At 36.8% G+C, this 50,389-nt stretch carries 45 protein-coding genes and 7 pseudogenes (1 of these 52 running past the window's edge); 26 read left to right on the forward strand and 26 right to left on the reverse strand.

Features of this window, described 5'->3' with window-relative positions:
* The 9 genes and pseudogenes from D5R40_RS41790 to D5R40_RS00250 all read left to right on the forward strand — a co-directional run.
* Positions 1-66, forward strand: partial view of a COR domain-containing protein gene (locus D5R40_RS41790; protein ID WP_339379393.1) — the 3' portion only. It extends 1,026 nt beyond the left edge of the window; 66 of the gene's 1,092 nt are visible here — the last part of the coding sequence; its start codon lies off the left edge, out of view; it ends in the stop codon at positions 64-66.
* A 595-nt stretch (positions 67-661) separates the two neighbouring features.
* Positions 662-796 carry a hypothetical protein gene (locus D5R40_RS40610; RefSeq protein ID WP_275670276.1) on the forward strand — a complete coding sequence of 45 codons (135 nt, stop codon included), beginning with the start codon at positions 662-664 and terminating at the stop codon, positions 794-796.
* 53 nt (positions 797-849) lie between these two features.
* A complete protein-coding gene (locus tag D5R40_RS42300) occupies positions 850-957 on the forward strand; it encodes a transposase family protein (RefSeq protein WP_205127223.1) in 108 nt (35 codons plus the stop codon).
* Between the two features lie 91 nt (positions 958-1,048).
* Positions 1,049-1,552: pseudogene (locus D5R40_RS38905) on the forward strand (transposase family protein).
* A gap of 90 nt (positions 1,553-1,642) precedes the next feature.
* Positions 1,643-2,737, forward strand: a pseudogene (locus D5R40_RS00225) (IS701 family transposase).
* A 170-nt stretch (positions 2,738-2,907) separates the two neighbouring features.
* A pseudogene (locus D5R40_RS40615) lies at positions 2,908-4,184 on the forward strand (IS701 family transposase); the annotation flags it as partial.
* A gap of 3 nt (positions 4,185-4,187) precedes the next feature.
* On the forward strand, positions 4,188-4,721 hold the full coding sequence (locus D5R40_RS00240; protein WP_240038773.1) for a COR domain-containing protein: 534 nt from the start codon (positions 4,188-4,190) through the stop codon (positions 4,719-4,721).
* A gap of 137 nt (positions 4,722-4,858) precedes the next feature.
* A pseudogene (locus D5R40_RS00245) lies at positions 4,859-5,879 on the forward strand (IS701 family transposase).
* A gap of 402 nt (positions 5,880-6,281) precedes the next feature.
* Complete coding sequence (locus tag D5R40_RS00250) at positions 6,282-6,581, forward strand: hypothetical protein (RefSeq protein WP_124143260.1); 300 nt, start codon at positions 6,282-6,284, stop codon at positions 6,579-6,581.
* A gap of 467 nt (positions 6,582-7,048) precedes the next feature.
* Here the strand turns inward: D5R40_RS00250 and D5R40_RS00255 are convergent, their stop codons facing one another.
* From D5R40_RS00255 to D5R40_RS00260, 3 genes are all read right to left on the reverse strand, one after another.
* Positions 7,049-7,438 carry a DUF6163 family protein gene (locus D5R40_RS00255; protein ID WP_124143261.1) on the reverse strand — a complete coding sequence of 130 codons (390 nt, stop codon included), beginning with the start codon at positions 7,436-7,438 and terminating at the stop codon, positions 7,049-7,051.
* 95 nt (positions 7,439-7,533) lie between these two features.
* The gene (locus D5R40_RS34250; protein ID WP_161564328.1) at positions 7,534-7,674 is read right to left on the reverse strand and encodes a hypothetical protein; all 141 of its coding nucleotides are present in this window, start codon (positions 7,672-7,674) and stop codon (positions 7,534-7,536) included.
* A gap of 45 nt (positions 7,675-7,719) precedes the next feature.
* The gene (locus D5R40_RS00260; RefSeq protein WP_124154108.1) at positions 7,720-8,046 is read right to left on the reverse strand and encodes a Uma2 family endonuclease; all 327 of its coding nucleotides are present in this window, start codon (positions 8,044-8,046) and stop codon (positions 7,720-7,722) included.
* A gap of 203 nt (positions 8,047-8,249) precedes the next feature.
* On the opposite strand from D5R40_RS00260, the gene D5R40_RS37245 reads away from it, so the two are divergent.
* Positions 8,250-8,474, forward strand: a complete 225-nt coding sequence (locus D5R40_RS37245; RefSeq protein WP_205127579.1) for a hypothetical protein — start codon at positions 8,250-8,252, stop codon at positions 8,472-8,474.
* On the opposite strand, the gene D5R40_RS37250 is transcribed toward D5R40_RS37245, so the two are convergent.
* From D5R40_RS37250 to purC, 8 genes are all read right to left on the reverse strand, one after another.
* Positions 8,447-8,749 carry a PIN domain-containing protein gene (locus D5R40_RS37250; protein ID WP_205127580.1) on the reverse strand — a complete coding sequence of 101 codons (303 nt, stop codon included), beginning with the start codon at positions 8,747-8,749 and terminating at the stop codon, positions 8,447-8,449. The genes D5R40_RS37245 and D5R40_RS37250 overlap by 28 nt on opposite strands.
* A gap of 24 nt (positions 8,750-8,773) precedes the next feature.
* The gene (locus D5R40_RS00270) at positions 8,774-9,010 is read right to left on the reverse strand and encodes a hypothetical protein (protein ID WP_124143262.1); all 237 of its coding nucleotides are present in this window, start codon (positions 9,008-9,010) and stop codon (positions 8,774-8,776) included.
* A gap of 789 nt (positions 9,011-9,799) precedes the next feature.
* Positions 9,800-12,505, reverse strand: coding sequence for a DNA mismatch repair protein MutS (gene mutS / locus D5R40_RS00275; protein WP_192901037.1), 2,706 nt, complete (start codon positions 12,503-12,505; stop codon positions 9,800-9,802).
* A 614-nt stretch (positions 12,506-13,119) separates the two neighbouring features.
* Positions 13,120-13,323, reverse strand: a complete 204-nt coding sequence (locus D5R40_RS00280) for a phycobilisome linker polypeptide (protein WP_124143263.1) — start codon at positions 13,321-13,323, stop codon at positions 13,120-13,122.
* A 374-nt stretch (positions 13,324-13,697) separates the two neighbouring features.
* Positions 13,698-14,183 (reverse strand): allophycocyanin subunit beta, encoded by a 486-nt coding sequence (apcB, locus tag D5R40_RS00285; RefSeq protein WP_124143264.1) that lies wholly within the window; start codon positions 14,181-14,183, stop codon positions 13,698-13,700.
* A 173-nt stretch (positions 14,184-14,356) separates the two neighbouring features.
* Positions 14,357-14,842, reverse strand: coding sequence for an allophycocyanin subunit alpha (apcA, locus tag D5R40_RS00290; protein ID WP_124143265.1), 486 nt, complete (start codon positions 14,840-14,842; stop codon positions 14,357-14,359).
* Positions 14,843-15,912: 1,070 nt separating this feature from the next.
* The gene (locus D5R40_RS00295) at positions 15,913-18,975 is read right to left on the reverse strand and encodes a BamA/TamA family outer membrane protein (protein ID WP_124154109.1); all 3,063 of its coding nucleotides are present in this window, start codon (positions 18,973-18,975) and stop codon (positions 15,913-15,915) included.
* A gap of 79 nt (positions 18,976-19,054) precedes the next feature.
* A complete protein-coding gene (gene purC, locus D5R40_RS00300) occupies positions 19,055-19,783 on the reverse strand; it encodes a phosphoribosylaminoimidazolesuccinocarboxamide synthase (RefSeq protein WP_124143267.1) in 729 nt (242 codons plus the stop codon).
* A gap of 218 nt (positions 19,784-20,001) precedes the next feature.
* On the opposite strand from purC, the gene D5R40_RS00305 reads away from it, so the two are divergent.
* From D5R40_RS00305 to argZ, 4 genes are all read left to right on the forward strand, one after another.
* Positions 20,002-20,406 carry an SH3 domain-containing protein gene (locus D5R40_RS00305; RefSeq protein ID WP_124143268.1) on the forward strand — a complete coding sequence of 135 codons (405 nt, stop codon included), beginning with the start codon at positions 20,002-20,004 and terminating at the stop codon, positions 20,404-20,406.
* A 388-nt stretch (positions 20,407-20,794) separates the two neighbouring features.
* On the forward strand, positions 20,795-21,757 hold the full coding sequence (locus tag D5R40_RS00310; RefSeq protein ID WP_124143258.1) for an IS5 family transposase: 963 nt from the start codon (positions 20,795-20,797) through the stop codon (positions 21,755-21,757).
* A 262-nt stretch (positions 21,758-22,019) separates the two neighbouring features.
* Entirely contained in the window at positions 22,020-22,901 is an 882-nt protein-coding gene (locus D5R40_RS00315; RefSeq protein ID WP_124143269.1) for a hypothetical protein, read from the forward strand.
* Positions 22,902-24,020: 1,119 nt separating this feature from the next.
* Positions 24,021-26,132, forward strand: coding sequence for a bifunctional arginine dihydrolase/ornithine cyclodeaminase (gene argZ / locus D5R40_RS00320; protein WP_124143271.1), 2,112 nt, complete (start codon positions 24,021-24,023; stop codon positions 26,130-26,132).
* Positions 26,133-26,964: 832 nt separating this feature from the next.
* On the opposite strand, the gene D5R40_RS34260 is transcribed toward argZ, so the two are convergent.
* Both D5R40_RS34260 and D5R40_RS00330 read right to left on the reverse strand, forming a co-directional pair.
* Complete coding sequence (locus tag D5R40_RS34260) at positions 26,965-27,189, reverse strand: hypothetical protein (protein ID WP_124143272.1); 225 nt, start codon at positions 27,187-27,189, stop codon at positions 26,965-26,967.
* A 262-nt stretch (positions 27,190-27,451) separates the two neighbouring features.
* Positions 27,452-28,942 carry a protein kinase domain-containing protein gene (locus tag D5R40_RS00330; RefSeq protein WP_240041520.1) on the reverse strand — a complete coding sequence of 497 codons (1,491 nt, stop codon included), beginning with the start codon at positions 28,940-28,942 and terminating at the stop codon, positions 27,452-27,454.
* A gap of 84 nt (positions 28,943-29,026) precedes the next feature.
* On the opposite strand from D5R40_RS00330, the gene D5R40_RS00335 reads away from it, so the two are divergent.
* The 4 genes from D5R40_RS00335 to D5R40_RS00350 all read left to right on the forward strand — a co-directional run bounded on the left by D5R40_RS00335 (position 29,027) and on the right by D5R40_RS00350 (position 32,227).
* Complete coding sequence (locus D5R40_RS00335; protein ID WP_124143274.1) at positions 29,027-30,250, forward strand: DUF1460 domain-containing protein; 1,224 nt, start codon at positions 29,027-29,029, stop codon at positions 30,248-30,250.
* 55 nt (positions 30,251-30,305) lie between these two features.
* On the forward strand, positions 30,306-30,443 hold the full coding sequence (locus D5R40_RS34265; protein WP_161564330.1) for a hypothetical protein: 138 nt from the start codon (positions 30,306-30,308) through the stop codon (positions 30,441-30,443).
* Positions 30,444-30,700: 257 nt separating this feature from the next.
* A complete protein-coding gene (locus D5R40_RS00340) occupies positions 30,701-31,102 on the forward strand; it encodes an oligosaccharide flippase family protein (RefSeq protein ID WP_205127226.1) in 402 nt (133 codons plus the stop codon).
* A 414-nt stretch (positions 31,103-31,516) separates the two neighbouring features.
* Positions 31,517-32,227 carry a TIGR00266 family protein gene (locus D5R40_RS00350; protein ID WP_124143275.1) on the forward strand — a complete coding sequence of 237 codons (711 nt, stop codon included), beginning with the start codon at positions 31,517-31,519 and terminating at the stop codon, positions 32,225-32,227.
* Between the two features lie 499 nt (positions 32,228-32,726).
* On the opposite strand, the gene D5R40_RS00355 is transcribed toward D5R40_RS00350, so the two are convergent.
* Positions 32,727-34,049 (reverse strand): D-alanyl-D-alanine carboxypeptidase, encoded by a 1,323-nt coding sequence (locus D5R40_RS00355; protein WP_124143276.1) that lies wholly within the window; start codon positions 34,047-34,049, stop codon positions 32,727-32,729.
* Positions 34,050-34,475: 426 nt separating this feature from the next.
* Between D5R40_RS00355 and D5R40_RS00360 the strand changes: the two genes are divergently transcribed.
* Positions 34,476-36,866, forward strand: coding sequence for an ATP-binding cassette domain-containing protein (locus tag D5R40_RS00360; RefSeq protein ID WP_124143277.1), 2,391 nt, complete (start codon positions 34,476-34,478; stop codon positions 36,864-36,866).
* A 380-nt stretch (positions 36,867-37,246) separates the two neighbouring features.
* Here the strand turns inward: D5R40_RS00360 and D5R40_RS00365 are convergent, their stop codons facing one another.
* Together D5R40_RS00365 and D5R40_RS40620 are read right to left on the reverse strand one after the other, a co-directional pair.
* On the reverse strand, positions 37,247-37,894 hold the full coding sequence (locus D5R40_RS00365) for a Uma2 family endonuclease (protein WP_124143278.1): 648 nt from the start codon (positions 37,892-37,894) through the stop codon (positions 37,247-37,249).
* 388 nt (positions 37,895-38,282) lie between these two features.
* Complete coding sequence (locus D5R40_RS40620; RefSeq protein WP_275670277.1) at positions 38,283-38,417, reverse strand: hypothetical protein; 135 nt, start codon at positions 38,415-38,417, stop codon at positions 38,283-38,285.
* A 54-nt stretch (positions 38,418-38,471) separates the two neighbouring features.
* On the opposite strand from D5R40_RS40620, the gene D5R40_RS00370 reads away from it, so the two are divergent.
* The 7 genes and pseudogenes from D5R40_RS00370 to D5R40_RS00405 all read left to right on the forward strand — a co-directional run bounded on the left by D5R40_RS00370 (position 38,472) and on the right by D5R40_RS00405 (position 43,668).
* Positions 38,472-38,930, forward strand: coding sequence for an EVE domain-containing protein (locus D5R40_RS00370; RefSeq protein ID WP_124143279.1), 459 nt, complete (start codon positions 38,472-38,474; stop codon positions 38,928-38,930).
* A gap of 605 nt (positions 38,931-39,535) precedes the next feature.
* Complete coding sequence (locus tag D5R40_RS00375) at positions 39,536-40,159, forward strand: ribonuclease D (RefSeq protein WP_124143280.1); 624 nt, start codon at positions 39,536-39,538, stop codon at positions 40,157-40,159.
* A gap of 687 nt (positions 40,160-40,846) precedes the next feature.
* Entirely contained in the window at positions 40,847-41,170 is a 324-nt protein-coding gene (locus tag D5R40_RS00385) for a hypothetical protein (protein ID WP_124143281.1), read from the forward strand.
* Positions 41,171-41,729: 559 nt separating this feature from the next.
* Positions 41,730-42,212: a UbiX family flavin prenyltransferase gene (locus D5R40_RS00390; RefSeq protein WP_124143282.1), complete on the forward strand. Its 483-nt coding sequence runs from the start codon at positions 41,730-41,732 to the stop codon at positions 42,210-42,212.
* 175 nt (positions 42,213-42,387) lie between these two features.
* A pseudogene (locus tag D5R40_RS42310) lies at positions 42,388-42,546 on the forward strand (phenolic acid decarboxylase); the annotation flags it as partial.
* Positions 42,547-42,924: 378 nt separating this feature from the next.
* A pseudogene (locus D5R40_RS00400) lies at positions 42,925-43,345 on the forward strand (XisH family protein).
* Positions 43,333-43,668 (forward strand): annotated as a pseudogene (locus tag D5R40_RS00405) (XisI protein). The pseudogenes D5R40_RS00400 and D5R40_RS00405 overlap by 13 nt, the downstream one beginning before the upstream one ends.
* A gap of 125 nt (positions 43,669-43,793) precedes the next feature.
* On the opposite strand, the gene D5R40_RS00410 reads toward D5R40_RS00405, so the two are convergent.
* The 10 genes from D5R40_RS00410 to D5R40_RS00460 form a co-directional block, all read right to left on the reverse strand.
* Positions 43,794-43,982, reverse strand: coding sequence for a four helix bundle protein (locus tag D5R40_RS00410; RefSeq protein WP_124143284.1), 189 nt, complete (start codon positions 43,980-43,982; stop codon positions 43,794-43,796).
* A gap of 354 nt (positions 43,983-44,336) precedes the next feature.
* Positions 44,337-44,573, reverse strand: a complete 237-nt coding sequence (locus D5R40_RS00420) for a four helix bundle protein (RefSeq protein ID WP_124143285.1) — start codon at positions 44,571-44,573, stop codon at positions 44,337-44,339.
* Positions 44,574-44,647: 74 nt separating this feature from the next.
* On the reverse strand, positions 44,648-45,310 hold the full coding sequence (locus D5R40_RS00425) for a Na(+)/H(+) antiporter subunit B (protein ID WP_124143286.1): 663 nt from the start codon (positions 45,308-45,310) through the stop codon (positions 44,648-44,650).
* Positions 45,310-45,870 carry a DUF4040 domain-containing protein gene (locus tag D5R40_RS00430; RefSeq protein WP_124143287.1) on the reverse strand — a complete coding sequence of 187 codons (561 nt, stop codon included), beginning with the start codon at positions 45,868-45,870 and terminating at the stop codon, positions 45,310-45,312. Before D5R40_RS00430 ends, D5R40_RS00425 begins: the two co-directional genes overlap by 1 nt.
* Positions 45,863-46,153 (reverse strand): monovalent cation/H(+) antiporter subunit G, encoded by a 291-nt coding sequence (locus tag D5R40_RS00435; RefSeq protein WP_124143288.1) that lies wholly within the window; start codon positions 46,151-46,153, stop codon positions 45,863-45,865. The genes D5R40_RS00430 and D5R40_RS00435 overlap by 8 nt, the downstream gene beginning before the upstream one ends.
* Positions 46,150-46,401 (reverse strand): hypothetical protein, encoded by a 252-nt coding sequence (locus D5R40_RS00440; RefSeq protein WP_124143289.1) that lies wholly within the window; start codon positions 46,399-46,401, stop codon positions 46,150-46,152. The genes D5R40_RS00435 and D5R40_RS00440 overlap by 4 nt, the downstream gene beginning before the upstream one ends.
* Positions 46,398-46,793 (reverse strand): Na+/H+ antiporter subunit E, encoded by a 396-nt coding sequence (locus tag D5R40_RS00445; RefSeq protein ID WP_124143290.1) that lies wholly within the window; start codon positions 46,791-46,793, stop codon positions 46,398-46,400. The genes D5R40_RS00440 and D5R40_RS00445 overlap by 4 nt, the downstream gene beginning before the upstream one ends.
* Positions 46,766-48,220 (reverse strand): cation:proton antiporter, encoded by a 1,455-nt coding sequence (locus D5R40_RS00450; RefSeq protein WP_124154110.1) that lies wholly within the window; start codon positions 48,218-48,220, stop codon positions 46,766-46,768. Before D5R40_RS00450 ends, D5R40_RS00445 begins: the two co-directional genes overlap by 28 nt.
* A complete protein-coding gene (locus tag D5R40_RS00455) occupies positions 48,217-49,653 on the reverse strand; it encodes a cation:proton antiporter (RefSeq protein WP_124143292.1) in 1,437 nt (478 codons plus the stop codon). The genes D5R40_RS00450 and D5R40_RS00455 overlap by 4 nt, the downstream gene beginning before the upstream one ends.
* 344 nt (positions 49,654-49,997) lie before the next feature.
* Positions 49,998-50,336, reverse strand: a complete 339-nt coding sequence (locus D5R40_RS00460) for a cation:proton antiporter subunit C (RefSeq protein WP_124143293.1) — start codon at positions 50,334-50,336, stop codon at positions 49,998-50,000.
* Positions 50,337-50,389 lie beyond the last annotated feature (53 nt).

Genomic DNA, 50,389 nt, shown 5'->3' on the forward strand with positions numbered 1-50,389 from the left:
AAAAAAAGGGTAGAATATATATGTGATATGTATTTTACGTTAATTACTGGCCGGGGTAAAGTCTGATGAAAGAAACAACTTCAGTGGCCATGCCTCCTTGTTTTCATCGATGGTGCGTTCGCGGTAGCGTTGCGTAAGCAAATCGCTTTAACGATGTCAGGACTTACGCAAAGACACTATATATAGAGTATGGTCATCTAGAGCGATATAGCTGCCGCACTTGCTCCGCCAACGCTTAAAAATGGAGAGCGATTGCCTCAGCAAAGCTCCGCTAACGCCTCAAGACAAGTATCATTATCAGAAATTAGGCCAAGAAGCTATATATAGTACCATTTCTCATGCATTAATGCTCGGCTTGGAAGGTAGTCAAAATAAATGGAAAAATTACAGAAGTTAGTTAACAATAAAATTACGTTAATAAATAGTATTTATAAATAAAAAATCCAAGTATAGCAAAGTTTTTGAGAATTGGTATAACTATAGTGTACTGATCTAAGTTTGGTAGGTGTTGCTCCATGTTAATACATTGCATCAAAATACTCTAATTATAATATAATAGACTTGTCGCTTTATAAGGTAAAGTAAAGTTAATAGGGTGTTTGAGATGGGACAATGTTAGATCTGAATCGGGTGCTAAAAGAAGACCGCCTCAGTGCGGGCATTGACTGGACTAAACCGTAAGGCATTGGATGAATTATTACAAGCTTTTTGTGTCCAACTTGACTCGGAAGCGATACGGCGCTCCGCCACCCTCCGCGAACGCTCTTTTGCCAAAAACCTAGAGTTCGAGCTTTAGGAGGAGGGAGAAAAGCGCGGTTGTTAGAGGCCAAAGACAAGCTATTTTTTATCTTGTTCTACTTCAAGTGTTACCCTACCTTTGATGTGGCAGGAATATTGTTTGACTTACACCGCAGCCGAGCACACTATTGGATGTTAAGACTACAACCGTTGCCCTGAGAGTGCTTTAGGGAAAAAAATGGCCTTACCAGAACGTAAGTTACAAAGCATTGAAGAATTCATTGGCAGGTTTCCATCTGCCAAAGAAGTGATGATTGATGGTACGGAACGGCCAATCCAGCGTCCAAAAGACCAGCAAAAGCAGAAAAATCATGACTCAGGTAAAAAAAAGTGCCATAGGAGTCAACATCTGATCATGACAGACTCAGATAAAAGGGTCCTCGTCCTATCAAAAGCAAGAGAGGGCAAGGTTCATGGGCCTTCGGCAGTTGGACGCGCGAAAAATTGGTAGATTTTGTGCTTTTTGGAAGTGAAAATTCATGTAGATTTGGGTTTCCAGGGATTACAGAAGGAATTCGTCAACATCAAAATTCCCACGAAAAAACCTAAAGGAAAGGAATTAACTGAGGAACAAAAACTTTTCAATAGAGAGAAAAGTAGCGTTAGCGTCAAATGTGAACATACAATATCTGGCGTGAAGAGATATAATGCAGGGAGAGGATTGTATCGAAATCACATTAAAGATGCGCGACGATCGCTTCATGTTCACTGCGGCTGGACTCTGGAATTTTTACTTAATGGTAGCATAGTTTAATCAGTGAAAACCAGAATTTTCCCATTTCACTTTAAGGTTTTATTTCGCGACAAGTCTAATTATCTAGAAATGTTGTAGAGAGCGATCGATATGAATTTTAACTATATTGATGATTGTCAATATTTGCTAAATTCTCATACAAATTATACCATAACTAACCTAGCCAATCACCTAGAAAATATTAGCCATGATACAATTAATCGTTATTTAAGAATAGAATGTCTAAGTTTCCTGCAGAATGCTGCGCAAACACAAGATTTATGGCGAAATGTGAAAGAGGAAATAGTCCAATGTACAGAGGCATACCTAATTTTTGATGAGACAGTAATCAATAAAAAATATGCCAATAAAATTGAACTTGTACGACGACAATATAGTGGTATCGGTACATCAAGTAATTCGGGGCATAGGAATAGTTAATTGTATCTATTTTAATCCACAAAATGAACAATTTTGGATAATAGATTACCGTATTTATGATCCAGATAGTGACAACAAAACTAAAATAGATCATGTTGAAGAAATGATATTAAATGTGATAAATACCAATAAATTACCATTTAAAACTGTATTAATGGATAGTTGGTATGCAACACAAAGATTAATGGCATTAATAGATAATTTAGGAAAAATTTATTATTGCCCCTGAAAAATAAATCGCGCACGTAGATGATACTGGTGGTGTAGAAAAATATAAAAAGATTGCTGAATTAAGCTGGAACTCCTCAGAAAAAATATCAGGCAAAATAATTAAAATTAAAGGTTTTCCAAGGGATAAAAAAGCGAATGCGTAATTCTGAGGTCTCCTCAGAATGTAAGACGCACTCAAGACAGTCAAACTATTCTGGGTAATTGTTTCTACCAACAAGACAGAATATATTGCTACTAATGACCTGAGCAAATGCAGTAAAGATGATGTAGAATTTGAATCTCAAACCAGATGGAAAGTTGAAGATATCAATGGAGAAATTAAGCAATTAACAGGTCTATGCTCCTGTCAATGTCGTCTGAGAAAAATTCAAATAAATCATATTACTTGTGGAATGTTAGTCTGGAATTTTTGAAAAAGATTAGCAGTAACAATAGGAAAAACTATTTACGAAGTCAAACATGAATTACTCTGCTGATTATCTGCTCCAAGAACTGAAGAAACCCACAATCAAATTCAGAGCGGTTTTTATTTGATAGGTATTTTTTGACTCTTGTTTTGATCATGATACTTTTCTTGAGGCGTTAGCGGAGCTTTGCTGAGGCAATCGCTCTCTATTTTGCAGCGTTGGCGGAGGGAGCAAGTGCGGCAGCTATATCGCTCTACATTACCATACGCTATATATGGTGTCTTTGCGTAAGTCCTGGATGTATTCAAGACAAAAGCTCAAAAAACTGGGTTTAGAGAGTATATAGGAGGGTGATTAGGGGAAAGCCAGAGAAAAAACTTGTCTCAAATTGCCAACAACACTGTAGGTCTGTCATACCACAAATTACGGCATTTTTTAGTTCGAGCAAATTAGTCCGTAGATGCTGGTATGGGAGCGTCGTCTTCAAGTAATGTGGGAATGTCGTCAAACAAAACCTTCTCGTTCCCGCAGCTTTAATTATAGACGATTCAGGCCACAGGAAAAGCGCACCGCCTGCGCCGAGGTTTCCTCGGCGTAAAGACGGAGCAAGAAGTGGTAATTTAACTGCAGGAGTAGGGCGGCAATATATAGGAGAAATAGGAAAAACAGATCATGGTGTAGTTGTGGTTACCACTCATCTTGATGATGGAGTCAAAAGTCTACCTTTAGATATAGCTTTAGATCAAAAAGCGGATTCTTTACCTTGAGGAAAAAAAGACCCAGAATTTGTGAAGAAACCAGACTTAGCAATGTCTCTAGTTGACCAATGTTTGTCAGCGAGGACATCGGCCAGAAATTGTGTTAATTGATGGGGGATATGGTAACAATACATCATGTTTGAATCAACTAGAAAAAAGAAATTTAACTTATATAGGAGGATTAGCTAAAAATCGTTTGCGTAGCATTCCGTAGGAAAAAGTAATCATCAAAAAACAGGATGAAATTCTAGAAGAAATTAGATTAGACCAGCTAGCTGAAAGTATATCCCCACAAGGCTTTAATTTAGTTCAACTAAGCACAAAAAAGAAAGAAGAAGTTTGGGTAGCCACATGAGAAGTACAACTATCTAGGATGTCAGGTCAAAAAACTATAGCTATCGTGATCAATGCTAAAAGTTTTTCTGAGGCCACTGCTCTTAACTATTAGATCACTAATATAGAACACAAATATATAAGTCCAGAGTGGATGTATTCTACTTATCAAAAGAGAAATTGGGTGGAAGTTTTCGTGATTAGAAGCCAAAGGATGGTGAGGACTAAGAGAATATCAAGTCAGAGATAAAATCAGCCTCAAAAGGCATTTTATTTTAGTCTGATCGTGCTTATACATTTATGATCTGGCATCAGTTAACAGGAGGTATAAGAAGGCGTTGGGCTAACAAACCATTAAATACCTTTACTGATACTTGAGAAGCATTTCGTACAGCAATATCTGATCGTTTTGTTGAGTGGTTAGATGAAAACATCGACGTATTTACCGCTGATCAAGAGAGTTTGGGGTTTGTTTGGGCTTGAAATTTGCTAAAGTCCCGCTATAAAATTCCTGGTACTTCTCAAATCTATATTGCCCCTCAACTCCTAACAGAAGCTCAACCAGAATATGATTGGGATGAAAGCAATAATTTGATATTACGTTACACTTACGAATTTATGCCCAAAGGAATTATTACTCAGTTTATTGTGGCGATGCACGAGGATATTGAGGAGCAAAAATATGTATGGAAAAGCGGAGTCATTCTCAAGAAAAATCAAACCAGAGCAGAAGTGATTGAATATTACGGTAAGAGAGAAATAAAAATTAGAATTTCTGGGCAGCAAAAACGGGATTTAATCACTATTGTTATTCACGAATTGGATAAAATTCATAGTTCCTACAATAATCGACTCAAATATAATAAATTAATTCCTTGTAATTGTTCAGCTTGCAAAAATACTCAGAATCCTTATTTCTACAACTTCAGGACTTACGCAAAGGCACTATATATAGTGTTAAGCCTTAAGGTTATTTCTACATTGGTATTCCTGACTAAGTTCCCCTTAGCGATCGCCTAAACAAAATTCGTGAGGGGCGAAAGACACGCTAATATAGTTTATTTTTCCTCTATGTAGATGTTGCTAATTGTCAATAAACTTGGCCAAAATACTCTAATTATTATAGAATAATACTGTTGTTGATTTGAGCTAACTACATGAATTTTAACTATATTGATTATTGTCAGTATTTACTCAATTCTCATACGAATTATACCATTACAAATTTAGCAAATCACCTAGAAAACGTTAGCCATGACACGATAAATCGTTATCTGAAAACCGAAAATTTTGATGACCAAAATTTATGGGGAAATGTTAAAGATGAAATTGTAACTAACACAGAAGGCTATTTAATATTTGATCATACAGTTCTTAATAAAGAACATAGTAATAAAATTGAGTTAGTCCGCCGACAGTATAGTGGTAATAACCATAGTGTAATTCGTGGTATAGGGATAGTAAATTGTATATATTTTAATCCAGAAGCCGAAGAGTTTTGGCTGATAGATTATCGAATTTATGACCCGGATACTAATAAAAAAAGCGTGCGGAGATCATGTAGAAGAAATGATTTTTTCTGTGGTAGGTCATAAAAAACTACCGTTTAAGACTGTATTAATGGATAGTTGGTATGCCACACAAAGATTAATGGCATTGATAGACAATTTAGGAAAAATATATTATTGTCCCTTAAAAATAAATCGCTTAGTAGATGATACTGGTGGTGTAGAAAAATATAAAAATATAGGAAAGTTAAGTTGGAATGAATCCGAAAAAACATCAGGTAAAATAATTAAATTTAAAGGGTTTCCAAGAGATAAAAAAGTCAAACTATTCTGGGCAACTGTTTCGACCAACAGGACAGAATATATTGCAACTAATGACTTAGCTCAATATTCAGTAGATGCTGTAGAGTTTGAGTCTCAAACTAGATGGAAAATTGAAGAATTTCACAGATAAATTAAGCAGTTAACAGGTGTTGAATTTTGTCAATGTCGTCTTAGGCAAATTCAAAAAAATCACATAGCTTGTGCTATGTTAGTCTGGAATTTCTTAAAAAGATTAGCAGTAAAAATAGGAAAAACTATCTATAGAGTCAAACATGATTTACTATCAGATTATCTGCTCCAAGAGCTGAAAAAGCCTACAATAAAATTCAGGGCTATTTTTATTTGATAGGTATTTTTTTCTCTTGCTTTAAGAATGGCAGAAATATTTAGGCGATCGCTTGAAAATTTATAGCGATCGCCTAAATTAGTAGACGCTATATATAGTGCCCTTGCGTAAGTCCTGAACTTTAGGGAATTAAAAGAACGAATTAATTATCGCAAATACACTACTGAGTGCGGTAAACCTCCCTATCATACAGTTGAGGTATTAAGTTTAATTGATGATGTAATAGACAAAGATAGGAGTAGGAATTTTTTAAACCCTAAAGATTCTACAAACTATACAATAAATAATCATACTGACTCAGTAATAAATATTAATGAAAATGATGTTATTGGCAATCAAACTATAGCTGAAAAACTTGTCAATGACCAAAGCCAGAAAATTGAAAATAAAAATGGAAATGTTGTGGGAAATGTATTGGGTGATGAGAGTAAGATTGCAGCTAAAGTAACAGGAAATTCTCCTCAATCAAAAATATCCCCTCAGCCAAAAATAGAAAAACCGAAAAAATTTGGATTTTTAGATTTCTTGACTTGGATGCAGAATGGGCAAATTATTTATTACTTAGGTTCTACTATTATTGGCATTCTTTTGCTGATTATTTATCCTAAGTTATTTCCATCTGGGTTTCCTAAATTGGTAGAGAAAGTTCAATATCTATTTCCAGCCCCACAAATAGAAAATGAATCTAATAGTTCAAAATAAGTTTTACTTCTTCAATGTGGGTTTCTGAAGATAAAAAGATGGATTGAGAAACATAGTAAGCTCATCCAAATTCGATTCCAATTTGATACTACTAATAGAAGTAATATCGTGTCTGCTGGTATCGTTTGTGTCAACCAAAGCGTGAATATCTACAGAAAATTTAAGTTTTTTCGGACTTTTAAGTATTCTGTTCTAGATAACTAAAGCTTTCTTCTTTCTTCCCTCTTCCTTCTTCCTTATATTTACAATAAGGACAGGAGATATTTTTTTTTCAAATGTCATAATAATTTTTTTGTTTTGAAGGAAGTTATAAATTAAAAATTTACTAGATACAGAAAATTTAAGGAAGCATGAGGTAAAGCTTAAGACTAATCTATAATTCTTATTCATTCCTTGTTCCCTAAAAACATATTATCAACTCGAAACTTGTTCTAATATTTGAAATTGATGAATGTTTGATTTAGTAACTACTTTTTCAACAACAATAAAACTAAAAATATTAAAAGTAAAATAACCTCTGTTCCTAATAAGCCGTAAATAGTTGTTCGCTGTTGTTCGGTAAAGGCAAAATAATCTAGAAAAACTGTGTAAATTAAAAATTGAGATAAAATTCCTATGAAAAAACAACTAATTCCCCAAGCTTTTCTTTGCCACAAACCAATAACAGCCACAATATCTAGGATGCCATAAATTATGTCTCCTATTTGCCAAGTTAGAGGAGTTTCTAACCATGGTTGTGGGCCTAAACCTATGATATTTGTAATGTGAATTAACCCGCTATAGGTAAAAATTAAGGCTAAAATTCTCAGGTATATTTTCATCCAGGAATTATTGGCAATTTGAGCAAGATAATTCATATTTTTTACGATCTAATTTTTAGTGCTTTATTTTTGTTGGGTTTATCCTAACGGATAAGCTGGAGCTAACGGTTCCTCAACCAAACCTACACTTATTACTTCTTCCTTCTTTCTTCTTCCTTCTTCCTTCTTTCTTTAAAATCCCAAATAGCATCAAGAGGTTCCTCCCAATCTAAATAACTCACTAATAAATCTAAATCAAGATTTGGTAATAACTGACTATTATTTTTCTGCAAATACTCACAATTTACTAGGCAAAAAACCTGTAACTCTCCATTTTGTCAAAACCAAACTTCAGAAACATCTAAACCTTGATAAATTTCTAAAGTTTGAATTCCTCCGCTAGTAATAACAACCTCAATTGCTAGATCGGGAATATTTTTTTGACTACCAATACAATAACATTGGTCTGGCTCAATTCCTTTTAATTTATCTTGAGATTTCAAAGTTGTAGAACCCAAGGGATAAAAACGAATCCCTGTTTCTAAACAATAATTTTCTACCAACATCCCCAACATTTTCTTGTAAATTTCATGGCGACTGCTAGGAGACATAATTTGTAAACTTCCTTGATGATAAATAACTTTGAAATAAGGTGAATTTCCCAAATAATTTAATAGATTTTCATAAATATTCCAGCTTATATCAGTAGAAATTAATAAGCGATTGCTGACGCAAAGCTTCGCTAACGCTATCAAGATTATCACAGTTCAAGTATTCGATAAGTTTCACAAAAGATTGTGTATTAGCTGATAAAACTACCATAAAATCAACCTCTCATAACTTGATTTTGCTGATAAAATTTAGTATTTTGGTATTTACAGATATTTATTTGAGATATTTGTTGATAAAAGCATCTGGAGTTAAACACTCAAAATCAGCGATCGCTTTAATTAGTTCTCTATTAGAAGAGACAAAACAATCTGTTAGTCCAAACTTAGCTGTAAGAAAAACTTCTATATCTTCTGTGGGGATATTTCCTGTTAAATTAATTTCTTTGAAGAGATTCTACCACTCTGCATCAGGGGTTACATAAAAGATGTTGAGATTTGACCAAATAAGACCAAGAACTAAACCTGCTTTGTCTTTATTCCATAAATACTTACCCACTCGCCAGATTTGGTCAATTAACTCAGGAGATAAAATAATTTCAGCTTCAATTTGAACTCGCCAGATTTGGTCAATTAACTCAGGAGATAAAATAATTTCAGCTTCAATTTGAGCATATTGTTTTTCATAGTAACCTATAGATTCAAGAATTTTTGCCTCATCTGAATTAACTTCTTGAATGCCGATTATATTTTGTATCAAGACATAAACGTTTGATTTTAGAGATTATTTTATTCTCTCTTTTTCCTGAAGCATTTCTAATTTAACTTTCTTGATTAGGTCGAGTATCTTTTCCTGAGAATCATATCCTTTTGCTTTTGCTATTTCCCGCATAATTTCAAATTCATCTGGCTCATTTTTGGTAACAAGAATAATGTCTATTTCACCGTTATTAAATTCTGGAGGAACAGTAATTTTTACTTCTCCATTTTTCACTGTTCCTGTTGTTTGTATAATTCTCATCTCATACCTCGTATCTATGACTTAATAATTAAAGTTTTACCTAAGTAAATCATCCTTTTTTCAAAACTTCAGAAACACCTAAGTATTGATAAATTTCTAAAGTTTTAATTCATCCGTTAGTAATCAGAATTTAAGTATTCAATAAGTTTCACAAAAGATTGGGTATTATATGATGAAACTACCATGAAATTAACATTTCATAACTTCATTTTATTGATACTAATTCCTAATTTAATAAGAACTTAATAGAAAGCGATCGCTTCCTACAAAATAAAACGATAGAAAACGATCAGCTTACAGTCATATACCTATTCTATCTTTACTTAATTTGCTTATGCAAAAAGTGCTGTTAACCAAGAAATTAACTTCACAGTAACAGGAACAACTTCTTGAGCTAGTTCGTTTACTTCTTTTACTAAAGAAAAAGAATCTGACAGTTAACAAACCCAGTTTCTGGTTTGTATTAGATATCTCATAATACCTTGACGTTTCAAACTTCAATTGTGCTGATAACTGATAACTGTTAACTGATAACTGTCACAATAAACTATCTCCAAATTATTCACTAAAAATATCTAACTGCTCTACAGAAATGTAGGTTGGGTAGAACGGAGTGAAACCCAACAAAACTTTGATTGTTGCTGTACTCCTGTTGTTGGGTTTATCCTAACGGATAAGCTCCGCTAACGTTCCTCAACCCAACCTACTGCTAGAAAAAAAAGAAAGCAGAGGTAATTTTCATTCTTGAATTTTTACCTCTGATAACTGATAACTGCTAACTGATAACTGTTATAGCAAACTATCTCCAAATTCCTCACTAAAAATATCTAACTGTTCTACAGTTATCACCTCTTCCTCTTCTTTTTTCTTAATACCTTTCCGCAAACCAATAGCTATCTTACTATGCTTTTCAATTTGCTCCATTACCTGTCTAGCACGCTGAATTACTGAATCCGGTAAACCTGCTAATCTTCCCGCTTCAATACCATAAGATTTATCCGCTCCACCAGGTTGTACCTGATGCAAAAATACAATTTTATCCGGCAACTCTTTCACCGTTACCTGATAATTTGCCACATTATCCAAAATAGAAGAAAGTTCATTTAATTCGTGATAGTGAGTCGCAAAAATTGTCCGAGACAAAATTTCCGTTGCCAAATATTCTGCCACCGACCAAGCAATCGAAATTCCGTCAAAAGTTGCCGTTCCCCTACCAATTTCATCCAACAAAACTAAAGACTTTTCCGTAGCATGATTCAAAATATTTGCCGTCTCATTCATCTCCACCATAAAAGTTGATTGACCTGTTGCTAAATCATCCACTGCTCCAACACGAGTAAATATCCGATCGCTCACCGCCAAAACAGCAGAACTTGCCGGAACAAAACTACCAGTTTGTGCCATTAATTGAATCAATCCTACCTGCCGCAAATAACAACTTTTACCACTAGCATTCGGACCAGTTAAAATAATTAAATCTTGAGCTTGATAAGGAGTAACTCCCGAATTATTTTCCTCTATATTTTTACTTCCCAATATCGCAGTATTAGGCACAAAAAAACCAGCAGGCAAATATTTTTCTACCACCGGATGCCGACCCTCAATAATTTTCAATTCCCGACTATCAGTCATCGTAGGACGAACATAATTTTGATAAATTGCTACTTCTGCAAAACCACACAAAACATCAATAGCTGCCACAGCACGAGAAACATTTCTAATCTCCTCTGCGTATTCCCCCACTTCAGTTCTCAGACCAACAAAAATATCATATTCCAACTCATTCAAATCATCTTGTGCCGTTAAAATTCTAACTTCTCTTTCCTTTAATTCCTCAGTAATATAACGCTCCTCATTAGTCAAAGTCTGCTTCCGAGTATAATCATCCGGAGCCAAATCTGCCTTTGATTTAGAAATACTAATATAATAACCAAAAGCCTTATTATAACCAACCTTTAAATTAGAAATTCCCGTCCTTTCTCTCTCCGTAACTTCCAAATTAGCAATCCATTGTTGGTCTTCTTCAGCTAACCTCCGCATCTCATCTAATTGTTGATTTATCTCAGACTGAATTAACCCACCTTCTTTTAACTTTTGAGGAGGAGACTCTACTAAGTGAGAATGAATTTTTTCTCCCAATTCTTGTAAAATTGGTGGAATTTTTTGCAAGACTTTTAAATAAGGAGAATTACCTGCCAATGCTAATGCCGAAAGTTCCGGAAGTTTCGTTAAAGAATCAGCTAAAAAAACTAAATCTCTAGCATTTGCAGTACCAGCACCAGTACGTCCAGTTAAACGATCTAAATCATAAATTTGACGCAATACTCTTTGAATATCTTGACGCAAATCGTTATTAGTTATCAGTTCATCAATAGTGTCATGTCTAGCACGAATACCCTTCAAACTCAAAAGTGGTTGCTGTAACCATCGTCGTAAAGCACGACCACCCATTGCAGTGCTAGTTTTGTCGATCGCCGATAACAACGACCCTTGATAACTCCCATCTCGCACCGTTTGAGTAATTTCCAAATTCCGGCGAGTTTGATGGTCGATAATCAAAAAATCTGCCAAAGTATAGCTCCGCAGACGTTGTAAAGGAACTTGATTTTCCTTTTGAGTTTCTTCAAGATATTCCAGCAACCCACCCGCAGCACGCACCCCCAGTGGAATACGTTCGCAACCGATACCTTCCAGGGATGTCAGTTGAAATTTTATCAACAGTCGCTCTTTTGCCTCCCCTAAAGTAAAAGGTTGTTGCGGACGTAGAGAATAACAGAAAGAATTAGGCAGACATTCTGGAAGATGATCCGATTTTTCTCCCGGTCGCAACATAAAACCGATATCCGGCGCATTTGTAGGAAATAGCACTTCCGACGGTTGCAAACGCATCAATTCTTGAGTGAGTTGGTCTAAACCTTGGGTCTGGGTGGTCAGAAACTCTCCGGTAGAAATATCAGTGTAAGCAAGACCCCAATGATTTTTGGCAATAACGACAGCAGCTAAATAATTATTGTAGCGAGGTTTGAGCATTCCATCGTCGGTAAGAGTACCCGGAGTAAGGATACGAGTAATTTCACGCTTGACTTGACGGTTTTCTTTTTTCGCAATAGCAGAATCTTCTACTTGATCGCAAACAACCACAGCGTAACCCTTTTCTACTAACATGGCAGCATATTTTTCCACAGCATGATGGGGTACACCAGTCATCGGTACTCTGCCAATTTCTTTACCAGCGTGCTTAGTAGTTTGTACTAACTCTAATTCTTGAGCGATCGTCACAGCATCCTGAAAAAAACATTCAAAAAAGTCACCTACTCGAAATAGCAAAAGAGCATGAGAATATTGTAGTTTTACTTCCACATAACGCTGCATCATTTCTGATAGTTTGCTAACATCAATTTTGTCATACTCAGTGTTAGGAGGAAGAGAATTTTCTACTTGATTTTGTTTAGCTTTTGGAGATTTTTGAGTAGATGTAGATGCGGAATATTTCATAAATACTTAATAGATAATTTAATTTATTTAATATTATAGTTATCAGTCTTTCTTAAAACAGAATAAATTTGGAATAATGGTACTACTTTTTTAGTATTAGGTCGCAAAACAATTGATCAATAACTCAGATTAGTTATAGTGGTTTGTAGATAAATTAATTATAATAAATTGACCAAATAGGCAAGAATTAATAACTTATTTTAATGCCAAAGACTCTAATTTATTGTCCCTATTTCCTACTGCTTAAAAATCTACAATATAGCAGTCGAAGGAAAGGGCACGAACATATCAAAAGCTGACAGTGCTTTTGCTGATTGATGAACCACATCGTCATAACCAAAACCCTGTAGGAGCGTTTTGCTCCCCAACATATAAAGCGCAGCTTTGCATTAGCAAATGGCCATTAGCTAGCGCACAACTACGTTAATGCCCCTACTGTAGTCTACCGAAATGAAAACCGCTGTAAAACTCACACAACGCATGATTTTTCCTTCTTCTTTCTACAAGATCTCACAACTCAAGTTAAAATTTCTATATTTCATTACAAGTGAAATACAAACAAAAAAAAGAGGTCTTTTGACCTCTCTTTTACTACCATTTCTCAAAATAGTAATTTAAAGTAACCCAGTATTTGCTCCTGGTTTACCAGTAGCTAACTGGACATTAACAATTTTACCACCCATTTTCATAATTCTTTGTTGTTCCTGGAACCAGCTATCATAAGGAACAAGCTTGGTAAAGTAAGTATTTTGTAATTCTCGTTGAGTACGAATACGAGTTTGACTCGGAACACAAGCAGTAATCTTAAACATTCTCATAATACAAATTTCTCCTAATACTTGGTGAAGATTTTCTTAAATCCTTTTGTAAAACAATTAGGGTAAACAGTCAAATACTTATCTAATTATTATTGAGTTTTGAGATTATCTAAACCCATATATTGACGACCCCCATACTTAAATCTAACACGAGAATTTCTAAGTAATGCGATCGCCTCAAATCTCAAACCTAAAAACTCCTAAGGCAGGGAACCTATAGAATCAATGCTAGTTTACTAAAACAGATTATTTATTCAACAATAAGCCTTTGGTAATCTAACACTCATTCTAGGCTTCCCTAGCCTTATAGTAAAACATCAGTTAAATCAAAAAGGTAAATCTACCTTTTTTGGCCTTTTTTACTGATCGCCAAATTAGCTTAACCCAGAGCAAATGTAGTCGAAATAAACGCCCATTTCCTTTCCAGCATCAGGACCGACTAAACCAGCAGTAACTTCCTTCATAGCTTGAATAGCTTGTACAGTAGCACCGATGGGAACGCCTAGAGAATTGTAAGTTTCTTTTAAGCCATTTAGTACGCGCTCATCTAAAATAGAAGGATCGCCAGCTAACATAGCATAGGTAGCATAACGTAGATAATAGTCCAAATCACGGATGCAAGCAGCATAACGACGAGTGGTGTACATATTACCACCAGGACGAGTAATATCAGAGTAAAGTAAAGACTTAGCTACAGCTTCTTTAACAATAGTTGCAGCATTCGCACTGATAGAAGTTGCAGCGCGAACTCGTAGTTCACCTGTGGCAAAGTAGTTAGTGAGCTTCTCTAGAGCACCAGCATCAAGGTATTTACCTTGAATGTCAGAAGAATTAATAACGGAGGTAATAGCGTCTTGCATTATTGATTGATTTCCTTAAATTTGCTGAATCTTCAAAATTATTGGATAGGCGAAGGCCAGGATTTTAGAGATTTGATTGTAGACTTCAATTTGATATTTCAGGAAGTTCTAAATTATTAAATTCTTGTTTCCTTCTCACCAACTTTCATCTAACCTCTAAAAAATATTTAGCCTTAACTCATAGCACCGATAACATAGTCAAAGTAAGAAGCAGCTTCGCTAGCATCATCACCTGAGAGAAGGGAAGCAGCAACATTCTTCATGCAGCGAACACCTTCAGCAACAGCTTCGATGGGAGTGCCCAAAGACTTATACATTTCAGTAACGCCTACGAGTCCGATCTCTTCAATAGGAGTAACGTCTCCAGCAACAATACCGTAGCTGATCAAACGCAAATAATAATCCAGATCGCGCAAGCAAGTAGCAGTCATTTGTTCACCGTAGGCATTACCACCTGGAGAAACAACATCAGGACGCTTTTGGAAAAGCTGGTTTCCAGCCTCCTTAAGAATACGCTCACGAGATTCACTCATAATTTGAGCAATCCGAACGCGACGTTCGCCAGAGGAAACAAAAGTCTTGATTCGGTCTAATTCGCCGGGACTCAGATAACGAGCCTCAGCATCTGCATTAACGATTGATTTGGTAATTATACTCATGCTTTATTCCAACAGAGTTAAGGTAATAAGGTTGCTTAAAAATTGGTTAGCTAGTAAGAAGGACAAAGTACCCTCTGACATAACTACCTTCAGCAAGTATTTTGAGGCATTTTGTTCACTTTCTCATTATTTTCTTAATAGTTTGTAATATTTTCATAGCAGCAAGGGGTATTTTGGGCCAAAAACGCCCTTATTCTTTGACAGATGACAATATATTTAATTTTTTTGTCAGAAGATACCTTTTTTTATTTCTGAATCCTAGCCAAAGGCCATTTCTCATCTTCTCTAGATGGAAGGCCATTAACTACAAAAATATACAAGCAAAAAATTTGACCCTAATTACATGGCTAGATAGATAATTTTGCTCATTTTCCACTTCATCTACCTGTAGTCAATCAAACAATTCTCCTCACTCAAACAATTCTCCTCACTCACTTTTCTCCCCATTGATTCCTTTATTCCCTATTTCCTACTTTATTGTTAAGTATTCTAAAGGGACACGATATTAAATTTTGAGGAAGCGGATTTCACATTAGAGGAGATTTAAAAAAACTGGCGTTGCTGAATCAAGGTATGAAAATAAAAACTGAAGAATCTCAAATACTTGTCATTGATATAGTTTAGCAATCGCCAAAAAAATACAAATCATATCCCAAATCAGCAACGCCAAAAAACTAAATATTTTCCAAACACCTTGTCAGACTAAAAATAAATTTTTTTCTAGAACAAATTTATTTTTAGTGTTGAAGGTATGACTAAGGAGGATTAAATTGATGTCATTAAAATCATCCTGATTCCTATATAGAGATTGAGAATAAGCGGATATAAACTATTATCAATCTTTAAAGTTATGAACAGACAGATCGTTTCAATTCTTTTGGTGAATTTTGCATTAGCAGGAATCGGTATTATTCCAGAAATCAGTAATTTAACTAATATAGAACTAGACAAATTACAATCCGATCACAACACTCAATCCGAACTTATTAATTGAAAAACTTATGTTTCCCGTTGATACTTAATCTAAAAATCATTATCACTCAGCAACGCCCATAAATTAGAACTTAGTATTAGAAACGCTCACCAATACCGAAGTGGAAACGAGTATCACCTTCATCATTAATAGCGTAATCAACTCTAATTGGACCGAGAGGAGATTGTACCCGAATACCAGCACCATAACCTATACCGTCTCCTGGTTTATTCCTCACACCTCCAGGATTACCAATAACAGAACTTTGACTATCAAATACTGTTGCAGCATCAATAAATAAAGCGCCTCCAAGAAACCCAAATACAGGAAAGCGATACTCAACAGTTCCCAACAAGAATGTACGACCTGCTCCTACAGAACCTTCATCATATCCACGAACTGTATTAGTACCACCTAGAGGAAAAGCTTCATAAGGAGGTAAATCTCCAATTATATGACCACCTTGTATGTTAAAGGCCAAAGCTTCAGGTCCATCAATGAAGTTAGTAAAGTCTACTGGAATATAGAAACTGTAATTAGCTCGTAAACGATTCAATGCAATCTCTGCTGAACCGATAGGAATAGACTGTTCTGTACCAAATCTTAGCAAACTACCAGAAGTAGGTTGTCGGGGATTATTGCGTCGATCATTAACAATACCAAATTGAATAGTAAGTAGATCGTCTTCCCCAGAATCATCAACAGTCAATTTATTACCTAATTCATCTCTAGGTTCAGTATCACCATCACTATCCTGAATTTCTACTCGTTCATATTTTATTCCCAAAGAAGCTGTCCATTCCGGTTCAACAAATGGATTAGGAATAAACGGACGGGTAAAACTAACTCCACCTCCTGTACGAATGACTCGTGGGTTGTCACCATTAGGCAGATCGACATCGCGCTGATCGTTTTCGTCGTCAGAATCAAAAATTACCGATATTGCTCGTCGTCTGAACGCATTAACTGTGTAGGAAAGGCGGTGGTCATCTCCACCTATCCAGGGATCGGTAAAGCTAATATCCGCTAGTAATAATCGCTCACCTACTTGAAACTCGCCACCTAATTTCTGATTATTACCACCAATATTTTGTTGTTGATAACTGACTGTACCAAATAACCCACTCGCAGAACTAACTCCACCACCAAATGCGAGAGAACCTGTACTTTTTTCTACAATATTCACAATCACATTTGCCTTGTTAGGATCGTCTGGTGCTGGTTCTAAACCCAATCTAACATCTTCAAAAATTCCTAAACCAAACACTCTCCTAATATCTTTTTCTGCTGTTTGTCGCTCAAAGATATCTCCTGGTTGAAGTTGAATTTCTCTAGTGATGATATATTCACGAGTACGACCCTCAATTAAATTACCTTCTTCATCTGTTGTTTCTCCTTCTGCACTCACAAAGCGTACTTGAATATCTTTAATTTCTCCCTCTGCAACTTCTAGAATAACTGAACCGTCGTCATTGACTTGGGGAGCACCGATAACTTGTCCGAGAACGTAACCGTTATCTTGATACCACTGGTTGACTTGTTCGACACCCCCTTCAAAAATTTTCAGATTCAGAGTTTCACCATATTGCTCGCCGAATATTCTGTCTACTTCACTTTCAGGGAATACTTGAGCACCTTCTATGGTTACAGAATTCAATACAGGGTTGGGTTCAACTTCAAAAGTTACTCGTACACCCAGGGGAGTATCTTCTGGTAATGCTTTCACATTTCGGAAGAAACCAGTGGCAAATATCGCGTTAATGTCTCTCTGTAGTTGAGACCGAGTTGTAGTACGTCCAGCTTGAGTAGTAATGACTTGGTAAACTTGGTCTTCTAGTTCTCCGTCTACTCCACTAACTACAACTTCAGCGACTAGCACTAAGGGTTCTGCTTCTTCTGTAGAGGGTTCTGTTGGTTGTGATTGAGAAAGAGTAAATTCTTCTGATTCTATTGCGGAGGGTGGGGCATCGCTATCTGGTTCTTCGAGGACTTCTTCTTCTGGGGATGATATTTTGGCCAAGTTGTCTGATGGGTCTAATGTTAATTTCTGTTGATTTTGAGTAATTTCACTATCAGATAAATTTATTTTTTGATAAATTTCAGAATCAAACTGTTTATTGATGGTTAGTTCTAATTTGGTTTCTACACCTTTTGCCAACTGGAAATCTTGAGGATTTTCCCTTTGATTTTCTACAATTTCTGAAGTAGGAATATTCGCAGCAAACTGTTTATTGATGGTTGGTTCTAATTTGGTTTCTACACCTTTTGCCAACTGGAAATCTTGAGGATTTTCCCTTTGATTTTCGACAATTTCTGAAGTAGAAATCTCAGGAGCAAACTGTTTATTTATGGTTGGTTCTAATTTAGTTTCTACACCTTTTGCCAACTGGAAATCTTGAGGATTTTCCCTTTGATTTTCGACAATTTCTGAAGTAGAAATCTCAGGAGCAAACTGTTTATTTATGGTTGGTTCTAATTTAGTTTCTACACCTTTTGCCAACTCAATATTTTGAGAATTTTTCCTCCAGTCATCCACAATTTCTGAAGTAGAAATCTCAGGAGCAAACTGTTTATTGATGGTTAGTTCTAATTTGGTTTCTACACCTTTTGCCAACTGGAAATCTTGAGGATTTTCCCTTTGATTTTCGACAATTTCTGAAGTAGAAATCTCAGGAGCAAACTGTTTATTGATGGTTGGTTCTAATTTGGTTTCTACTGTTTTATTAATTAGAGCTAGTTGAGGAATATGTTGATTTTCAAGATTTTCTAAAGCAAAAGCGAAAAATTCTGCAAATTCCTTATTAAAAGCAGAACTGTATTTACTATTTAAACTTTTACCAATAATTACAGGTTTTGTAATTTCTCTAACCTTAATTAAATCATAAAAATCAAGTTTGACTGCTTCTTTAGACCAAGATATATGGGAGAAATTATTATTGATACTACCAAATAATTTTTGTGAAGGGAAATTATATCCTAACTCTAAAAAAGATTTAGTAGAAGAAAATTTGTTAAATTGTTTTCTTGAATTAATAGATATAGCAATAAAATTACTATCTATATCAGTATTACTTTTCGATATTTGAGCATTAGCAGATTTTGAGATTCCAAAAGTTGTTGAAGCAGCAAAAATTACCACTAAGAACGGAGACAAGCGCATATAATTCTATCCCCTACAATCCACACACCAGTTAAATTTTCCATACAAACTGTAAAATTGTACACCATTGCCAGGGTTCTCAACCTGTCTGAGCCAAAATCCTTTCTAAGACTTGTTGATATGCCGTTTCTACATTACCAAGATCGTGACGGAAGCGGTCTTTGTCCATTACTCTCAAGTTTAAGTCAGTTTGAGATTGGTCCCAAAGTCGGCAGCTATCTGGACTTATTTCATCCGCAAGAATCAGATTATTTTGCCGATCTAGGCCAAATTCGAGTTTGAAGTCCACCAGAGTAATTTGACATTGGTTAAAGAAATTTTTGAGAATATCATTAATTTTTAGGGCAAAAGTCCGTATTTGCTCTAATTGTTCTGGGGTAGCTAGTTCCATTATTAAGAGGCGATCGCGTGTCAACAGTGGGTCTTGAAGACTATCATTTTTATAGCAATATTCCACTAGAGGAAATTTCAACACTGTTCCTTCTGCTAATCCAGTTTGTTTACAAAGACTACCTGCAGCAATATTTCTCACAATAACTTCGATAAGCAAAATTTTCACCTTTCGGACTCTCATTTTATCTGGTGCAGGACAGTCAATAAAATGAGTAGGTATACCATTAGCTTCCAGTAGTTTAAATATGTGACTAGAAATAGTACAATTAATTCTACCTTTCCCTGTTATTGTGCCTCTTTTTTGAGCATTAAATGCTGTGGCATCATCTTTAAAATAAGTAAGTAATATTTCTGAGTCGTTAGTGGTATATAGAATTTTCGCTTTACCTTCGTAAAGCTTTTGATTAGATGACATAAAAATTATTGAATAGAAAATAAAAATAGAGTGATGAGCGGTCGTTACTAATTACTCTTTTATGTGCTTATCACAGTATAAGCTTAATGTCAATATCTTAAATAAAATATTGTGAAGATTAGTATAGACAAATAACAAGATTAGATTAAACAAAATTAATACTCAATGTCTTGTCTGAGGGTCTCTTTTCTGAGAAAATAATATAAAGACCGGAATTTATGCAATCAGATCGAGGAATGAAACAGATGATGAATTGGACAAAATCTGTAGCAATGAGTACTTTATTATCTATTGCTGCTATTGGTAGTATGAGTCTTACTTCTATAGCAGTAGGAGCGCCTCAGAACACTAAAAGTGTAGAGCAGTCTATCACTACAATTCCCACTGAAGGTGAAGAGCAACTTGCTCATAGTTATGGTCATGGTAGTAAGCATTATGGTAGTTGTCGTCGAGTGGCAACTCGTCATCGCAACTTGCGAATTAGGACATATCCTTGGGGTAGAATTATAGGAGGTTTACATCCCGGCGCTCGTGTCCGTGTTATTGGTTACCGTCATGGTTGGGCAAGAATTTCATATCCTTATTATGGCTATGTATATGGTCGTTATTTGAGACATTGTTAACTAGCTATCAGTATTTTCCGTACCGGAATGCTCCGCAAACAGCACTCAGCTTTCAGCACACTCAAAGCTTGGGTTGAAATGCATGAGTTGATTCCTAAGAACAAGCTACAGGCAAGTAATGCAGCTAAAGTAGAAATAAATTTTGCTAGGAATGATCGCGGATGACTAAGAGTTACCGCGGTCTTACTTTCGATAGCGACTTTGAAATTTATGTATCAGGACTGACGCTATTGCACCATTATTGTCAAATTATCAAAAAATGTAATACAATCTCCGGTTGAATACTCAAAAATAACTAATAATACGGAACGGCTTTGTTGCACAAAAGATGATGTTTAGGGTAAAAATAAAGAAGTCAAGATGGTACACGAAACTACACTCAGCAGATATGAGTAAGAGTAAGTCTAAATCCAACTCCAAGTCCTTGTATCGACTCAAAAACTGGTCTGAGTATGATGCCTCCTTAAAGCAGCGAGGGAGTCTCACTTTTTGGCTGACTCCAGAGGCCATCGAGCAGTGGCTTAATCAGAAAAAAACTGGACGTAGGGGAGCATCTAATAATTATAGTGACACGGCCATTGAATTGATGGTGACTATGCAATCCTTGTATAGTCTGGCCGGACGACAGACCGAAGGTTTTGTCAAATCTATATTTCAATTGATGGACTTAGATTTACCAGTACCTGACCATAGCACTGTATCCCGTCGCTTGCCAAAACTGAATGTTAAACTACCAGTTATACCAACGAACGAAGCAATTCATATGGTAGTAGACTCTACAGGGGTGAAAGTTTACGGCGAAGGTGAATGGAAAACAAGAGTTCATGGTGTCAGTAAACGGCGTACATGGCGTAAATTACATCTAGGAGTTTCGGAGGCCACAGGGGAGATTATCAGTGGGGTAGTGACTACCAATGATGTCAGTGACGACCAAGTATTTTCTGACCTGTTAGATGGAGTAGATGGGGAAATAGCCCAAGTATCAGGAGATGGAGCCTATGACAAGTATAAGTGTTACGAGAAAGCTAGGCAACGAGGGGCAAAGGCAACAATTCCACCCAGGAAAAATGCAGTAATAGGTCAACATGGCAACTGTAAATGCTCACCTCATCCCAGAGATGAAAACCTCAGAAGGATAAGAAAAGTAGGACGCAAGAAGTGGAAACGTGAATGTGGCTACCACCGACGCTCGTTGTCAGAAACTACAATGTTCAGGCTCAAAGTCCTCAATGGATGCAAGTTACGACGACGAAAATTTGATAATCAGGCAGTGGAGTTATTCATACAATGTTCCATACTCAACGTGATGATTCAAAATGGTAAACCCCAGAGCTACAAAGTAGAAATCTAGTTAACTTCCAACTAAGGGAGTTTTTGGCGATCGCTACTTTCATGCAACAAAGCCATACGGAACAGATAATACGAAGATAGAGAAGGTTTTTTGTAACTAATTAATGCAGACTTAATGCAGACATGATATAAAGTGAGATGTAGTTACAGACCATAAAAATCAGTTTTTTTCGCCGAAACTGTGAAGGCAATGCAAATATAGAATCAACAATCAAAAATCAAGAACGACAACGCAAACAACTAACAAAGCAAAAGGGGTCAAAATGAGCGATTCAATCATTGATTTACTAGACCAACTACCGAGTAATAATCTAACGGTCAAAACACTCAATGCTCTAGATTTCGTAGTACCTGGCGAGTGGGAAAATGTAGTAGGTTTTGATAAAACTATTGAAGTAATTACAGGTGAGACAGATGCAGATAGAATTATGGATATCCGCAATAAAGCTATTGAGCTATACAATGATGCGGATAATGGATATCAGGGAGCTATATGGTATTACAACCTAGTTGATAATGTAGACGGCGCTCTTGCTGCAGCAGCTATGGCCGAAATAGTCAGTGAAAAAATCCCCTTTTTAAGCTTTTTAGGAGGCTTAACTCCCAAAGCTGACACAACTCAATCTATTGACCTGTGCCTAAAAATTGTAGCAGAGTTGATAGCTTATAGTAAACTCAATGGTCTGCCAATTCTTAATCCAGGAGAATTTGTCACAAACCTGACTGAGGAGTATAGTGGTCCATCTCTGATGCGAATGGCTGCCTTAGTTTGTCTTGATGGTTTGATACCTTTGGGTCCAGACTTCCTACAAAAAGTACAAGATACCCTTGATGGAGAAGGTGAAAGTGCTTTTGCAGATAATGCAGTTTTTGGAGCAATTAGCGATACCATTCCTGGAGATGACAAATTTGGCTTTATTAGTGAGACCTTCGGAGCAGTTCAAGGGTGGATGGATAACTTGGTTGGGTCAGTTGGTTTAACCCCAGAAAGTATTTTTGACAAAATTGGTGGCTTTATCGACTTTTCCGATGACGCTTTAGATGTTGTAGCTGCATTTCTAGATAAAACCACAAATTACTTTCAACATACAGGCACTCAATCTGTAGCTAGAAAGTTGATACAGCGTGCAGCAGAAGAAGCATAATTAACGAAGTCAGAAGTCAGAAGTTGTTTTTGTAATGGGGATTTGAGCAAGCCTCCAAAAACATTTTGCCAATCAAGGTGGGGTCGCGCGAACCAATTATTTTGAGAATTCTCATCTCAACGTTGGTTGGAGACCTGCGTTCTCCCGTAGGGGAGCCTCGGATTGTTCTAATTGGGGCTTGCTGATTAAATCTAAAAGTATTTACAGATAAAGGTTTTAGCCTTTTTGGGGTCGAATTGCAGTGCCTGGTTTTCAGCTCTTCACGCTCTTGCATGGAGCGTATTTTAGGCTCATAGTTGGGCAGAACAATCTTGGGACAATTCTTATCTTACTCCTACCTCCTCGCTCCCGACCCTTTTCTCCTGTCTCCTGTCTCCTGTCTCCTGTCTCCTACCCTTACCCATAAGACTTTTGAGCGCAAACCCTAATTGTAGTCATGTAGTGAAAAAATTGCCTCTAAGTATTAAGAGAGTGGGATTCTCCAGAATGCGGTATTCACCATGATCGAAATATAAATGCAAGTATAAACATTTTGCGGATGGGAACCCGCGTCGGCGCCAGACGCAAGCGGTCAGACCCCGCGACGACGCCAGTCGCAAGGGAATGCTGACCAAGAGAGGGAACCCCCACCAAGAAGGCTGCGGGACTCGCAGTTTCAGTCTGTGGAGCGCGCCTTTAGACCCGAAGGGAGTAAATCTCCGAAGGTGGGTGCTATGTTAGTGCAGCTCCTCTGTCAAGAGGCAACAGAAAGCCCCTGACAGCGATGCTAGGGAATGCCGCGCTGTCTCCTAAGAGCAACGTCGGGAGGATGTCAATTCCATACAAACAGCATTTGATGTAATCCTACCGTGATAATATAAAGTCTTAGCCTTTTCAAACTAAAATGCCACTCCTAAATAATTTAGGAGTGGGTTTTCCATTGGCTATCAAACAAACTCAGTAGACCCATATATAGCAGTCAAAGTAAAGCTTAGGATATTCCTAAATGCTCAAAAGATCGTCAGAGATTACTTCTGTAGGGGCGAATGGCCATTTGCTAACGCAGAGCTGCCGCTAACGCCCCTACTTACTTCTGACTTCTGACTTGCGCTATACAGGACATTTACCCGGTAATAAATTATGAATGATTCAATTCGCTTTCTGATGTGTGCCCCCGACCACTATGATGTAGACTATGTAATTAATCCTTGGATGGAGGGAAATATTCATAAATCCTCACGCGATCGCTCCGTTGAACAATGGTATCAACTCCACGACATTATTAAAGAAAACGCGGTCGTAGACCTAGTAACACCTCAAAAAGGATGGCCTGACATGGTATTTACTGCCAATGCAGGTTTGATCCTTGGAAATACTGTTGTTCTCAGCCGTTTCTACCACAAGGAACGTCAAGGAGAAGAACCCTATTTCAAAGAATGGTTCCTAAATCAGGGTTTTATCGTTCACGAACTTCCCAAAGACCTCCCCTTTGAAGGAGCGGGGGATGCACTACTAGATAGAGAAGGTCGTTACCTCTGGGCAGGATATGGCTTCCGTTCAGAATTAGACTCCCACCCACTTCTGGCAAAATGGCTCGACATCGAAGTGCTATCACTTAGACTGACAGACGAGCGTTTTTATCATCTTGATACCTGCTTCTGTCCTCTAACAGGAGGTTACTTACTTTACTATCCTCCGGCATTCGACTCTTACTCCAACCGCCTAATTGAAATGCGAGTGCCACCAGAAAAACGAATAACTGTAGCAGAAGCAGATGCAGTTAACTTTGCCTGCAACGCAGTTAACATCAACCAAACCATCATTATGAATAAGGTGAGTGAAAGCTTGAAATCACTCCTTACCGAAGTAGGTTTCAACGTCATTGAAACACTTCTAAGTGAATTTCTCAAAGCAGGCGGTGCAGCTAAATGCCTCACTCTTAGAGTTACAGAGCCAATTATACCCGATCGTTATGCCGTTGTACAAGTTGAAAGTCGTACCATTCGTATGGAAGGACATTTACTGGACTCTGGTTTGATCAACCAAGCTTTAGATTTAATAGTTGAAGGTGGGGGTAGTTTCAAAGTCCTCAACTTTAATCTCGGAGAACAACGTCAAAGCACTTCCCTCGCTGAAGTCAAAGTTTCTGCACCTTCCCATGAGGTCATGGAAGAAATAATGAGTCAACTCATTGACATTGGTGCATTAGTGCCTACTGAGGATGTGGAGGATGCTAAATTGGAGTCAGTGGAACAAGATGGTGTTGCCCCTGATGATTTTTATGTATCTACTATTTATCCTACTGAAGTTAGAGTAAAAGGTCAGTGGATACGAGTACAAAATCAAAGGATGGATGGAGCAATCGCCATTACTGAAACTGACGGTAAGATTCAAGCAAAATGTAAAGTGCTGCGGGATGTAAAAATTGGCGAAAAAGTCGTGGTAGATGTCATAGGTATTCGCTCTATCCGCAAAACAGAATCCCGTGAAAAACGAAATAAAGAAGAGTTCAGTTTTATGTCTGCTGGCGTTTCTAGCGAACGTAGAGTAGAATTGATTGTTGAACAAGTGGCTTGGGAATTACGGCAAGTTCGCGATCGTGGAGGCAAAATAGTAGTTACAGCAGGTCCAGTGGTGATTCACACTGGTGGTAGTGAACATTTAGCACATTTGATTCGTCAAGGATATGTGCAAGCATTGTTGGGTGGTAATGCTATAGCAGTTCACGATATTGAACAATCACTGATGGGAACTTCTCTTGGTGTGGATATGAAACAGGGAGTTGCAGTTCATGGTGGGCATCGACATCATCTGAAGACTATTAATACTATTCGGCGTTGTGGTAGCATTGCTAAAGCAGTTGAGACTGGTATTTTGAAAAAGGGTGTGATGTATGAGTGTGTTAAGAATAATGTACCCTTCTGTTTAGCAGGTTCGATTCGTGATGACGGACCTCTGCCTGATACTCAGATGGATTTGATTAAGGCACAGGAAGAATATACAGAGTTGTTGAAAGGTGCTGATATGGTTTTGATGTTGTCAACTATGTTGCATTCTATTGGGGTGGGGAATATGACACCTGCTGGAGTGAAGATGGTTTGCGTTGATATTAATCCGGCGGTGGTGACTAAATTGAGCGATCGCGGTTCCGTTGAATCAGTTGGAGTTGTGACTGATGTTGGTTTGTTCCTCAGTTTATTGGTTGCCCAGTTGGAACAGTTGACAAGTCCTTATTCTGTAGCTAAAGCATAACTTTAGAAGTTATATCATGTCGGGTTAAATACTTATAGAACCCATTTGATATCTATTTAGGGCTTGCTGAAAAAGTCTTTTAGTAGGGGTAGGAGACAGCTATACTGGAGACAGGAGACAGGAGGAACAGAGAATTATAGAGGAGATAGTAGGAAGAATAGTCCCTTAATTTTTCTGCCCAACTCTTGAGCAAAATCCGCTCCTAATTGAACCATTACCACCTAAAACCTCGCACTTTTTGATACTTAAAAAGGCTAAAACTTTTATCTGTAAAGACTTTTATATTTAATCAGCAAGCCCTATTTAAAAAAAGATAGGGAGGTGGGGAGATGGAGAGATAAGGAGATGGGGAGATGGAAGCATTTTTCTACCTGCTTGGTGCGCTACCTGGTGCGCTATCGGGCGGTGAGTGCAGTGCCCCCTGCGGGTTCCCAAGGGGCTGTAGGCGGAACCTGCGTCCGCCCGATAGGCATCCCGCCGACAGTCACGCAACTGCCGTACGCAAAGCGTCTCTGTTAGCGTAGCTCCTCCTCCGGAGCAAAGAGATACCCGAAGGGCGCGGGGTTGCATCCGCTTTTGGCCCTATTCTCGTTCCTGAATCTCCTGACTTCACCACCGACTGAGTTCTAAGAACGGCAGCCAAAAGCACATACCCCGTGCAAAGATACGATCGGGGGTTCTATGAAGTATTTGAACTAGCGCAAGCCAGAAGAATTGCAAAAAAACTCGAAATCCAACATACACCAAAATATGGTAGTTGGTTAAAGATGCTTGAATCTGAATTATATCAAATCCGTTTAATTCGGTATAAAAACATTCTTTATCTTCACCATTACCAAATCTTCATAAATTTTTTCCCTCCTGACTCAGTCCTTCCCCTCCTGGGAGGGGGAGGGGTGGGTTGACTCCTGACTCCTACTTCAAAAGATTTTATACCGATGCTACCGGATTTGATATTATCTGTACTTGTAGGGCAATGTTTAAATCTATGAATTCCAGATGCTGAAACTTGAGAAAAATGAGAAAAAGAAGTTTCAATTTGGCAGGGTGAGCGCAATGCAACCCCGGTTTGTGTAGATTGGCGTTTTTGTACAGAAGACGCAAGAGTTAAGGTTTCAAAAATTTATCCTACCCGTCAAAATTAATGGGACAGACCACTAGTAAAACCCGATTTAGTATTACTCCGGTTCAACCAAATTTAATATAACTACCTTTTTTAAATTTGGTATAATAATTTAATAACAAAGAAGTAAATATAGTATTTATCACCCTTTGTAAACTATACTTGTTTTTTTCTACGAATTACTATAGTTTTATTTCTAAATAATCTGAGAAGTAGCTATTTTCCATTTGCCGTCTACAAATGTCAAATTATAAATAACTGTTAGTTGGGCAGAGCCTGACCTTGTAGTTTCTAATTTATCATTTTTAAAAAGTTGATATTCTTCAGTAACTTTAATTTGAATCTTGGCTTGATTTCCTTGAGTAGAAAAATATTCAATACTATCTATTTTTTGTACTCTATACTGATAGTAAGCATTATTTTCTTTTAACCAGGCGATCGCTCCATTGGAGGCTACTATACTATCATATACCTTTCCTGTTGTTAATTCAGCAGCAAGTTTTCGGTTATAGGGAGGAGCAAATATTTCTTTTTTTGCTTTTAACCAATTCTGGATTAATTCTTGAGCTTGTTGTTGAGAAATTGATGTTACTAATTCGGTGGTGGGTGGTGTGGGAATATTTGGTATTTCTAAGTCCGTTTGGGGAGATTTGCTTAAGACATTTTTGAGCAAAATACTACTCAAAAAACAACTGCCAATAGCACCACTAATAATCACAGCTTTCTGCCAAGTTTTGCGATTAATAGATAATTGAGTTGAAGGAGGGTCTAGACATTGGTCTAAAGGTGAATTTAAAGTTGTCGCTGTGTCAGAATTATTGATTACTACTAAAGATGAAGATGACGGAGTTTTTTCATTAGTAAAAACCTGAGTTGAATTAGACTTTAAAGCATCTAACATTTCTGTAGATGTAGCAAAGCGATCGTTAATATTAGGTTGAATTGCTCGGTCTAAAATTCCTGCTAATTTAGAAGTTAAATTACTCGTATATTTTTGCCAAATAATTTTCCCTGTTTGTAAATCCATTTCTAAATCTTGGGGAACTCTTCCTGTTAGTAGAAAAATGGCTGTTAGTCCTAAACTATATAAATCGCTGGCATAAACTGGTCGTCCTGCTGCTTGTTCAAAAGCCATATATCCAGGAGTACCAATCATCATAGAAATAGGTGTCGTATTTTGAGAATTAATTGCTGTGCTAATAGAATCTTTTACTGCCCCAAAATCTATTAAAACTGGCAAGTCATCCTGTTGGCGCAAAATAATATTTTCCGGTTTAATATCCCGATGAATAATATTTCTGCTATGTATATAATTAATAACCGATAGTAAACTAATCAGAATTTTCTGAACATCACCATCTGTCATTGGGCCTGTAGTTTTTACTTTTTTCCCTAGAGTTTCTCCCTCTATCCATTCTTGTACCAGGTAAAATCGACCTGCTGTATCACTAAAATAAGCATACAACTTGGGTATTTGGCTATTAGTCTCCCCTAATTCTTCTAAAATGGCCGCCTCTCGTTGGAAACGTTGCAATACCTGTTGGTAAATTTCGGGATTATTTGTAACTACTTTAAGTTGCTTAATTACACAGTAGCGGCCTGAAGGCATTTGGGTATCTTGAGCTAAAAAGGTTTCTCCGAACCCACCACTACTGAGTGCTTGTATAACTTGATAGCGATTGTTCAAAACTGTCGGTTTCACATCAGGAATTATTACCCATTTGTTTTAATTCAGGATAACATACTTATTAGCTAATAATCCTTATCAAAAATGAGAAAATTATTAAAGTTAATTATTTTAACAGTAGCGATTACTGGCAGCAATACAGGAATTTTATCTATTGTGAATAAGATTAATGCTGCTCAAAATAGTGTTAATTTACAGACTAAATATATTGCTAATGTTCGGGATAATCGCAAAATAAAATCTGACAATAAAAATAATATTAATTCACAATTATCTGCTTCAGAAAAACTATCTAATTTTCGTATAGTTCAATTTGATGATACTACTTTAAAATCTCTAGATATTGATGAAAAAAAATCATCAAAATTATCTATTTTATCAAGGCAAAATATTTTAAAAGAAGCACCTATAGGTCCTTCTCAACCTCCGACAAGACCAGTAATTGATGTTCAGTTAAATAAAAGTGTTGGAGACAAAAGAATTAAAAAACCATCAGCTAATAATATTCCCGAAGATCCTCAGTTTAAACCAGTGATGGAATATGCTATAAAACAAAATCTTTCTCAACGTCCGATGGCAGAAATTATGCAGGCGATCGCTGATTATTTTATTGGTGCTCCCTACAAGGCTGGATTATTAGACCAATCAAATCAAGAATCTTTAGTTATTAGTTTAGATGGATTTGATTGTGTATTATTTGTGGAAACTGTCTTGGCAATGGCTAGGGGAATAGCAATGGAAGATTATGCTTATTTGACCTTTATTAATAACATTAGAAACCAGCGTTACTGGAAAGGTAAAATGGATGGATATTGCAGCCGTTTACATTATTTTTCTGAATGGATTGCTGATAATCAAAGACGTGGAACTGTTATAGATATCGGTGTTGAATTAGGTGGTGAAAGGGTAAATAAGCAATTATTTTTTATGAGTAAAAATAGATTTAAGTATCCACAAATTGCTAGGAATGATGCTAATTATCAATGTATTGTTAGTATGGAAGATAGTATCAGTAAACTGAAAATTAATTATATTCCTTACTATAAAATTAGTACCGTTTATTCTCAGTTAAAAGCGGGAGATATAGTCGCCGTAGCAACAGAAATTAATGGCTTAGATGTGACTCATACTGGTTTAGTTTATCGTAATTCTGATGGTAATATTGGTTTGATTCATGCTTCCCCTGCGGGAAAAGTAACGGTTGCTTATGATTTAGAAAGATATATTTGGAATGTGGAAAGTGCCATTGGTATTTTAGTGGCAAGACCCGTCGATCCAAGAGAAGTAGTAGGGGTTAACGGTCGTTAACCCCTACAGGTGGTGTATAGTTTCATCTTTTGCGTAATCAAAAAAATCAGCATCTATGACTCAAACTTCACTATCAGCAAATTCAGACAGTTTCAATTTCAGCGCTCTAGTTAAAGATGTTAAAGTAGCCTTGATTATCGGTACTTTGGCAAAAAATATGTTAAGAACAGCATCAAACCCTTATATAGTCTAGGTTTTACATTTAACCAACCTTTTTCCTGATATATCTAGGTTTGAGCCATTTTGAACCAGAGCAACGTATTTCCCTTGCCCCTACTAGCTTTAAAGGCATTTTCGCTGTAAAAAATATCAAAGTACCGTTATTCAATTAACAGGGTTATTGCTGATCTACTTAGTTAAAAGAGTTGTTGGGAAATAAAAGTTGAACAATGCTCAAAAGCTTACCATATAAGGCTTTTACGATTTTAGGTATAAAGAATGCTATAAACTTTGACTGATAAGGGTTTTAGCCATTTTTTTGGCTTAATTCCCAACAACTCTAAAGTATTTCTAGCCCGATGGATGGGTAAAACTGAGTACGGAATTTATGAATATGTCATCTCTTGGTCATTACTCTTAGCAATTCCAGCAGGATTGGGTTTCCCTCGCACGGTATTGCGCTTAATTTCCGAATACCGAGTTAAGCAAGATTGGTGGCGTTTGGGCGGTATTATGCGTGGCAGCTTGTTACTGACCATATTGAGTAGTGTCTTTTTGTGTTTAGTTACCACGGGTCTAATTTTATTGCTCAACCATTATCACAGCTTTGCCTATGCAAAACCACTTCTAATTGTGATTTGGTTGGTGCCATTACAGACTTTAGTTAAGTTATTTATGGTTATGCTGCTTTAGTTAATATTGTTTTGAATGGAGTATTAATTCCTATCTTTGGTTCCATTGGAGCAGCGATCACTACTAGCTTGACTATGGCGATGTGGAATATCTGGCTTAGTTTCCTAGTGATTAAGCATTTAGGTATTTACCCTTCGGTTTTTTATAGTTTTTTTGCTAAAAGAGGGAGTCGGAAGTCGGGGGAAATAATTGATGATTTATGCGTATGAGATTGATTTTATTTTTTATGATCAGGACTTATGCAGAACCACCATCTCTTGGTGCGCGTTCCTTTGCGTCTGACGCCGACGCGGGGTTGCACCGCTATCTAGTAGGGGCGAATGGCCATTCGCCCCTACAGAAGGTTTATGATTTGATATTTTGCGTAAGTCCTGAATGTTATAAGATCAATAATTTTAAGGATATGTATGTATTATGGCCGCTGATATTATTGACTATGAAATCAAAGGAGAATCTCTACAATTAGTAGAAATTGAACTTGACCCTGAAGAAGGAGTTAGAGCAGAAGCAGGAGCAATGACCTATATGGAACAAGGCATTGAAATGCAAACTACCACTGGTGGTGGTGCTTGGAAAGGTTTTAAGCGAATGTTGACTGGGGCAAGTTTTATGATTACCACTTTTTTCAATCGAGGTACAGGTAAAGCTAGAGTTGCTTTTGCTGCTCCCTATCCAGGGCAAGTTATTCCTTTAAATTTAACGGAATTAGGTGGAGAATTTTTATGTCAATCTAGTTCTTTTCTATGTGCTGCTAATGGTATTGATATTGAAATTGCTTTTACTAAAAAGGTGGGTGCTGGTTTCTTCGGTGGAGAAGGTTTTATCCTGCAAAAATTACAGGGAAATGGATTAGCTTTTGTTCATGCTGGTGGTACAATTGTAGAAAAAAATTTAGCTGACGGGGAAGAATTACGGGTAGAAACTGGTGCAGTTGTTGGTTTTTCTACGTCGATAAAATATGAGATTGAAATGATGGGTGGTTTGAAGAATATTGTATTTGCTGGAGAGGGTTTATTTTTAACTAAACTAACGGGTCCTGGTTTAGTTTATATACAAAGTTTACCTCTTTCAACTATGGCACTAAAAATTGTTGCTGCTGCACCTGTTCAGCAGTCAATTTCTTAGAAAATAGGGAGTAGGAAGTAGTAGGGACGTTGTATGCAAAGTCCCTCAAGAGTAGGGAGAAATAATTGATTTTATTTTTTATTATTGGAGATGTCTAATACCAATTTGAAAAAAATAATGATTTACTTGAGTAATTAACAGGCAAAATGACCTTTTTGATAATTATTAACCTTATTAAGCAGAAGCTTGTTAATTATTGCTCTGCTGATTAAATCTAAAAGTATTGACAGATAAATTTTTAGCCTTTTTAGGTTCTTAAAAAGTGTAAGTTTTTAGGTCATTCAGGTTCAAAAAGTGAGCCTTTAATGCTCACTACAGCAGAAAAATCAAGGGACTATTCTTCCTGGTAGATCCTCTATAACTCCTATTTATTCTGACTCTGTACGGACGTTGGATGCAACGTCCCTACTCATACTTTTTCAGCAAACCCTAATTATTCATGTTTTGACTACTCCTCTACAGACCTTGTACGCAACCTCCCTATCCGCTCCCCTACTCCCTATTGTATAATTTCACTACGAGAAGTTTTAGTTTTTCTCTCAGGATTAGCTGTTAAGTTTGCTGGTGATAAATCAACATAACCCCAGTTATTTAAAACATCTTTAAGTAAAATTTCTTGCTGGTTGCGTAACTCTGTTACACTAGCTCCTTTGTTCAGAATTGTAAACCAAACAACTCCCTTTTCTTTTGTTGGTAAAGCTCCTGCTAAAGCACTAACATAATCCAGGGTTCCAGACTTAACTACTGCCAAATTTGGAAGTTGTTTACGTTCATCTAAAATACCTTTATCTTTACCTACAATAACAAATACATCTGCCACATTCATATTATATTGCTGAAGATATTTATCTATTGCTAGAAACATTCCCGTAGCAGCGCGAGGAGAAATACGATTTTCTTCTCCTAAACCAGAACCATTAATTAATGTAATTTCCTCTTTTGGTACTCCTACAAATTGAGCTGCTTTTTCCGCAACTACTTGATAGCCTCCCACCGCTTCAGCTAACATATCTGCCATTAAATTATTGCTATATTGATTCATCTTTTTCACCAGTTCAGCCATCGGAAAAGAATAATGTCTAACTAATAGTTTAATATTTTCACTATGAGTAAGAGAAACTGCTACAACCCCATCAATTATTACTTGTGGTTTTGCTGTACCTGGAGGCAAAGTCTGATATTGATTTAAAACTTCTGAAGACCAAATTTGACTGTTTAATCCTTGTTTCAATAAATTACCAGCAGTCTGAGGATTAGATTCAAAGTTCATGTAAAATTTGCCAGTAATAATTAGATTTCCAGTAACTCTTTGAATCCCCATTTGATTTAATAAATTACCAATAGCGATCGCTTCTTCCCATACAAAAAATGGATCTTCTCCTCCTTGAATGACTAAATCTCCATTTAAAACGCCATTTTCAATTGTACCTGTTGTGCCAATTAAAGTAATAAATTGATGGTCGGGATTGAAAGTTTTTAAGGCTACTAAAGAAGTTGCTACTTTAGTAATTGAAGCTGCTGGTAAAGGAATTGTACCTTGATAATTTGCTAATAAAGTATCATTTGATTGTATCCATATTCCTTGATTTTGTTGAGAAAATCCTTGATTTGCTAATCTACTAAGATATGTTTGTACTTGAGTAGAGGCTATTTTTTCAGGATTATCTGGAGGTAGTGTTAAGGGTTTTTCCGGAATTTCAATTGATACTTTTGGGGAAGGTGTGGTTTCAGGAGAAGGAGATGGTATTTCTGGTTCAGGTGATTTACACCCAGCTAAAGATAACGCCATACAGATAGTAGTTATAAAAATTTTTTTTAGCATTAGTTTCGTCTTCATTTATTGCAGTAATATCTAGAGATTATACTATAGTTAACTCTGTCTGGCATTTTAGCAGTTTACATAGCAGAAGGAAGAAGTAATAAGTAAGAAGATTGTAGTTATCTACAACAGAAGGAAAAATCTGGCGTTTTCTGAGTTTTAACCTTTTTATCTGTCCGCGTCCTTTCTTTCCACTGCCATATCAAAAAATAATCAAATATTGATACTTTGACTTTGTTTGATTAGATTTTTTTTTAGATAAATAATATAGTTAATTTAGCAATAAATTTTGCCCGAAACAATCGTCTATTTTATGCTCAACTTAACAGAATAAATTGTAGATTCAACTAGAACTTATTACCCACTTCTGATTAAATATAAATAGTTTTTGTCAATTTGTGCAAGAGAATCTAAAATCTAATATTAAGTATGAATAAAAAAACAGGGCAAACTACCCTTTTAAGTAATAATCCTTATATAGAATTAAGTAATCAAGGCCAAATTATCACTTTCCAACTGACACAAGACAATCATATATTAGGGCGCGATCGCCTCCACGCCGATCTTGTAGTACCTTCTGGTTGGTTAGTTATATCTAGTTACCACGCCACTATCAGGAAAATTGACGATCGCTACTATATTTATGATGGTGACGGTCATCGAGCAAGTACCAATGGATTATTTCTAGACCGTACTCGCATCACTCCATCTGAAGGTCATCTTCTAGAGAATGGCATGGAAATCAAAATTGGTCTCGACCCCCAAAACCAAATCTTGCTGAAATATTTCGATCCTAATAATCCCATAACTATAGCATCTTTACCAAAAACGCGCTCAATATCTTTAAAAGATCGATCAGTTTTACTTGGTCGCGATCCTGATGCAACTCTGGAATTGGATGCTCCCATTGTTTCTCGTAGTCATGCCACCATTGAACCTAATGGTCAGGGTAATTACGTTTTACACGACTATAGTACCAATGGCGTTTTTGTCAATGGGGTGCGAGTTAAAAACTCTATTGTTTTGACTGAAGGAGCGGTCGTCAAAATAGGACCTTTTACTCTAATTAGGCGTGGCGATCGCCTAGAAGTTTTTGACCCTGGAAATCAAATTCGTATTGATGCCGATCGCCTATTTAGAATAGTCAGAGACCAACGAGGAAAAACACGAGTTTTGCTAAATGATATCTCCTTTGCGATCGAACCAGGACAGTTTGTGGCCTTGGTGGGAGGTAGTGGCACTGGTAAATCAACTTTGATGCGAACATTATTAGGAATAGACCCTACAACTAAAGGCAAAGTTTATATTAATGGTGAAGATTTAAGGAATAATTTCAATATCTATCGGACTCAAATTGGTTATGTTCCTCAAGATGATATTATTCATCGAGAATTAACAGTATTGGAGGTTTTAAATTATGCGGCAAAATTGCGATTACCGCCGGATATTAATATTAAGGAAGTAGTCGAAAAAACTCTAGAACAAATAGAGATGAAAGAGAGGAAAAATGTATTAGTTAGTCAGTTAAGTGGAGGACAGAGAAAAAGGGTAAGTATTGGTGTGGAATTATTAGCAGACCCCAAATTATTTTTCTTAGATGAACCGACATCAGGACTAGACCCAGGTTTAGATAAAAAAATGATGCAACTATTAAGAAAATTGGCAAATCAAGGACGAACAATTATCTTAGTCACCCATGCCACAGCTAATATTAGAATTTGCGACCGAGTAGTTTTTTTAGGTAGAGGAGGGCGTTTATGTTATTTTGGATCCTCGAGAGAAGCTATGACTTTTTTCTCTGTCAATACTGGTGATTTTGCTGATATTTATAACGAACTAGAAACCAGTGATGAAAATATTAATGAGTGGGTAAATAATTTTCGTCAATCAGAATATTATCGACGTTATATTGCCAATCATCTCAGTATCGATAATTTAAAATCCCCTACTAATTTACCCCCTAAACAACAACCTACTTCTTTTTGGAAACAACTTTTTATTTTAATTCAACGATATTTTCAATTAACTATTCGCGACCCCATTAACTTAGGTTTAGCTTTATTTACTGCCCCTATTGGTATTAGTTTAATTTTATTTGCAGTTAGAGATAAAAATCCATTAATTGGCGACCCAGAACCTACCTTAGCTCCTTTAGCTTTGCGAGTATTATTTGTATTTACCTGTGCTTGTTTATGGGTTAGTCTGTCTAGTTCTCTGCAAGAAATAGTCAAAGAATCAGCTATTTATATTCGGGAAAGATTAGTTAACTTAGGATTATTTGCTTATCTCAGCTCAAAATTAATAGTTCTAGGATTATTAGCAACTCTGCAAACTCTATTAATAGTAGTAGTAGTAATACTGGGATTTGAAAATCCCCAGCCAGAATTAATTTCATGGCCTATAGGAGTTAGTATTACCACTTTTTTAACATTAATAAGCTGTATTAGTCTGGGATTAATGATTTCATCTATTGTGAAAAATGGTTCTCAAGCTAATAGTGCTTTACCCTTAATATTGCTACCTCAAATTATTTTTTCTGGTGTTTTATTTGAAATGACAGGTATAGCTAGTAAATTTTCTTGGCTAATGTTAAGTCGTTGGTCTGTAGCTGCTTATGGGGCACTTGTAAATGTTAATAATATGGTGCCAGAAGCAACTAAATTACCAAATGGAAGTACCGTTCCATTACCATTTTCTGGTTCAGATGTTTACAACCTTAACTGGGAAAATTTAGGGATAAGTTGGGGAGCTTTATGTTTACATTCGCTGATTTATTTAGGCTTTACTATTTGGTTTCAGAAGAGGAAAGATATTGTATGATAATTAATTATTAATAATTAATAATTAATCCCTAGAGATTTAAAGTCTCTCATTACCAACGGATAATGGATAATTGATAATTATTGCTCTGCTGAATAAATCTAAAAGCATTGACATATAAAGACAAGTGCCTTTTTGGGGTCGAATTGCAGTGCAAATTTTTCAGCTGTTTATGCTCATGCATGGAGCGTATTTTAAGCTCATAGTTGGGCAGAAAAATCCCAAATTGACAATTGTTACTCCTACCTCCTCGCTCATTCCCATGTCTCCCCTCCTGGGAGGGGGAGGGGCGAGGGGTGGGTTGTCTCCTACCCCTACTAAAAGACTTTTGAGCGCAAACCCTAATTAGAGATAGTTTTCATTATCCATGATTCATTTCCCTACTCCCTATTTTGAAACTGATTTAATAACCAAGCATAAACTTGAGTTTGATTTGTTTGACGAGTGCGCTGAAGTGCTTCCTCTAATAAAGAAATGTCTAAACCAGGCAAAACTTGAGACCGATCGATTTTTCTACTACCACCGTCAGCAACAGCAAAGGCAATAATTTCTACATTCTGGACATCAACTATCCAATATTCAGCAATATTCAGTGCTTCGTACAGCAAACGCTTTTCCCCTTTATCATCAGGGAGGGAAGTATTGGCAACTTCAATAACTAGAGTTGGTGAGGGATAAATATCTAGGTCAATAATAGAACTTCCCCAAGGAATAACATCAGCATTTTCCCCAATGTAATAGGAAACATCGGGTTGAGTTGCTTGATATCCTGTTTTGCGGTAGGTACAATTATCTTTACCATTTAGATCAATGTTTTTGGTAGCAGCAAAGAGACCAACTGCAGTAATGATAACTGTGTGGTCACTAGCGTGGTCATTTCCTAATGGTGACATTTCTATTCTGAGTTTTCCTTTGTGGTAGTAAACTTTGGCTTTTTCATAACTTGGGTCTTCAAGAGTTTGGATGTATTGTTCCCAAGTTGCTGTTATCCAAGTTTCTGTGAGTAGTTGAGTTTGGGTTTTGCTCATGTTTTGTCGGAAAAGGTATATTTTATATTTTAGATCAGGTTAGCGATCGCTCTTTTAAGAATTAACTCTATCTAACCATTTTTCAGCTTGAGAATATTTATCTTTAACGAAAAAGAATTTGTTTGAGTAGTTTTTATATTCATTTATTTTCTCTATATTATATCATGTTATCCCTCCGGGTGAGCTACGAATTGCGGACGGGTCAGTTATAAATAAAATTTAAGGACTGACAGTACCGACAGTACCAAATAAATACTGAAATTATCAATACCCCCAATACCAATATTTTCTCTTTTTCTCCTTTCTTACCTCCTGACTCCTGTACGTCGCCAATCCGACCGCTCCCCTACCTCACTCCTGACTGCTTACAATAGTTATTTATAAGTATTCAACCATTAGCGTAGCTCCCCCGGAGGGGGAACATGATATTATAGCGGAGGGGGAACATGATATTATAGCCAAAAATAGCGATCGCTAGTTGATTGTTGTTATTAGACTTAGCTTGATCTACTATATTTTTCATAGTAGTGTTTATATTTAAGTATTCAAATAATAATATATCATTTTTAAACACATAATGAAATATTGGCTAATGAAATCTGAACCAAAAACTTACAGCATCTCAGATATGAAACATGAAAAAACTTGTATTTGGGATGGAGTGAGAAATTATCAAGCTCGGAATTTTTTGCGACAAATTAATCCGGGAGATTTAGCATTTTTCTATCATTCTAATACTGTACCTCCTGGCATTATTGGATTAGTAAAAATATTAGAAAGTGGCATTGCTGACCCTACTCAATTTGACCCAAAAAGCCAATATTTTGACCCAAAATCTACTCCTAATTCGCCTCGGTGGCAAACTGTTTTTGTGGAATTTGTAGAAGAGTTTCCTCAATTAATATCTTTGGCTATTTTGAAGCAAGAATTTAGCCCAGATGAATTGTTAGTTACTAAGAAAGGAAATAGGTTATCCGTAATGCCTGTTGCTCAAAATGTGGCAGAGAAAATTTTAGTAATGAAAGATGGTTTTTAAGCTAATTTACTATATTCTTCTGTGCCGATAAATTAGTCCAGTAGGGTGCGTTATTCATTAATTGATAATGGATAATTGATAATTACCTCTGGTTAAAACCGTTACGGAATTGAATATAAGGAAATATTATTTCTTCTCTTAGTCAATTGGATATGGCGAGGAGACCCGTTCTTGCAGACCCGCTCCGAAGATCGCCATCCCACCCTTCGGGAAGCTACGAAGATCGACCGCTTTTTTCCCCTTAAAAGGGGAGGTTTCAAGGCGCGAATTATTTAATTATTAATTATTAATTATTAATTATTCGGTAACGCACCATCCCACAGTCCAGTCGTAGTAGACTGACACAGCTAAAAGTGTGCATTAGATTTTTTGGTATAACTTTTGTTATAGCAAGGTTTGACTGATTTTTTTGTAGCAACATTTAAGTGTGTCTGGTACGTTACGCTTTGCTAACACACCCTACTGAACCTGATTTTTTTGTAGCAACATTTAAGTGTGTCTGGTACGTTACGCTTTGCTAACACACCCTACTGGACTGACGCAAAAGCAAGCAAATTTGATATAATTGTTCAGTCTAAAAAATATTAGTAATTATCAAGTGAGTAATGAGTGATTTTCAAGTATGCGATCGCGATTTAACGGAGGCCATATTATCTGATTATTTGCAAGCAGATAGTATTGCAGTGGATACAGAAACTATGGGATTGTTGCCCTGGCGCGATCGCTTATGTTTAGTCCAGTTATGCGATGCTCAAGGCAAAGTTACAGCAATTCGGATTGAAAAAGGGCAACAAGAAGCACCGAATTTAAAACAATTAATGGAGGCAACTGGAATAGTTAAAATATTTCATTTTGCTAGGTTTGATGTAGCAATGTTGCAGCATCATTTAGACATTAAAGTTTCCCCAATTTTCTGTACCAAAATTGCCAGTAAGTTGGCACGAACTTATACAGGTAAACATGGTTTAAAAGACTTAGTAATGGAATTAGAAAAAGTAGAGTTAGATAAATCTGCTCAAAGTTCTGATTGGGGAAATGCAGAAAATTTAACGGAGGAACAATTGAGTTATGCTGCTAATGATGTGCGGTATTTATTGAGTGTCAAAGAGAAGTTAATTAAAATGTTGAAACGAGAGGAAAGATGGGAATTAGCACAACAGTGTTTTGAATGTTTACCCGTGTTTGTGGGATTAGATTTATTGCAGTATAAAGATATTTTTGAGCATTAATTAAATTGGGATTTGCGGGGCAATATTTGTCTTTTTTCTACTATTTTCAATGCAAAAATATGGGTCAATATTGCTCCGCAATGCCACCGTAAATGTAGGGCTGAAAGTCATCAACCCTGACTTGATTAGTGTCCGTGTGTAAGTCCTGTTATTGAATAAATTGGTTTGGGAGGGGCGATCGCTTTTATAGTTTATCCTTTTCCAAAGTTTGACAAAAAGAGGGATGTTTTTCCATAATGAAAGTATCAAATATATTAATATAATTATACTTAAACAAGTGACAGATGAAACTAGACAAGAAATAGCAAGATTTCTGGCAAGGTAACTGGCAGCAAGGACAGTAATTCCCCAAAGAAGATCGGGAAAAGGTTTTAGGAGGTTTAGTCAGTTCAAAAGAGTTATTGGTACGGCGGGCAATCAACTAGCTTGGCATCATCTTGTCGGACAAACTATTTAAAATTTACAGACTTTTGGTGCGGAAGCAATTCATAATACGGGGAATTTAGTTTGCTTAGAACATGGTTCTGGATCTATTCACCAAGAAATAACCAATTTCTATAATTCGATTCAACCAGAGCTAACTGGTTCAGAAAGGATGAAGGTGAGAGAATGGATCGGCAAACAATCTTTTGAAGAACAACAAGATTTTGGTGTCAGAGTAGTTAGAGCTTTCGGAGGTACAATTTCATGCTGACTTTAGATGTAGAAGCAATTTTAAATTCCATTCCTAATGAGGTTGCTTGGGAAGATGTGGTGCAGTTCCATCAACTTGACGATCGCGTTGCTATAGCTAATGATTTTTGTCCTAATATCATTGGTGTTAATGATGGCTCTATTGAGTGGTGTCCGAATGAGGAACCGCCAAACTATTTGGAAAAGTTGGTTTGGTTGTGGGTGGTTCGTCCAGATATGGGGGCAGCGTTCGCGGAGCGTTGCGGATGCAACATCGCTCTGGAAGCTCCATTGGAACTAAAAAAGATTATTGGTAATTATATTCTGGTGGGTGATTGAGGCCGATCGTCTTTCTGTTTCAAGTCCAGGATTGAAATCCTTGGGTAATAGCTTAAGTCATCTTTAGATGACTGAATTACCTATAGAACCCATTTGTTATCTTTTAGCAAAAGACTATACTAATGAGCGATATAGCTGCCGCTAGGCTCCGCCAACGCTTGCTTAGGATGAAAAAATGCCATATTCAAGCAGCTTAACAGATAAAGAATAGGAGATTATCGAACCACTACTAGCCAAGAAATAGAAAGAGCAAAAGACCTACCTAAAATCTTAAGAATTGCTGAAAAAACAGTGGAATTTCTTAGGTCTAGAGTAGTGTATATAGATTCAAATGTATTTTTTAAGATAAAAATAGCTTGATGGTGTATCTACACAAAGATATGACTATAGAGATAGACCTTAACATTTAAGTTTAAGAGTTATTTGAATTCTCAGTCAGAAGCAGATGCTCCCATCAGGATTCCTGTACTTAGAAGTAAAAATTTTAACATAACTTTATTCCTTAGTTTTCTTCCTGAAAGAACATTATTGATATGAGTATTACTTCAAGAGTAAGACCATGTACACTCCCCATTTTATGTCCGTTATTTCTAAAATTTCAAGCGGGTCATTTAAAACTGAAGGTATGATTGTTGCTCCATGCTCAATGCGAACACTCTCGGCAATCACGCACTCTATGTCGGATAATCTTTTGACTCGAGCTGCTGACGTGGTACTCAAAGACCGTAGGAGATTAGTTTTAATGCCGCGAGAAGCACCACTTCATCTAGGTCACTGCAAACTTATGTATGAGGCAGCCCAGCTTGGTGCAATCATCGCACCGCCAATGCCAGCATTTTACAACCGACCTGAGACAATTGATGAGATTATCAACCATAGTGTCGGCCGAGTCCTTGAACTCTTTGACATTGATTTAGGAATTCTGAAGCGTTGGGAGGGGCACAAAGCGGAAAAATCAAGAGCGGTAGCCTTACAGAGTGCTGGAGAGAAACCTGAACAGCCAAATGGCAAACGCTTAGTGACACAGACCAAAGAGATTTGAACGTATGCGATCATATGCACCAGTGTAACAGGAGTAAAAGTGTTTCAATTTATTTCACTTATTGAAAATTGTTACCTGGCAAACACCCATTAGTTTTTTTATGAAACTATACTTGTTAACTTGTGAGATATGGTGGCAATTTTCAACTCTTAAATCTTAGCCAAACGAACATCTCCCGAAGGTGCGCGAGTATCGCGACAAAGGTGTGCAGCATCCTATGGAAGTGAACTGGGATTTTGTCGAAATTACCTACATGGAAGATGGCGGTAGCGATAACGATGACGTGATAGTCTTCGCTCCCAGCGAGTTGCCCGAGTCTAGTAGGGTGCGTTAGGCGCTCATCACAAACTGCCATTGAACTGTCAAGCATTCCATTGTGCCGTAACGCACCGTTGAGTAGTAGTTTGTAGTCCAGTAGTGGGCTTATCCCCTAAAATGGTGCCCTACGACGGATTGCTCAATCCCTTTCATCATCTGAATTTAGGCTGTCTAATATCATGTTCGGATAATCAGTTATAATAAACCTTCTGCCTTCTAACCTTGCTCTTTCCCTTCTGCCTTCCCCTCCTGGGAGGGGTTAGGGGTGGGTTGCCTTCTGCCTTTGGTCCACAGATATTATAAGTATTCAACCGAACATGATATAACGCACCCTACTACCGACTAATGGACTGACTGGATCGACTATTAAGGGTTATTATAAAAAGAAAAACCAATGTCAGCCAGGGATTTTTTCCATCAGGAAGTTAAAAATGCTCTAATATAAAGATGGATGGTCAATCACTCATGACCCATTATCTATTAGTTTCGGTCATGTAGATATGTCTATTGACCTTGGTGCAGAACAACTTATTGGAGCAGAAAAAGATAATTAAAAGATAGCAGTTGAAATTAAAAGTTTCTTACCAAAATCATCAGCTATTTATGAATTTCATATTGCCTTGCGACAGTTTATTAATTATCGGGCAGCACTAAAACAGAAGGAACTTGACCGAACACTTTATTTAGCCGTACCTCTGATTACTTATAACAACTTTTTTAAACTTTAATTTCCTCAGTTAATACTTAATGAAAATCAAGTAAAATTAATTATTTATAACCCAGATAAAGAGGTAATTATAGAATGGAAAAACTAGAAAAATATCGTCATTTAGTCCAGGAATTTTTGTTAGAGTATAGTCAAAATAAACCTGCTTATGGAGAAATCGAAGTACAGCCAATTTTTGATACTGTACGAGACTATTAGCAGATTGTTTATCTTGGTTGGGAAAAAGAACATTTGATTCATAGTTGTCCGATTCATATTGATATTAAAGGCGAAAAAATTTGGATTCAGTGGAATGGAACTGAGTTGGATATTGCAGAAGAATTAGTGACAAATGGAGTCGCAAAAAAAGATATTGTTCTAGGATTTCATACGCCTTTTATGAGAAAGTTTACAGAATATGCTGTGGAATAAGATGGGGAGATGGGGAGATGGGGGGATGGGGAGGTGGGGGGATTTAATGTTGAAGTATATATAGAGTTATAAACATAATAAACATAATATTATATATATAACTGGATTCTATATAACACATCAACTTAAGTTTTTTTCAACAACCATTTATCAACGTTTTTGGTCATTTTCACAATCATCCCCAAAATTTGGTTATATTGACTATAAAGTTGTCTTGCTGTTTCTATATCCAAATATTGACATTTAACTGCAAATTTTAGCCAAACTTGACTTTCTGCTGCTTCCGCTTCAGCATCATTTAATCTTATTGACACTCCCTGCTAATATTGAATTTAGTTCCGAGGCAAAACTAAATTCTTGAGCTAATACTTTGCAATATTTATTTAGGTCATATTTGCTGACACCTTTGTTATACATCTAATATCTTAAACACTTATTTTGGATGAATTGAGATGTTTTAATGGCTTCATCTATTGCTTTGTATTGCTCTGGTTTAGCTTTGACTTTGAACTCGTAAATTATCATTTTTGCTCGACCTACCTTTTGATTTTTATGCTATCATAAAAACCCTAATTAGCGGAGAAAATGTCAAGGGGAAATTAGATATTTTTACAGGCGACTAAAGTCGCGCGTGAGCTAAACGTCCACGCACTAAAGCGACGTGGTTTTCAAGCTCTCATCCCAATAGATAAAAATAAACCTCTATAACGTCTTCTCCTCCATGCTTCTGCTAAATTAGCACATACAGAACGGGAGGAACGCCTAATTTGGTCAGTTAAAGAATATGTTTCTTCTTGGGGAAAAGTTTTAGAAATTTCAAAAATTTTCATAGCAGTATTAAAAGCAATTTGATACACCTCTAAATCTTCATGATTATTAATTAAATTTTCGCGACTTTCAGTCATATATTTTTCCCACTACAACAACAATATCCAATCCCGCCATCTCCCCATCTCCCCATCTCCCCATCTCCCTACTCTCACAACAACCCTCGATAACGAATAAACAGTAAAATAACTGCCCAGGAACCCAATGCCACTTTTATTGCCACTAAAATATTAAGTATCGGCAAAATTCCCCCACTAACAAGAGTACCTAACTCTCCTTTAGGTAATTCCAATCCCATCAGAGTTATAGCTGCCAATACAATGAATATTAAAACCGAAACCTTTTCCCAAGTAGCAGCATTCCATGTTTTATAGATTTTCTCCATCTTCTCAGATGATGAAGTAATGGCAATCAAACCAATAGCAGTTCCTCCAGCAACCCCTGCCGCAAACCCACCACCTGGACTTAGATGTCCCCTAATTGCTAGCTCAATACTCACCAACGCCGTAATAGTAGCTCCCAAACGCGCTAGCACAATTGAAGGTTGATCGCTAAATTGATAAACTTTTTCGGTGGGTTTTTCATTTGCGAGGAGAAAATTCACGCCCAAAATAGCGATCGTAAATACCACCACTTCAAAAATTGTGTCGTAGAGTCGATTTCTAAAAATGATGCCAGAAACTGCATTTGGTACTCCACTATCATCTACGATCGCTCTCACAATAGAAATTTCCTCCCATTCTGCTTGTGGGTTGGGCATAATTAGCACTTTGACTAACAATGCTATTCCAGCTATAATATAAATCCATTTCATTAATGTTTGCCCTCCAAGTTTGGTACAGTAATGTATGTCACAATTGTTTTTGCTGAAGTTAGTTCGGTTTCCATAATCTCAAAAAGACGATGCACTCTAATGCTAGTTTGATAAGTGGGTTCGCTGCCTGGTTTTGATGTTTCTGATTTACTACAGATAGCGTGAACCTCTTTACCTATCAATGCCCATTCTAAAGCTTGTTTGTTGGGATATTCAACTAATTCAAGACGCAAATGATATTTATTAATGGTTTGTCTGATCTTAGATATTAATTTGGTAAAATCACTGTCTGCTTCTACCTCTACCCCTTTAACTATTCCCAGACGCATGACTAAAGAGGAACGAACTGCCACAACATAAAGAGTAATAGCTAACATTGTACCTACTAAAGCTTCAGTTAAAGCTACATCCGCAGCTCCTAAAACTGCATATACCAAAGCTGCTACTGCTCCTAAAATAGCTCGGATAATCAAAGCATCATAAGGATTAACTTGAAATAACAGTATAAAAGCTGCTAAGGGTAGCAGGGCAATGATCACATAAATATAACTATCAATCATTTTTTTCTCCACTACTAGAGCAATATGCTAAAACATACCCCAAAACCGTATTCCAAATTGCCAAAGTAATCAGTGCTAGCAGCAATAACGGCCATTCAAAAGGAATTTTCAGTAGTAAACCGACAACAATACTCATCGATCCAAGGGTATCAGCTACCGAAAGACTATGGAGTTTAAATAAAACCGATCTATGTCCGAGTAGGGGGAGTGTTCCCCAAAACCACAAAATAATTCCAATCACTATCAAGCTATAGCTTAAAATATCAATTAAAATGTCAATCATATTTCGTTTAACCTTTTGATTAAATTTGCCAGTAGCATTAATCCCGCATTACCCACACTCAAGATGATAACTGCAACTACTCCAATTGACCAATCATCTCGCAAAACGGATACCACCAACATCATAATCGAAGTTTTGGTGGCAATACTAGCAAAGGCTAGTATTTTCTGCCAAATATTATTATCCTGCCAAGCTTCATAAATGGGTATGAGCAAAGCTAAAATCATAGCAATCAAAATATAGTTCATTTGTTTTTCATCCGTCGCACTACGTGTACTTCATACCACCCTTGTTCATGGTATTTCAAAACAATGCTTTTAGGGGTAAAAGTAATCAAAAATATATCCAGAAATATCAATCCTGGTGTTCGTTTTGGTTTAACTTTTTCGCAAACCAATACTTCATCATTATGGGGGCGAAGCATAATTTGTATTGCTTCTATATAGGCCTGGGGAATTGCGACCACAATTTCCCATAACACGTCTAACCAATCTTTTAGAGCGCCTAATGATTTACGACTACGAGGTAATAAAAAGGCGATACTGACACCAATAATAATATTTGCCGGACTTAAGTCGGCGGTTAGTAAAAACCATATTGTCAGTCGTAATACTATATTGAAAAACCCGATTGCGTCCATACTATCCAGAAAAGTAAAATTAACATGAAGCTCATAAATCCAATCAGATGGTCGAATTCTTCGACCACACGGGGGAATTTAATCGCCAACTTCTTAAAAATCAATAGATATGCTAGCCAACCAATAGCTATACTTACCAGTGGTTTGATTATATTCTTGAGGGTGTAAGCTTCATAATAAACAGCATTTGCCACAATTAATCCGCCGAGTAAGACTGTCATTGCCCACCAAAAACCCAGTTTTACTTTGATTTTTTCCTCGTTTTTCTGGTGAGGAAGAAAAATGAATTTCGCAAAAGAAATGGCTGTTCCCACTGCGGCAATGTTCATCCCAACAACCTGCCAGGGTAATAGATTTTTAGAGGTTAACACTTTTGCCCCAAAACCAGATAATAGTGGGAAACCAGAGATAGAAAAACTAGCGATAACTAAAGCTACCCAAATCTGACTATCGATGGGTTGATGGTGCAATTCTTTAAAATTACGGCTTGGTAAAACCCCTGCAATTAAAAACAGAGCAGATTTAACTAAACCATGGGTCAAAGCATAGAAACCAGCTACTACTGGCGCAGCAAGTACAAAACCTAACTGAGAAATGGTATGAAATGCCAGCATCCGTTTAGTATCTTTTTCAAATACAGCATAACCCACACCTAAAAGTGCTGTACTAACACCAAAAAATCTCACGATCGGATCGATTTCCTCTAACATTAGCGCACAACGTACTAGAGGAAAGACTCCAGCTTTGACCACAACTCCTGACAACATTGCTGATACAGGACTCTGTGATTCGGAGTGGGTTAAAGGCAACCATAACCCTGAGACAAAGATACCACCCTTGGACAATAATCCCAAAAATATGAGGGCGATCGCTTCGGGAGGCGAACCACGCAAACCAGCAAAATAAAAGGAATGATGTGCCTTATACACGATTACTGCTCCCACCAGATAAAACAGCATTGCCGTATTACTGACAAACAGATAGCGCAATCCTACCCAAATCGCTCTATCCGTACGCGGATAAGCTACCAGGAGGAACGCAGCAATACCGATTACCTCTAGTGCTACATATACGCTCATGAAGTCTGCACAGATAAAAATACCATTAACGCTACCATGGAGAATCACTATTTGCATATAGAAAAAAGCAGTTTTTTCACTACTCCAACAGTAAAAAATAACTGCGAGTGTTACTAGAGCATTAGTGATGATAAAAAAACCACTCAGTCGGTCGATGATTAAAGTTACACCGAAATTATCGAGTAACTGTATGTTCAAAGGAGACTTTTCTATAAATATTGCCAAGGCATAGTTAGTCGAAACCACTGCTATCCCAAGTGCGAGAAAGCGGTCTAGTTTGGGTAATAAATAGATAACGAAACCAATAAAAAATGGTAATGCCATCCAGACGATCGTAATATTGGTCATATCTGTACCATCCAGAAAATTATAATCAACATTAGACTCATTACCCCAATCAAATGATCGAATTTCTCAACTCCACGAGGGAATTTCAGAATTAATTTCCTAAAAATCAAAATATATGCCAACCAGCCAATACTAATAGTTATTAGGGGTTTCAGTATATTATTTAAGCTATAAGCTTGGTAATAAACAGCATTTGCTACAATCAATCCGCCGAGTAAAATTACCATCGCCCACCAAAACCCAGATGTTGCTTTTCCTTTTTCTTCGCTCTTTTGATGGGGGAGAAAGATAAATTTGGCAAATACAATTGTCGTTCCTACTGTAGCAACATTCATTGCCACAACCTGCCAAGGTAATAAATTTTTGGAGGTCAATATCTTAGCTCCAAAACCAGACAATAGGGGAAAACCAGAAATTGAAAAACTGGCGATCGCTAAAGCTATCCACATTGAGTTATTGAGCGGTTTGTCTCGCAACTCCTGAAAATTACGACTGGGTAAAATACCTGAGATGAGAAAAAGTGCTGATTTCACCAATCCGTGAGTCAAGGCATAAAATCCTCCTACTTCTGGTGCCGCCATGATAAAACCCAATTGAGAAATGGTACTAAATGCTAGGGTACGCTTGGTATCTTTTTCCACAATGGCATAACCTACTCCTAACAAAGCTGTCGTCACACCAAAAATTCTCACTATTGGATCGATCTCCTCTAACAGTAGGGCACAACGCACTAAGGGAAACACACCAGATTTGACCACAACTCCTGATAACATTGCTGATACTTGACTCTGTGATTCGGAGTGGGTTAAAGGCAACCAAAATCCTGAGACAAAGATACCCCCCTTAACTAATAATCCTAGAAATATTAGAGCAACTGCTTCAGGAGGCGAACCGCGCAAACCAGCAAAACTAAAGGAATTATGTGCCTTATATACCAGTACTGCTCCTACCAGATAAAACAGCATTGCCGTATTACTGATAAACAGATAGCGCAATCCTACCCAAATCGATCTATCTGTACGCGGATAGGTAATGAGAAGAAAGGCAGCAATACTAATTACCTCTAATGCTACATACAAACTAATAAAATCTGCACATATAAAGGCAGAGTTGACACTACCATGCAGAATCACTACTTGCATATAGAAAAAAGCAGTTTTTTCGCTACTCCAAGTGTAAATAATAACTGCGGTTGTAACTATCGCATTAGTGACGATAAAAAAGGCACTTAGTTGGTCGATGGTTAAAGTTACACCAAAATTATCTAGTAACTGTATATTTAAAAGTGATTGGGTTGAAAATATCGCTAAGGCATAGTTAAGCGAAAGTAATGCTACTCCCAGTGCGAGAAAGCGGTCTAGTTTGGGTAGTAAATAAATCACAAACCCAAGAAAAAATGGTAATGCCATCCAGGCGATCGTAATATTGGTCATTTCAGTTATCAGTTATCAGTTATCAGTTATCAGTACCGACCGCTAATACCGTTTCACTAAAGTCAGAAGTTAAAAATCAGAAGTCAGAAGTGATATTAATGGAACTTAAAAACTCTACTCTACAGTAATTTCAGTTTATTATTTGACTTCATCAGTTAGCAACTATTTGTGACATTTTTTGAGTGAATTGGTATAAAGTATGAGGCACCAAAATACTGAAGTTTACTTTGCTCTTAGTCTTATGGATATGGCGAGGTCTCCTCGCCATCCCACCCTCCGGGAAGCTCCGAAGATCGACCGCTTTTCATCCTTGAAAAGGGGAGACTTGAGACCTAATTTTTTGGTCATGATGGTGTGTTATTTTCTTCGATTGCGCTAGTTTCCAAAGTGGGATTATCTTTTGCCAACTTCATCACACCCACCAACATCAAAGCTTGAATTGAAAAACCAATTACAATTGCTGTTAAGATAACTGCCTGGGGAACGGGGTCGGAATAAGCAACATTTTTGGTTTCGTCGGCAATTGGTGTAAACAAACCATCTAGGGATGCTATTAGCACATAATAGGCAATAACTCCCGTACTCATAATATCCATTGATATGATTTTCATCACCAGATTTTTCTTAAAAATGATGCCGAAAAATCCACATAATATGGTTGAAAATATACAAGCTTCTAACATGAAAATTAACTAATTAATTGTTATTTTTTTGCAGAAAATTCATTTTTAAATCA

Origin of the sequence: Okeania hirsuta (assembly GCF_003838195.1) — a bacterium.
Lineage (GTDB): Bacteria > Cyanobacteriota > Cyanobacteriia > Cyanobacteriales > Microcoleaceae > Okeania > Okeania hirsuta.

Excerpts from the sequence above, each read along its gene's own strand:
- D5R40_RS00255 (WP_124143261.1), bottom strand. The coding sequence starts at position 7,438 with ATGAATTATCTTGCTCAAATTGCCAATAATTCCTGGATGAAAATATAC.
- D5R40_RS00270 (WP_124143262.1), bottom strand. The coding sequence starts at position 9,010 with ATGAGAATTATACAAACAACAGGAACAGTGAAAAATGGAGAAGTAAAA.
- mutS (WP_192901037.1), bottom strand. The coding sequence starts at position 12,505 with ATGAAATATTCCGCATCTACATCTACTCAAAAATCTCCAAAAGCTAAA.
- D5R40_RS00280 (WP_124143263.1), bottom strand. The coding sequence starts at position 13,323 with ATGAGAATGTTTAAGATTACTGCTTGTGTTCCGAGTCAAACTCGTATT.
- apcB (WP_124143264.1), bottom strand. The coding sequence starts at position 14,183 with ATGCAAGACGCTATTACCTCCGTTATTAATTCTTCTGACATTCAAGGT.
- apcA (WP_124143265.1), bottom strand. The coding sequence starts at position 14,842 with ATGAGTATAATTACCAAATCAATCGTTAATGCAGATGCTGAGGCTCGT.
- D5R40_RS00295 (WP_124154109.1), bottom strand. The coding sequence starts at position 18,975 with ATGCGCTTGTCTCCGTTCTTAGTGGTAATTTTTGCTGCTTCAACAACT.
- purC (WP_124143267.1), bottom strand. The coding sequence starts at position 19,783 with ATGTCATCTAATCAAAAGCTTTACGAAGGTAAAGCGAAAATTCTATAT.
- D5R40_RS00305 (WP_124143268.1), top strand. The coding sequence starts at position 20,002 with ATGCAATCAGATCGAGGAATGAAACAGATGATGAATTGGACAAAATCT.
- D5R40_RS00310 (WP_124143258.1), top strand. The coding sequence starts at position 20,795 with ATGAGTAAGAGTAAGTCTAAATCCAACTCCAAGTCCTTGTATCGACTC.
- D5R40_RS00315 (WP_124143269.1), top strand. The coding sequence starts at position 22,020 with ATGAGCGATTCAATCATTGATTTACTAGACCAACTACCGAGTAATAAT.
- argZ (WP_124143271.1), top strand. The coding sequence starts at position 24,021 with ATGAATGATTCAATTCGCTTTCTGATGTGTGCCCCCGACCACTATGAT.
- D5R40_RS00335 (WP_124143274.1), top strand. The coding sequence starts at position 29,027 with ATGAGAAAATTATTAAAGTTAATTATTTTAACAGTAGCGATTACTGGC.
- D5R40_RS34265 (WP_161564330.1), top strand. The coding sequence starts at position 30,306 with ATGACTCAAACTTCACTATCAGCAAATTCAGACAGTTTCAATTTCAGC.
- D5R40_RS00350 (WP_124143275.1), top strand. The coding sequence starts at position 31,517 with ATGGCCGCTGATATTATTGACTATGAAATCAAAGGAGAATCTCTACAA.
- D5R40_RS00355 (WP_124143276.1), bottom strand. The coding sequence starts at position 34,049 with ATGCTAAAAAAAATTTTTATAACTACTATCTGTATGGCGTTATCTTTA.
- D5R40_RS00360 (WP_124143277.1), top strand. The coding sequence starts at position 34,476 with ATGAATAAAAAAACAGGGCAAACTACCCTTTTAAGTAATAATCCTTAT.
- D5R40_RS00365 (WP_124143278.1), bottom strand. The coding sequence starts at position 37,894 with ATGAGCAAAACCCAAACTCAACTACTCACAGAAACTTGGATAACAGCA.
- D5R40_RS40620 (WP_275670277.1), bottom strand. The coding sequence starts at position 38,417 with ATGAAAAATATAGTAGATCAAGCTAAGTCTAATAACAACAATCAACTA.
- D5R40_RS00370 (WP_124143279.1), top strand. The coding sequence starts at position 38,472 with ATGAAATATTGGCTAATGAAATCTGAACCAAAAACTTACAGCATCTCA.
- D5R40_RS00375 (WP_124143280.1), top strand. The coding sequence starts at position 39,536 with ATGAGTGATTTTCAAGTATGCGATCGCGATTTAACGGAGGCCATATTA.
- D5R40_RS00385 (WP_124143281.1), top strand. The coding sequence starts at position 40,847 with ATGCTGACTTTAGATGTAGAAGCAATTTTAAATTCCATTCCTAATGAG.
- D5R40_RS00390 (WP_124143282.1), top strand. The coding sequence starts at position 41,730 with ATGTACACTCCCCATTTTATGTCCGTTATTTCTAAAATTTCAAGCGGG.
- D5R40_RS00420 (WP_124143285.1), bottom strand. The coding sequence starts at position 44,573 with ATGACTGAAAGTCGCGAAAATTTAATTAATAATCATGAAGATTTAGAG.
- D5R40_RS00425 (WP_124143286.1), bottom strand. The coding sequence starts at position 45,310 with ATGAAATGGATTTATATTATAGCTGGAATAGCATTGTTAGTCAAAGTG.
- D5R40_RS00430 (WP_124143287.1), bottom strand. The coding sequence starts at position 45,870 with ATGATTGATAGTTATATTTATGTGATCATTGCCCTGCTACCCTTAGCA.
- D5R40_RS00435 (WP_124143288.1), bottom strand. The coding sequence starts at position 46,153 with ATGATTGACATTTTAATTGATATTTTAAGCTATAGCTTGATAGTGATT.
- D5R40_RS00440 (WP_124143289.1), bottom strand. The coding sequence starts at position 46,401 with ATGAACTATATTTTGATTGCTATGATTTTAGCTTTGCTCATACCCATT.
- D5R40_RS00445 (WP_124143290.1), bottom strand. The coding sequence starts at position 46,793 with ATGGACGCAATCGGGTTTTTCAATATAGTATTACGACTGACAATATGG.
- D5R40_RS00450 (WP_124154110.1), bottom strand. The coding sequence starts at position 48,220 with ATGACCAATATTACGATCGTCTGGATGGCATTACCATTTTTTATTGGT.
- D5R40_RS00455 (WP_124143292.1), bottom strand. The coding sequence starts at position 49,653 with ATGACCAATATTACGATCGCCTGGATGGCATTACCATTTTTTCTTGGG.
- D5R40_RS00460 (WP_124143293.1), bottom strand. The coding sequence starts at position 50,336 with ATGTTAGAAGCTTGTATATTTTCAACCATATTATGTGGATTTTTCGGC.